This window comes from Kovacikia sp. CALU 1929 (assembly GCF_056784235.1).
Genome location: NZ_JBXBCF010000076.1, coordinates 1 through 57,671 on the forward strand (window position 1 = coordinate 1; position 57,671 = coordinate 57,671).

A 57,671-nucleotide genomic window follows, 5' to 3' on the forward strand; every position below is an offset into this window, starting at 1 on the left:
ATAGATCTGCCCAAAATCGGGTATTGAGTCAGGTTAGACGCTCTATGCGCCGCAGATTTTGCTGGCCGAAGCCCAGCAATTGACCATGAGACTGTTATGAGACTGAAAATTGCTAGAAAACCAATTAATCGAGGTGCCCTAATGCAACTATACAAATCAATAACTTGGTTAATATCTTTTCACGGAAGCCTTACTTCGGCTTGACTTTGAACAACAACCTTGAAATACTGCTTCGACCGACAGAAGCCGCGCAATAAATGAATTACAGAAGTTTTCAGATGCGTAGACCACAGCAAAGACAGGGACTAGGGAATAAGGAGTAAGGAGTAGGGAATCGTGTGGCTTAACCAAATAAAAATCGCTGTAACCTATCACTCACAACTTTTGCCAAGCTCCGGCTTCTTCCAGAGTTCCCGAATCTGGAAAACCCACATCCGATACTTGTGGGACTTTCCTGGTAGAGTTTGCCCCATGTCTGCTACCATTCCTGACACCTAACACCTAACACCTGCTAAAAGAGCCATGCTGGGAAAGGATCGTGATTGGATGGCGGCTGCCCATGAGCATTATCGGGCAGGACGATTGACTGAGGCAGAAGCCCTTTACCTGAAACTGCTGGAGCAGCAACCGCAGCAACTTCAGGTGTTGTCCTGGTTGGCATTGATTACTGACCAGTTAGGTAAACCGGAGGCAAGCATTGCCTACTACGAGCGGATTTTGGCGCTGAAGCCGGAGGCAGCAGAGGCACACAGTAACATCGGATCGGTGCTGTGTCGGGTGGGCAGAGGGTCCGAGGCGATCGCCCATCACCGACAGGCACTATCCCTATTACCCAATGATGCCGATGCCCATTACAACCTGGCAGTGGCACTCTACCAGAATCACCAGATAGAGGCGTCGATCGCCCATTACCGGCAAGCGGTTGCCCTGAATCCTGACCATGTCAGTGCCCATGCCAACCTGGGATTGGCGCTCTACCGGCAGGGAAATTTGGAAGAGTCTGTGACCTATTATCAACAGGCGATCGCGCTGAAGCCGGATCATCTCAATGCCCAGAATGGGTTGGCAGTCGTGTTGTATCACCTGGATCGGTTGGAGGAAGCGACGGCTCATTGCCAGCAAGCGATCGCCCTGGAACCGAAATTTTTCAGTGCTTATAACAACCTGGGCACCATCTTCCAGAAGCAGGGCAAACTGGATCAGGCAATGGCGCAATACCAGCAAGCAATTGCCCTGAATCCAAACTATGCCAACGCCTACGATAACCTGGGGACGATTTACCAGGAACGTAAAAACCTGGAGCAGGCGATCGCCCATTACCGAACGGCGATCGCCCTCGACCCCCAATCTGCCAACGCCCACAACAACCTTGGCTCGGCACTAAAAGACCAGGGCAAGTTAGAGGAAGCGATCGCCTGCTGTCAGGAAGCGATTCGGCTTCAGCCCAGCCATGCCGATGCCCACAATAACTTTGGGAGCAGCCTGGTGGAGCAGGGCAGATTGCAGGAGGCGATCGCCCATTATGAGCAGGCAATCTACTACAAACCTGATCATGTCAACGCCCATCTCAACCTGGGTATCACTCTGCTGATGCTGGGTAACTTTCAGCGGGGCTTTGATGAGTACCACTGGCGCTGGCGCAGCAAGCAGTGTCCCCCCCTGCGTTATCCCAATGCCCTCTGGGGTGGCTCGGATCTGACAGGCAAGATCATTCTGCTGACGGCAGAGCAGGGATTTGGTGACACCATCCAGTTCGCCCGCTATGCACCGCTAGTAGTTGAACGCGGTGGCTGTGTGGTCATTGCCTGCCAAAAACCGCTCCTGCGCCTGCTGGAGACGCTACCCGGCGTGGATCAGTGCATTGATCGCGATCGGGTGAATGTGGAAACCAACTTCCACGCTCCCCTGCTCGACTTGCCCCTGATCCTGGGAACAACGGTTGATACTATCCCGGCAAATGTGCCCTACCTGAGTCCGCCAGCTTCCGATTTTCAACTGCCTACTCCGATAGTTTCTGGACTGCCAGAGGAAACAGGGGGCGATACCACCCAACCGGATAGAAGGCTAAAAGTGGGTTTTGTTTGGGCATCCAATCCAGACAGTGCTACGGCTAAAAAGCGTTCCTGCCCCCTGGCACATTTCCTGGCATTGGCAGAAGTTCCGGGTATTGCGCTTTACAGTTTGCAGAAGGACATACCAGAGACAGATCAGGAAATCCTGCAAGCAAACCCAGCGGTTCAAGACCTGTGCCCTCAAATGAATGATTTTGGCGATACAGCAGCGGCGATCGCCCAACTTGACCTGGTAATCAGTGTCGATACGGCAGTTGCACACCTGGCAGGTGCTCTGGGCAAACCTGTATGGACGCTGCTGCCCTTTGTTGCCGACTGGCGCTGGCTCCTGGATCGGCAAGATAGCCCCTGGTATCCCACGATGCACCTGTTCCGCCAGACGCAGGCAGGGGATTGGGCGGAGGTGTTTCAACAAGTACTGAATCGGTTACGAGCAGTTGGTCAGAAAGAGGAGGATTTGGTTCCAGGGAGATGGGGGGATGGGGAGAGCGGAAAAAATCCGCTTGCTAAAACAATGGCTAAATCGGCAGATCAGGCAGACTGGGGAGATTTACTGCCACCCGGTTGTCCCCATGCTTTAAAACAATGCCGACATGGAGTGCTGCTCTACAATCCCACCGATGCGCAAGTCGGCAAGTCGCTGGAGCTTTATGGAGAGTGGCTGGAGGCGGAAATTTCGGTGTTCCAATCCCTGGTCAGGCAGGGGGATACGGTGGTTGAAGTGGGTGCCCAGGTGGGGACCCACACCCTGGTATTGTCAGAGATGGTAGGTCAGGCAGGGAGAGTATTGGCAACGGAACCCCATCGCCTGCGGTTCCAAACTCTCTGCGCCAACCTGGCACTGAATCACAGGACGAATGTGGATGGCTATCAAATTTTGCTAAGCAAAATTCCTGGTTTCACTAATCGGATTGGGGCTGAAGCTGGCTTATTGGAAAATCTGGGCAGGACGATCCAGGAGCAGGTTCAGGTGATGACCCTGGACAGTTTCGAGCTTCCCCAGTGTCGCTTACTCAAAGTCAGTCTAGCTCAGGAAACCCTGGGGCTATTCCAGGGAGCAGCAGCTACAATCCAGCGCTATCAGCCGGTTTTGTACCTGGAAAGCTGGCAGCGGGAACCCCCCAAGCCCCTGGTTTCCTATCTCAGTTCCCTGGGGTATGACCTCTACTGGCATCGCCCCTCACTCTATAATCCAAAAAACTTTCTCCACAACCCTGAGAATATTTTTGGAACCGCAACCGCATTCAATATTTTGGGGTTTCACCACACTCAGCGGATTGCAGTCCAGGGAATGGAGCGGGTAGCCATAGGAGGTGACAGATGATGGGGGCGCGATCGCGCTTTATGCGGCTGAAGTATCAGGTTTCACGGGGTTCACTTCAGTCTAGGGAAGGGGGAATAATTTACAGTTGCGGTATGTAGGAAATATCCTTTACAACTTAAATAACCGGGTGAAGGATGGGAGTCTAAATTACGTCTACGCCTCACTTCATCCTCATCATTTAGCTAATGGGTGGATGAGATGCTGAGATCCCCGCCTTCTCATTGAACTTACTTCGATTCGCCCAATAATCCCACCAGAAACCGGGGATCTGAGAAAAAGCGCACATTGCATTAATTTTTTAATCTTTAATCACAAAGATGGCAAATCAGGAACAGGTTGAACTGCTGAAGCAAGGGGTAGAAGTCTGGAATGAATGGCGTAGAAACAATCCAGAAGCTGAAGTAGATCTCAGTGACGCTTACCTTAGAAAAGCTGACCTCGTCGAAGCTGACCTCAGAAAAGCCAATCTTGATAGAGCTGACCTTATTGAAGCTGATCTTAGCAGGGCTGATTTGAGCCAAGCGGACCTTTTTGAAGCCGATCTCAGAAAAGCTAGCCTTGTTGAGGCTAACTTGAGAAAGGTGAATTTCGTTGAGGCTGTAATCTTCAGTGCTCATCTTAATAAAGCCAACTTAAGCGGATCTGATCTGTTTGCAGCAGATCTCAGCGGGGCTAATCTCAGTGGGGCTAATCTAAGCGAAGTTAATCTCAAGTCGGCAAATCTCAAGTCAGCAAATCTCAAGTCAGCAAATCTTAGCAATGCTGATCTTATGAATGCCAACCTCAATGGGGCTAACCTTAGCATGGCTAACCTCATACAAGCTAACCTGAGTGGTGCTCAACTCTTAGCTGTTGATTTGACGAGCGCTAACATGCTCAGCGCTCAACTTCTAGGAGTTGACCTGACTAAAGCTAATCTCAAGCAAGCGGACCTCTCTGGAGCTAGTCTCACGAGTGCTAACCTTATCTATGCTGACCTTCGTGAGGCTAACCTTAGCAAAGCCAATTTGCTAAGAGTGCAGGCACTGGCAACAGACTTTACTGGTGTGAATCTCACGGGTACTTGTTTAGAGGACTGGAATTACAACAATGAAACGAAACTGCATCAAGTAGATTGTGCTTATTTTTACGAGAAATACCCCGATCAAGAACGTCGTCCCAGTGACCCAGCCCGGAACTTTGAGCCAGGAGAATTCAGCAAACTCTTTCAAAAAGCTCTTAACACCGTTGACCTCATTTTCCGCAATGGTTTGGATTGGAAAGCCTTTGCTGAAACTTTCAACGAAGTCAACGCAAAAATTATAGACGAGTACGGTGGTGAACTCTTTCTTCAAGGATATGAGGTTTTAGGAGAGGGGTTGATAAGGCTTCGGGTTATTTACCCAGAGGGAGCAAGCGGGAATAAAGTTCAACAGCTACTTGAACAAAACTATGAACTTCAGCTTCAGATAGCAGAACTACATGGTCAAGTGAAAACTTTTGAAAGAATGCCCCCGCAAATCCTTATTCAATTAGGAGATAACAGGTTAATGGATAATCGAACGATCAACACAGGTGGCGGCAATTATGTTGAGTCCAACACAGGAACCTATATTCAAGGGAATTACATCGCTTTAAGCCAAGACTTAGCTCAAGCAGCCGTTCAAATCCAGAATTTGCTAGACCAATTGGAAACCCAGGGTATGACGAAAGATCAGGCACAGGGATACGTCGCTAATGAAATGAGAACACAGGCAGAGAAAGACCCCTCGTTTCAGCAAAAGATGGTGAAGTGGGGGCAATCGTTGGGGGATTCTGTGTCCAAAACGGTGTTAACTGAAGGGGTCAAGGCGGTTTTACGATTGGCAGGAGTGCCTCTGTAAGAAAGTCGCTCATTTGCCCCTTCAAGGCATCAGCGCAATTTTATTTCGCAAAGGAGAACAGATAGCTTCACCTACATTTCCAGAACTCAATTTGATGCTGGATCAGGTGGTGAATGCATCTAGCTTTATCTCAAAAGAGAACAGCCATGAAGGTTACAGCGATTTTTAGATGAGTAAACCACAACAGCGTGTGGATGAGTGAATGGGTGGATGGAAGGGGAAACGATTGTAAGGTAGGGTAAATTGAAACATCGTTCCAATTTATCCACCAATTCAGCAACACCTAAACGGTAACCATCTCACGCCACGCCCTGTCGAACACCCTATTTCAATACTTTGTTGCCCAAACAGACCCGCCTAAATGAATCAAGTGTTTCCTGGTTTTCTACCCTCTGAGGTCCTTCAGCTAATCGAGCCAACGTCGATCGCCCTGGCAAAAAGCATCCAGCAGATAGAACTGTCCACATCTCTCACGCCTCAACCCATTCCAACCACCTACATCCACCAGGGAACGGGGGGTGTTCCCATTCTGCTGCTGCACGGATTCGATAGTTCTATCCTTGAATTTCGCCGCCTATTTCCCCTCCTGGCTCAGCACAACGAAACCTGGGGAGTGGATCTGCTCGGTTTTGGCTTTAGCGATCGCCCCCTTGGGGTTCAGTTTGACCCGTCCGCCATCAAGACCCACCTGCATTCATTCTGGAAAACCCTGATCCAGCAGCCTGTGGTTCTGGTTGGAGTCTCTATGGGCGGTGCTGTTGCCCTTGACTTTGCCCTTTCCTACCCCAAGAGCGTTGAGAAACTGGTGCTGGTGGATAGTGCTGGATTTGCCAAAGGTCCAGCAATGGGGAAATGGATGGTGCCGCCCCTTGGCTACCTGGCAGCAGAGTTTCTACGTCGTCCCGCTGTGCGAAAGCAGGTAAGCCTCAACGCTTATGTTGACTCCCGTTTTGTCACAGCCGATGCCCTACTATGCACCAGTCTGCACCTGACTCAACCAGGATGGCTTCAGGCAATGATTACTTTTACTCGTAGTGGCGGTTATACTTTTCTGACCGACAAAATTGCTCAAATTACAACTCCGACTTTAATTCTTTGGGGTGACTCCGATCGAATCCTGGGTACAGCCGATGCAGAGCGATTCCAATCGGCGATCGCCCACAGCCAGCTCATCTGGATTCCAGAATGCGGACACGTTCCCCATCTGGAAAAACCCCAGATGACCGCCCAACACATCCTGGAATTCATCCACCCCTAACCGAACTGTCTGTTCCCATTACCTTTCCCCTTCCAACCCCGCCCATGACCCAACTCAACGACCCGGCGATCGTTACCGAACTGACTAACCTTTACCTGAAATACGAAAAAGCCTTGTGTGAAAACGACACGGCTGTACTGGACGAGTTGTTTTGGGATTCTCCCCATGTCCTGCGCTTTGGAGCCACCGAAAACCTCTATGGGATCGATGCCATTCGCACCTTTCGCCAGAATCGCCCAACTAAAGACCTGGCAAGGGAAATATCCCACCTGCAAGTCATCACCTTTGGCACCGACACCGCATCCGTCACCCTTGAGTTTTGCCGTATCATCAACGGCATTCCTCGCCTGGGTAGACAAAGCCAGTTGTGGCGGAAACTCCCACAGGGCTGGAAGATCGTCTCAGCCCATGTTTCGTTGTTGCCAGAAGGGTGAGGAGTGAGGAGACTTGTTAGTTGTTAGTCGCGGGTCATTGGCTATTGGTCATTGGCTACTGGTCATTGGTAATTGGTCTTTACAAAGGACAAATGACAAATGACAAAGAACTCCATTCCCCAACTTTCAACTCTCAGCCCCTTCCCCCTCCCCCTGTTAAGAAAGTCAAATCTGTTTAAGAAAATTTTCTCATGTGAAATGAGTTGTGATTTCAGCGCATGTGTATAGGAAGAGGCATAGAATAAAATCGATAGTATCGATTAGTCAGAGGAGAAACACATGCCAGTCGCGGTTGGGGTGATTCAGACGGATGGGTTCCCCCCTGTCCTAGCGGCGGCTGATGCAATGGTGAAGTCTGGGCGGGTGACGCTCGTTTACTTTGGTTTGGCTGAAAGGGCAGAATTTTTGGTGGCTGTGCGTGGACCTACAGCCGAGGTGAGGCAGTCAGTGCAGGCAGGAATTGATGCCGCGAATGCGACACCTCCTGGGGAAAGGCTCGTCTCCTGGTACATCATTCCAAATCCGCCAGAAAATGTGGAGTCGGTGTTGCCGTTGGAGTTTACTCCCTTAACGGAGCGGTACCGGGTATAGGGGGTTGGTTGCATAGGGTGGCGGACGGGTAACAGATTTTCAATTTGTATTGCTTAATTCAGGAGATTTACAATGCCGAAAGCGGTCGGGTCAATCGAAACAAAGGGATTCCCTGCAATGATGGCAGCGTCTGATGCAATGGTAAAGTCGGGGCGGATTACCCTGGTGGGCTACATTCGGGCAGGGAGTGCCCGCTTTACGGTTAACATTCGGGGAGATGTGTCTGAGGTCAAGCGGGCGGTGGAAGCTGGGATTGAAGCCGCAGAAAAGACCTATGGTGGCACGGTAGAAACCTGGGTGATTATTCCCAACCCCCATGAGAATGTGGAAGCGGTGCTGCCGATTGAATATACCGAGCAGGTGGAGCGGTTTCGGATGGCGGTGGAAGGGCGACCGATGCTGGGGCAATTGCCGACCGGGTCTAGTTGATATTGCCGGAATCTGCTGATTTCAAAATTTACTTAAGGATTGGATGAATTGGCATCAGGTTCAATTCATCCAATTTTTTTATGCTAAGACGTTAAGATGTCAGGCTAAGTACGCGAAACCCAACATTTATAGGAATTGCAACAACCAGCAAGTTGAATGGATAAGAGCGAAATTGTACAGTTGAATCACTATCTTCTACGAGGTTGATTATATGGGTTTCCTGTCGTCACTACGAGGCGGGCGATCGCACTACAAGGCAGGAGATCGCACTCCTGATTAAGTCCTGCACTTGAGCCGTCTAACTAGCCGATTTGGGGCAGATAGTTTGCCGCAGTGCATCATCAGATCCCAATTTGGATGCTTATACTGACTTTTGCAGGCTATCCCTCCCATAGAGGTTATATTTAGATTTAGACTTAGATGCTGGATAAGTCTCCTTCTCAGGAGTATTAGGCTATTTAGAGGGGTGCAATGGAGATTAAATAATAAGTAGGTAAGGACAGAAAAACGCATCTGAATTGCGAAATGTAAACTTCTCTCTATTCGTCAACCTAAGCAAGTTTGGAGTCAACCTTACAAAATTTGATTTACATGGGCTAAATTGCACTGACCTCCTGAGTTGTACTGCTCTATTCCATATAATGAAGGGGTAGTTCGTCAACTCTCTTCGAGGTTTAGGAGTATCTGTTATGAATCATATTCAGATAAAAAAAGTTGACAGTACTCTCGGTCAAGTTGTTCTAGAAGATATTCAGCATCTAAAGCAACACCTTGACGATACTCTCGCAAGCTCAGATCAAACCTTAATTAAGAATCTCATTGAAGAAACGGAGTCTTTTTTAGAAAACGCTAAGGATGCCTCAAAAACATATCAAGAAAGATATGGTATTTTTGATCGATTGAATCAATCTTGGTTCAAGGTATGTGATCACTACAAGAATATTCCTGAAGCAATCGATCTAATCAGATGGATCGATCATATGACCAATTACTCTACAGCGTATTCTTACTTATGTCTTAGTCTTTCGCTAATCAATGAAGACAGGACAAGTGAATACAAAGCAGATCTTGAAAGAATTGTTTCAGGTTTTCTTTTGCTTTCTGAGATTGTTGACGTTTTTACAGGCTTCTTCTCAACTTCAGAACTAGGGCAAATTTATGATGGTGCTAGAAATGCTATCTCTGTTTCTATCCGTGATATAACAGAGTACTTCGAGAATAGAGAAATATCAAATTTAGTCACTCGACTTAGAGCTTATAGTAGTCTTATTGTATTGAAGATTGAGGAGCATGTTAAGAATACAGAATTAACCCTAGAAGCTGAAGACACAGAGCTTGAAAGTCAAACAGAAATTCACTTGTCCTCTAACCCTTGGTGGGAAGAAATCTCCGGAACATTTGTTGATAACTCAGTTTATGATGAAGCAATGCGGTTAGGGCGTAAGTACCGCAATTCGCTTCGCGGCTCTTCTGGGTTTGTAATGAAAAGGTAATCTATGACAAAACTTTGCGACTCTGTGTTCAGGAACCTTAATTCTGTCTAATTGTAGACAATATTTATAGCTTTATATTTAGAAGATTCCGCTTCGCTCAGATTTCACAAGGTTATCAGATGTGTGGATGTACATTTTTGATACTGATCATCTCAGTGTTTTAGAACGTGGAGGAACTACTGCTCAGCGCTTGAAACAAAGATTAGCAAGCATTAATTCTACTCAAGTAGCAGTAAGTATTATTAGCTATGAGGAGCAAATGCGCGGGTGGCTAAGTTACATAGGCACAGCCAAGAATGTTGAACAGCAAGTTGAAGCTTACAAACAACTCAAGCAACAATTAATAAACTACTGTAAAATCCCAATTCTTGAGTTTGATGGACAAGCCTCTCAAGTATTTCAGCGTCTAAGAAAAGAGTATCCTAGGCTTAGCACAATGGACTTAAAAATTGCATCAATTGCGTTGGTAAATCGAGCAGTTTTGTTGACTCGAAACAGTGCTGACTTCGGGCGAATCTCCGGTTTATCTATCGAGAATTGGACATGAGAATTTTGGTTTTCTACTAGCAGTACAACAAGTCAAATGCAGCGGACAGTTGAGAGGATGTCTGAGAAGTCGATTTAAACGGTTAAAACCTCGATTTTCTCGTTAAGCTGTGGGTGCTGAAAACCTGATTTCTCCGTTAGAGGTAACCCTTTTCAGACATCCTCTGAAAATTGTTGGTGCTGAGTTCGGGGTTGCTTGCTGCTGCTGATTTGAGCCGTTGTGCTGCTCCATTTCTCGGTGGGGACGGTACAGCAAAGTTATTTGTTGGTATTGAAGATTAATCTACCGTAAGTTTGCTGCATGGCGTTACCTTGGAAGTAACAGCGAGGCGATTCTCTCCGAGACGGCAAAGTCGATCGCACATAGCGCCCCGGAGTCAGCACATACCCATGCGACTTAATAAACGTAAATCACCTTGTCATTAGACATTACCGGAAATAGCGAAGCATTCTAAAACGAAGCAATCCCTTGAGGAATTCCAAGTTCAAGCAGCTTTGAGTTGGCGATGAGTGAGTCGGAAGTTGTGCAACCCACACGCTGTTTCCATCACATCATCGACAAAATAGGGGGTGCGATTGCGAAACTGATGCACCAAAATATTGCAACGTTTGATGCCACTAATCTGATGCTCAATTTCAACTCGTTCTTGGGCAATCTCTCGATTCCGTTGTTTGTCAGCCTCACTCAGCGATTGGTCGCGCGGCTTTTTCTTCGGTTGCCGAATCGTCACCCCAGGGGGAGCAAACCGCTGAAATCCGGTATCTTGCCATAAGGTACTGCCTTCTGGAAACAGGTACTCCTCTCCATCACAAATCGCTTTGTCATGCACCCTGCCGCAATAGGTGTCACTCAAAAACACCACCTTGCCGCTCCGTTCACTGATGACATTATTTGTGACGCTGTGACGCTTTTTTCTGCCACTGTAATAATTCTCCTGCTGGTCAGGGTCTTTGGGGCGATTGATGGGGCGCTGGGTCCCATCAATCAGAAACTCTAAACTCGGACACTCGCTCAAAACAGCTTCTAGTCGCGCTGGATTTCGCTCGGGTAACTGCTTCTCATAGCCCAGCGCTTGATTCAGGATTCGACTCAGTTTGTGAATCCATTCGCACGCTTGAGTTTGCCCAAGTCCAAACAAAAATCCTTGCACCACTTGGGTGGGATACAGTCGGAAGTACACCAGGATGAATAACAGTTTGTCCGCACTGCTGGATAGTTCAGCATGCCGTCCTCCCCCGTAGCGACGAGCACGGGGTTTTTGAACATATTCTTGCTCAATGTATGCTTGCCAAGCCACCTCAAAGCTCTTGAGTAACGTCTCAAACTCTGACTGATTCAGTCCCGTTAAGCTTTGCAAAACAGAGGATTTGCCTTCAACTTTGCGGTAGTTGAGCATCGGTATTGCGGGGATTCAGATTCATCCCTCAGATTACCTTATTTCCGTTCAAGTCTATTGTAATCCGTCAAAAATACATGCTCGACACCCACTGGATTAGTCCACAGCTTCAATAGTGATTCCTGCTAGTCGCTACCAGTTGGGAGATCGTTCGCAGGAGTGCCTGTTCATTGTATGGTTTGGAGAAGTAGGCGGCTGCACCGAGGTTGAGGGCAAGCTGGCGGTGTTTTTCTCCACTCCGGGACGTGAGCATGGCAACGGGAATTGGCTCCAGTTGGGGAGTGGACTTGCTCTTGGAGAGGAAGCCGTAGCCGTCCAAGCGGGGCATTTCGATGTCGCAAATGACTGCGTGCACGGCTAAGCCAGCCAGGAGTTTTTCCAGGGCATCCTGTCCATCTTTGGCTTGCTCCACACGATAACCTGCTCGCTCCAGGGTTAATGCCAGGAAGCGACGAACGTTGATGGAATCATCCACAATCAGGATGGTGGGTTTTTGAGCCGGTGCGGGATTGAGTGCAGGGGGTAGGGCCAGTTCAGCACTGGGCAGGCTGGGAGAGTCAGACGGAGACGGTCGAGTATTGGTTGGTGACTCATAGCGGGTAATCCATTGTAAGAGTTCCGATACGTTGACCAGGGGCACTATGCGCCCATCCCCCATGATGATGCAGTGGTTGAATCCTGGCGGCATGGGAATATCACCCTCGACCCGACGGATAGCGACTTCCTGCTCTCCCCAGGAGCGATCGACCTGGAGCGCAACTGGTTGATGACCCTGATTGACGATCAATACTGCTGGCGCATGGATCGTCGCGGGGGCTTCCAGGTTGTGGGGATGGCGGGGGCAATAAAACACGAACCACTGGGGCAGGCGGACTAACTGCACCAGCGTTTCCTGATAGCTAAGAACTTCGCTGCCAGCAGTATTAATCACTGCTTCCGGGTTCAGCAGAAACATTTCTTCCACCACATCCGTGGGAAATGCCAACAACATGCCATGACTTTCGACCAGCAATACCCGTGCAATCGATAGGGTGAAGGGGACAGACAGGTTAAAGGTGGTACCGATTCCCGCCTGGGTATTGACGGTGATTTCGCCGCGAATGCGTCTCAGGTTATCTCGCACTACGTCCATGCCCATGCCCCGCCCAGACAGGGTAGTGACCTGATCAGTGGTACTGAAACCCGGTTCAAAGATCAGCGTTAGCAGTTCTTCATCGCTGGCATTGGCAAGCAGGGTGGGGTCGAGTCCCATCTGTTCGGCGCGATCGCGCACCTTATGGAGGGGAATGCCACCGCCATCGTCACTCACCGTAATGTAGGTACGATTACCCCGATGGGTCGCCCGAATTTCAATCTGTCCTTCCTCTGATTTGCCCCGTGCTGTGCGGGTTTCGAGATCTTCAATGCCATGATCAAAAGCATTGCGTAGCAGGTGCATGAGAGGGTCGTTCAATTGTTCCAGGATGTTGCGATCGATGAGAGTGCTGCTTCCTACAAGGTTGAGCCGTACCGGTTTGCCATACTGTAATGCCATCTCCCGCAGGGCACGGGGAAAGCGGTCTACCACCTCTGAAAGGGGACGCATCCGGATCTGGGTCAGACTGGTTTGCAGTTGTCTGGCAGTTTTACTGAGGCTGCGACTGGACTGCTCGGCATCATCCAGGCTCAGTTCCACATCACTGGTTAATTCTTGAATCTGAACAATGGTTTCCATCACCTCCTGGGACAGCAGGTGCAGATCGCTGTACCGATCCATTTCCAGGGCATCAAATTTACTGTGGATAGGGTTGAAGCCTTCCCGTTCATCGGTTCCTTTGCCCGGTGCGCTTAATGCTGAAAAGGCAGAGGGTGAATGAACCGCAGAACCCATCAACAGAGGAATTGGGGGTTTGAATGAAGGAGCGGGTGTTTTGTCGTAGGCTGCGCGCATTTGAGTATTGGTTTGCTCCAGAATTTTAAGCCGCTGTTGCAGGGTAACGGTCAGGCTGCGTAGACGTTTAAGGTACAGGTCAAGTCCATTGCGATCGATCGCAAGTTCGCCAAACAGGTCATTCAACTGGTTGAGTTGGCGCACGGAGACCCGAACGGTGGCATCCTGATCTTCCTCAACGGAACTGGAGCTATCGGTACCCGTATCCAGGATTTTGAAATCTGTAACTTGAGATTCACGCATCCTGGAGCGTTTACGGGCAGCAGGGGATGATTTTTTTGGGATCGATCCGCCCCGTTGTTTGGAGGTGGAAATGGTTGGGAGGGGTTCTTCAACGGATACTTCTAGGAATTGAGCAAAGATCGGATCGTCCAGAGCAAGAGCATCATGGGCACCATCTGCCAACGTACTATCTGCTAACGCACTGTCTGGCATCATGGGCAGCGCAATTTCTGTGGGTAACAGGTCAAACTGTCCCGTTAAAACTAGAGCCTGGGTTTTGCGCCATGCTTGCAGAGCAGATCGGGCGATCGCGTCCACCTGGTCAGGTAGGGTATCCAACCCGTTAGTGACAGACTCACACAGATGGGTGAATGGGGCAAGCTGGAGCATTTCTCCTAACCCTGCCAGTTCCTGTGCCAGAATCGTCACTTCTTCCCGTAAGCAAGGCTGGCTGGGGTCTTCCAGCACCGCCTCTAGCCGCTGCAAGCAACCCTCCACCTCTGTTTCAAACAGCACGGGAATAATATCTTGCCCCTCTTCGGGAGACAGGATAGAGTGGGCATCTTCATCCTGAGGATCACCCAAAATTTGGTGCAGTTGTTCAAAAATGGGATGGGCGACTGTTTCCAGCCACTTCGGGTCAGTTGGGATGGATTGGCGATCGCCTGCAATCACCTGCCGCAAGCAATCCACTGCCGCCAGCAGCAAGTTTTCCAGGTCAGCGTCAACCTCTAAGGACTTCTGCACCTTCAAAACCTTGAACGAGTCTTCCAGGCGATGCGCCAGATGGCTCAACACCTCAAACCCCATCAAGCCTGCCCCCCCTTTAATCGAGTGGGCAGCCCTCAAAGCCGCATTAATTTTCTGAGCATCAACCCGGTGATTCGCCAGTCCTAATAGTGCAGAGTCCAGAGTATCCAGATATTCCTGCGCTTCATCGAGGAACTGCCGCCGAATTTCAAGTTCCTTGTCGTATGACATGACTGTAAGTAGGGAGTAAAAGGGTAGGGGGAGTTAAAAGTTGAGAGTTGAGGGTTGAAAGTTGAGCGGTAATGGGGAATGGTTCATTGTTGGTCATTCGTCCTTTGTCATTCGTCATCTGTAAGTACCAGTGATCCAACAACCAACAACCAATGACCAACAACCAACAACCAATCACCAATGACCAACAACCAATCACCAATGACCAACAACCAATCACCAATGACTAATGACTAATGACTAATGACTAATGACCAATGACCAACAACCAATGACCAACAACTATCCAACCTTGAACGTCTCAACCGAATCCTGAAGCTCCTTTGCTACTGCAACGGTCTGACGCAGGGAATTAGACACTTGCAGGGAGGATTTGGAAGTGCGTTCTGCGACTTGAGCGACTTCTTCCATCAGGGAAGAGATGGTTTGAGAGGTTTGTACTTGGGATACGGTGGCTTCTGAAATGGACTGCACCAGAGAGTCAATCTGGCGAGAAACCACCAGAATTTGCTCCAGGCTTTGCTTGGCATTGCCAACCAGATAGGTGCCTTCCACCACCTGGGTTGTTCCCTGCTCCATGGCTTCCACGACTTCACTGGTTTCCCGTTGAATCGTTTCCACAATCTGTTCAATCTCGCGGGTGGCAGCAGCGGAACGGGCAGCGAGTTCACCCACTTCTTCGGCAACGACGGCAAAGCCCTGTCCTTCTTCTCCGGCGCGGGCGGCTTCAATTCCGGCGTTAATTGCCAACAAGTTAGTTTGCAGAGCAATTTGATTGATCAGCGACACCACCTTAGAAATTTGCTGAGAGGATTCACCCAGCCGTTTCACTTTTTTGGCGGTTTCACCAATCGTGTCACGCAGTGCCAGAATGTTTTGTACCGTCAGATCCATTGCCGTTCCGCCTGCCTCAGCCGTGCTGGATGCAGTGCGGGCTACGGTAGCTGCCTGACGGGCATTGTCGGCAACTGCCCGAATTGAATGGGTCATTTGCTCAACAGAGTCCAGGGTTAAGGTTGTTTCCTGAGCCTGTCTCAGTGCCTCTTCTGCCAGTCCTCGAATGGCACCTTCATTTTCACCGAGAGCTGTGTTGACATGCAGGGCAGATTGTTTGACCTGGGTAACAATCTGGCGCAGGCTTTCTACAATCGAGTTGAAGAAGTCGGCAACGGTGCCGATGTCGCCTGCCGTGACATCGGCTCGAACGGTCAGATCGCCCATTGCAGCGCCTTCCACGTCTCCCAGCAGGGTGATCAATTGACGCTGTAAGGCTTCTTGTTGGTGGCGCTGCTCCTGGGAAATTTGTTCTGCCTCTAACCGGGATTGCTCTCTCTGCTCAAACAGGGCTGCCCGGTCCAGGGTCAACCCAAGCTGAATGGCAACCTGGCGGAAGAAGTCTACTTCGACAGTCGCCCATGCGCGCGGACGGGAACACTGATGCACAATCAACAGCCCCAGGAGTTTGGTGTTGACGAGAATGGGTGCCACCAAATTGGCTTTGACTTCATAGGGTTCTAACTGTTCCAGGTGGCAGGAGGTCAGTCCCGCTTCCAGGATATTGGGAGTTGCCTGTACCCGCCCCTGGCGATATTTCTCAACATAGTTCTCGGCAAAACAGGGGTCATAAATACTGGAGCCAAGGGCAGCGGGGTACTTTGGACTGACTGATTCGGCGACAAAGGTGCCTTTCCACTGCTCATCAAACAGATAGACGACTGCCCGGTCTACCGCCAGTGCCTTATGGGTATCGCGCACGAGTCGATTGAAAATGGTTTGACGGTTGAATGACTCTTGCATGTGCAGGGTAATTTCATAAAGCTGTTGGGTATATCGGGCAGCCTCTTCTTGCCGTTCCAGGAGATATGCTTGATCAAGGGCATAGCCAATCTGGGTGGCAAGTTGTCCCATGAAGTCTACTTCAGAGGGTTGCCATTCCCGCGGACCTGAGCATTGGTGAGCGCACAACAATCCCAGTAGCCGGTTGTTATCTTTAATTGGTGCAATGATGTTGGCTTTAACGTCTAATCTTTTGAGGATTTCGCAGTGACAGTGGGATAGTTTGGCTTCATCCAGATTAGTGATAAAAGCAACTCTGCCACTTTCAAATCGTTCGATCGCCCCATCTACCATCGGATCATGAATAGTCTGCCCCAGGGCTTTACTCCAACTGGGTACCACGGATTCAGCAATCACAACTCCACTTTTGTAGTCATCGCTAAAGCGGTAAATAAGAACCCGATCGACCTGCAAGAACTCACGAATTTCTTTGACACTATTGCGGGTGATGTCTTCAACTTTGAGCGATCGCCGCAAGTTGGCAACCACATCACTCAGTACTCGAAATTCCTGCTCTCGCCGCTGCTGCCGTTCAGTTTCCTGGTTCAAGGTCTGTTCTGAGCCAATGATACCTGCTGCCAGATGGTTAAACAGGGTTGCCAGGTGTCCAACTTCATCTCTGAACAACACCTTGGCTCTGGCAGTGCGATCGCCCTGGGCAAATGCCAGGGTTGCCTGCTCCAGATCCTGGATGGGTCGAGCCACTGTCCGTTTCAGAATCGCGGCACAGAGCAGAACCATGAAAATTCCCAGGAACAGAACGGTTCCCTGTTGCAGTAAGCTGGCACGGAGTAAGCTATATAAATCCGCGTCGGGGATGCCCCTGACCAGGATTGCCGCAGGCTGATTGCTATAGGCGGGGAACGCACCATTAGCGGTTTCAACCACCTTATTGGGCATGGCTTTGGCAGACACCGTATAGGAGGCTCCATCAATTGTGACGTGCCCAGTCACCGTTTCTCCTTTGGGTGCGGCGGCGGCGGCCGTCAGCAGGGATGGGTCAGCAATGGAGAGATTGGGTTGCGTTGGTTCTCGGCTGGCATTGTCTTTGTTGAGTGCCGTTGCCAGTCTAAACTGTCCATTCGGTTGACGGAAATAAATCCCGTTGTAGCCCTTGCCCAGGGTGTTGGCTGTGCTTTCTAAAACAGTCAGATTGTTGTTTACAAGAGTGCCAAACACCAGCGAACCAATGACTTCCTGTGTATTTGGATCTTTGACTGGGGTAATCACATAGCGAATCAGTGCATCCTGATTAGCAAAACCAGTTGGGAGGGATATGGATTCCTTTACCAGTTCATTCCAGGGAGCGATCGCGCTGGCTTTAATTTGCTGACCATTTTTTATCGCCTCACTGACGAGTCTATTCGGGTCAAACGTTTCTCCCCGCCGATTGGCGTTGGCATTTCCAATAATTCGTAAGTCTTTTCCAACCAGGGTTGCATATCCCAACTGGTGAGTCTGGCTCTCCTTTCTCAGGATTTGCCGCACCTGCTCCTGTAGCTCTGCACTTAGATCTTCTCCATTCATCTGAGCTTTTGTGGCGTTGATCAAAAGGGTATTCTCTGCCTGTTTACGGGCGTTTAACCCCAATTGATCGATTTTCAGCTTGTAGTTCGCTTCCGCAATTGTGATCTCTGATTTTGCTTGCTCTAGCGACTGGGTTGTCGAGCGGTTGCTCAACATTAATGCTGTACCCACACTCAAGCCCAGAATAGGCAGCAGTTGGCAGATCAGCAGGGCAATGAATTGTTTGCGCTGAATCGGTAAATCACAAAATTTTTGCACCACCGACGACTTTTGCCTGGAATTGGGCGGAATGGGCAACTGAGTCTGTGGCTCAGAATTTGAGGAGCGGGAAGATGGCGTATCCCAGGTTGGCTGAATTGGCTGAAACTGGAACGTATCAGAGTCCGCATTCGTTCGATTGACCATAGCAGGAAAATTCTCAAGGGTAAGGGGGATAGGGGAAGGATGAAGGCGGGAAGAGTTGAGAATTGAGAGGTGAGAGTAAAGAATGAAAAAATGGAATTTCTAACTTTCAACTTTCAAAAATGAAGCAATTGTCAGTAGCAATTTTTAATAGGGTGGGCACTGCCCACTATTCTTCAAACCATCTCAGCATCGAGGTTTGTGGGCAGCATCCACCCTACAATTTGTGGCTCTCAACGCTCAACTTTCAACTCTTAACTTTCAACTTTCAACTCTTAACTTTCAACTTTCAACACTGGCGATCGCACAATACTCTCAGCACCCAGGACTAGCAATATTTGCTGGTCTTGCAAGACACAGCCAAGCAGGTAAGGCATGACGGCTGATGACAGATGGCTGGGAGGGGGTTGAATCGCTTCAGGGGCAAGCCAGCACATGCCTTCCACTTGCTGTATGGCAATCCCTAGCGGAACTTGCCCAACCCGGACGATCGCGATCGTGTGTTGCGGCAGATTGGCATCCAGGTAGCCCATGCCCAACATCTGCGCCAGGTCAACCACCCAGAGAACTCGACTGCGGCGATTCACCAATCCCAAAACGGAAGCAGGCATATTGGGCATCGGGGTCAGGCGCGCTGCTGGGACAACCAGTACCTCCTGCACCTGTTTCATCAGCAAAACCGCATGAACGGTTGGCTCAAGTTGAATCTTGAGGTAGGCATCCCCCAGCACCTTTTGGGAACGAAGGGTGTGGGGAACCAGGGTTGAAATATTCATAGGTTAAGCAGCGACTGATTTGACAGCCCGAATCAGTTGTTCACAGGTAAAAGGTTTAGTCAGATAGGCACTGGCACCCTGTTTCATACCCCAGAGGCGATCGATTTCCTGACTTTTAGAGGTGCAGATAATGACGGGTACGTTTTCCGTAGCAGGATGTTTTTTCAAACTGCGGCATAGTTCAAACCCACTCATTCCAGGCATGACCACATCGGTAATAATCACCTCTGGTTTTAGGTCTACTGCCCGACTCAAAGCTTCCTTTGCACTCACTGCGCCAACGACACTGTAGCCACTTTCTCGTAAGTAATAACTGATTAACTCCATTTCAGAGGGAGTATCCTCAACAATCAAAATTGTGCCCATCAAAGTTATGCTCATTCGGGTTGTCCTCAAAAGGTTGCAAGCCTGATTACGATAAGTGCTTAAATACCATCTTCAACAGTTCTGGCTGGGTAAATGGCTTGGTTAAATATCCCGAAGCCCCAACCAGTTTTGCTTTTGCTCGATCAATGAAACCAGTATTGCCTGTCACCATAATGATGGGTGTATGTTTGAAGCTGGCATGTCTTCGCAGGAGCGAACACAGCTCGTAGCCATCCAGGTTAGGCATTCCCACATCCAATAAAATGACATCGGGTTTGCTACGAATAACCTGCATTAATGCCTTGATTGGATCATTAATCATAATCACAGTGAAGCTGGCATCATCTAAAAAAGACTTAATTGCTTTTAGAATGGCAGGGCTATCATCAATACAAGCGATCACATAATGACCTTTAGGAAGTGATTCTGGACGATCTCTCACAATGGTGTAGTCTGATTGCGATGACCAGGTAGAATTTGCTTCCTCACCTGGTTTCTCAGTCAGTTCCTCTGTTAGTTTCGTAGAGAATGAAGTTGATTCCTGTAATGCCTCTGCCTCATAGGATGCCGCGTCATTTTTCCACTTAAATGGATTTAGTTTCTCCGGCGATCGCACGAAGGATTTGGCATCGGATTGCTGTTGCTTCAACTGCTCCTGATAAGGACCAATGATTGAATACAGGTCAATTTGGCACAGGTTGGGATAATCATTTAGATTTTCTTTTTCAATCAAATCATGAGTTCCTTCTGTCACGGTCAGAAAAGACTTCATCACTTCCTGTGCGATCGCCTCGATCAGAGTGGTTGCCTCAGCCACATTCAAATAGTGCTGCTCAACTAACCAGCGAATTGCTCGATAGTCCGCACTTACGCCTGAAGAACGGCTGTCTGCAACCGCTTCAAATAACAAGCGCACCTGAACACGGACAGAACTGGTCAACGTGGGCACCTGGCGAGCCATCTGGCGCAAATGGCGATCAAGCCGCTCAAACGGTTTTACAGAACTGGTGGCAAAAGCCAGTCTGCCCTGGTCAAGGTAAATCAGCCAGGAAATTAATCCGTCGGATACATACAAGCAACCACTGGTAAAGTCACTGGTCAATTGTGTCAGTAAATTAAGGGGATAGAGTTTTTGGGAGGGTCCGTAGCTAACCATAGATATGGGGCTCATGTAGGTCTTCTCCAGCAGGGAAATAAAAAGGGTCGGGGTGAGCACCACAAGAAATTGCACCAACCTTTAAAAAGACTGGTACTCCACGGTAGAAGCTTTTGTCAGCAGCATCGATCAGTCGATGGATGAGTTGCCAATCAACCTGGTAACTCTACAACTGATGACTGTTTCTATAGCAATCCTAAAAGTTTGCCAACAGACTGCCTGAGACACCCTGTTGTACGCAGTCCCAATCACCACAACCTGGTCAGGGATAGCTGCGATCGCAAATAAACTTATCGCGATAATTGAATTTTAAGAGGGACTCTTAAGTAACAACAAAGTTGAGAGGTAGAAGCCGTTGAAAAATGAACATCACGAAATCAATTCGGATTGACAAGATGGAAGATCATCTTCGTCAAGAAAGCCAGAACGCTAACAAAAAATTTAACCGGTAGTGCAACTGTAATGACTGGCAACCAGGTCACTGGCGACTGAATGATTGGCAATTCCGTTGCCAGACCCTTGACGCATCATGTCAAGCCCTGTTTATACTGTAACGAAATTTGTACCCTGTAAAGAATAGTATCAGTCCTAACCAGTGAATAAGTAAAGAATTCATGAAGAGTACCTAACTGATATAAAGAAAAAGAAAATTCTCTTATTTCTTTCTAAATACTAAATGCATGACCGCTCAGAAATATACAAGCTAGAATGCTTTGGAGGCAGGGTTTTTAGCGTTCTCACCTCTATTTGAATTGTTATCAGTATTCAGAAATGCATGATTCTGAAATAATGAGATCTATTTGATAAGTATTTTTACTTAACATTTTTATGCTAGTGCGTGGAAGTATTACTACGGGATTAGCTTGTGCTTAATTTTACTTACAGTCATTTTCATCTGTGTAGGTCACACCGATCCATTGTTTCGCATTCATTTAAAGGCATCGCCTGTGGGGCACTCGTCTGAAAACCCCTGTAAATGGACTTACGGTTACTAATGCTTGTTCAGCCAATCATGTTTAACTTCTAACCCCTGGCACCTAACACCTGGCATCTGCTCCCTGCCCCCTCTTCCGCTATTGTGGTGGTAAACCCACTGATACCGAGAAGTCATCCGTGAGCGATCTCAAATTTCAACTCCCTGTCTGGCTTTTAGCTAGTCTAATCGCCCTGTCCGCGTTGTTAACAGGCTGTGACTTGCCCCAGGTTCGTGCCGAGGACCGATTATTTCTCAATCTGTCCCTGGATTTTCTGGATGAGTACCAGTTACCCAAAACCAAGTTTGAAAATACCCCGGTCGGCGGACTGTCAGGAATCACCTATGATCGGCAGGGCGATCGCTTCTATGCCATTTCAGACGATCGCAGCGAGTTTGCGCCTGCCCGCTTCTATACCCTTAAAGTCAGCCTTGACTCTGCCACTCCAGAAGCACCTAAAATCAGCCAGGTTGAGATTGAAAACGTGACCTTCCTTGCAGATGAAGACGGCAACCCTTTTGCCAAGGGAACCGTTGATCCAGAGGGCATTGCTTTGACCCCATCTGGCAGCGTTTTCATCTCCAGTGAAGGGATCGCTCCCCAGCGCATTCCCCCGTTTGTGCGGGAGTTTGACCTGCAAACCGGAAAGATGAAACGCAATTTGCCCGTTCCTCAGCGCTATAATCCCGTTTTTGAAGAGGAACGCCAAATTCAGGGCGTGCGTAACAACCTGGGGTTTGAATCCCTTACGGTCAGTCCTGGGGGATACGGCAAGACAACCCTGGAACCCTACCGTCTATTCACAGCGACGGAATCTGCCCTGATCCAGGATAATGACCTGGGCGAAACTGAGCAGGGTGCCAGCAAAAACCGGATGTTGCATTACCTGGTGGAGGAAGACAGAGCAGTTCTCCTATCCGAACACCTCTATGCAATGGATGCTCCCCCAGAAGGAGCCAGGTATCACGGCTTAACCGAGCTACTTGCCATCGATCAGGGGGGGCACTTCCTCAGCCTGGAGCGATCTTTTGGGATCAATGGGGTGGCAGTTAAGCTGTTTCAACTGGCAATGGGTGGGGCAACGGATACTGCGGCGATCGCGAGCTTCCAGGGAAACCCCACCGGCGTTCAGCCCATCTACAAAAAACTTGTTCTTGACCTGACGCAACTGGGAATCAAGCTCGACAACTTGGAAGGCATGGCGTTGGGACCCCGCCTAGCCGATGGCAGTCAGAGTTTAATTCTGATCAGCGATGACAATTTCAATCCGCAACAAGTGACCCAACTGTTGCTATTCCGTATCAAAGGTCTTGGCTGAGGACGGGGTGGGAGGATATAGGGTTGGTACCCCGTAACCGATAGCTAGTCCCCTCCAGCCTTTACAATAATCTCAATATTCTTGAAAGCGTTTTATCACTTAGCATGACTCATTCCACAGATATTGCAGCCCTGGCGCGGCTAATGGCAGCAGACTTTAGTAACCAGGAGCAGGCATTTGAAAATCCTCCCCTATACGCCCATATCCGGGTTTGTATGCGCCCCTTACCCCAGGGATTTCTGTCTGGAGTGAGCCTGTTTCTGGAACAGGCTTATGATTTCATGCTCAACGATCCTTACCGGGTTAGAGTGCTCAACCTGTTCGTCAGGGACGGACGGATTGAACTGGAAAACTATAAAATTCGGGAAGAAGAAAAATTTTATGGTGCATCCCGTGACTTGGAGCGTTTACACACCCTTGAGGCAGACCAGCTAGAGCTGATGCCCGGTTGCAATATGCACGTTGAGTGGACTGGCACCAGTTTTAGGGGACAGGTAGAACCGGGGAGAGGCTGTATTGTGGTTCGCAAAGACAAAACGACTTATCTCGATAACGAATTTATTGTTGATACTGAACAACTGCTTAGTTACGATCGCGGACGGGATCCTGAAACCGATGAACTCATCTGGGGTTCTATTGCGGGTCCGTTCCAGTTCGTGCGCTGGGCAAATTTTGCGGATGAAGTGAAGGTTTAGCCTATGTACGACTTGCTTCTGCGCCAGTGCCGTTTGCTGCAAACTGACCGGACGATCACCGAAGGTGACATTGCCATCAAGGGAGGGGCGATCGTCGAGATTTCGCCCCACATTACCGGGCACGCAAAGGTCGAACTGGCAATTCAGGGGCGACTCGTTAGCCCACCCTTTGTAGAATCCCACATTCACCTGGACTCTGCCCTTACCGCCGGAGAACCCCGCTGGAATCAGAGCGGCACTTTGTTTGAAGGGATTGACATCTGGCGGGAACGCAAACAAAACCTGACGCTGGAAGATGTGAAAGCACGGGCGATCGCAACCCTGAAGCAACAGGCAAGCCAGGGGGTGTTGTTCGTGCGCAGTCATGCTGATGTCAGTGAAGCCAGTCTGACCGCTTTGCAAGCCCTTCTGGAAGTTCGAGAAGCCGTCAAAGATTGGATCACCCTCCAGGTGGTTGCCTTTCCCCAGGATGGAATTTACGGGGCACCCCACAACGACACCCTGATGGAAAAAGCCCTGGACATGGGCGCTGATGCCGTTGGTGGCATTCCCCACTACGAACTGACCCGCGAAGATGGAGTCAATTCTGTCCACCGCATCTTTGAACTGGCACAGAAGTACGATCGCCTGATTGACATCCACTGTGACGAAATTGATGATGACCAGTCCCGCTTTTTGGAAGTCGTTGCTGCCTGTGCCATGCGGACGGGCATGGGTTCGCGAGTCACCGCCAGTCATACCACGGCATTTGGTTCCTACAACAATGCCTACGCCACCAAGCTTCTAGGTTTTCTGCGCCGCACTCAGATCAACTTTATTGCCAACCCTCTGATCAACATTACGCTTCAGGGACGTACCGACACCTACCCCAAGCGTCGTGGTGTCACCCGTGTCAAAGAACTCTGGCAGCAGGGCATGAACGTCAGCTTTGGTCATGATTGTGTGCAAGACCCCTGGTACTCCTTAGGCACCGGCAACATGCTGGATGTTGCTTTTATGGGACTCCATGTTTGCCAGATGACGGGCACCGCAGAAATAGATGCCTGCTATGACATGGTCACCTGGAACGGGGCAAAGACCCTGAATGTTGCAGACCGCTATGGCATTGCCATTGGCAACCCTGCAAATTTGATCGTCCTGAATGCAAAAGACCGCTACGATGCGATCCGTTGCCGTGCAGTCGTTGAATACGTCATTTCCCAGGGGAAGTTATTGGTGAAAACAGAAGTCCCCCGCACAACCTGGCATGGACATTAAATGGACGATGCGATCGCTCTGCTGCTCTGTAGGTTACAAACTACAATTTGAAATAGCATAAACCAGCGAGGATGAAGGCAATGCCCGTAATTGCAGTGGTGGATTATGACATGGGAAACCTGCACTCTGCCTGTAAAGGGTTAGAGAATGCAGGCGCAACGCCCACCGTAACGGACTCCCCCACCGACCTGGAGCGGGCAGATGCCATTGTGCTGCCTGGGGTTGGTTCCTTTGATCCGGCTGTGCAGCATTTGCGATCGCGCCATCTGGAAGATCCGATCAAGCGGGCGATTGCGGCGGGTAAGCCCTTCCTCGGTATCTGTCTGGGGCTACAAATCCTGTTTGATTCCAGTGAGGAAGGCAAGGAACCCGGACTGGGCATTATTCCTGGTACCGTCAGGCGCTTTCGCCATGAACCAGGCATTACCATTCCCCACATGGGCTGGAACCAGTTGCAGTTTACCCAACCAGATATTCCCCTCTGGCAGCAATTGCCCCCCAACCCCTGGGTTTATTTTGTCCACTCCTATTACGTCGATCCCACCGATCCAACGGTGCGGGCAGCGACTATTACCCACGGCAGCCAAACGATAACTGCGGCGATCGCCCATGAAAACTTGATGGCAGTCCAATTTCACCCAGAGAAGTCTTCGACCGCCGGATTGCAAATCCTTGCTAATTTTGTCAGTTTGGTTGAGGCAAAACAGCCTGCTACCATTTCCCGATGAGTTTACGGATTTACGGGAATCGTCAACTCAAAACGCTGCCAGGGCAGGAGACCCGCCCCACCTCATCCCTGGTGCGGCAAGCCCTGTTCAATATCTGGCAGGGAACCATTGCCGGATGTCGCTGGCTTGACCTTTGTGCTGGCAGTGGAGCAATGGGGGCAGAAGCCTTGTGCCGGGGAGCCAGCAAGGTGGTGGGAATTGAACAATCAGCACGAGCCTGTGCCATCATCCGGCAAAACTGGCAAAAGGTTGCCAGTGAGGAACAAACGTTCCGGGTCATTAAGGGCGATGTTGGGCGGCAACTGAAAACCCTGGCTGGACAACAATTTGACCGGATCTACTTTGATCCGCCCTACGCCAGTGAATTGTATGAGCCAGTCCTGGGAGCGATCGCCCAATTCGCGCTCCTGGCTCCTGACGGAGAACTTGCCGTTGAACACAGCCCCGGTCGCGCAGCCATTTCGACTCCTCCTTGTTTCAGCATCAGTCGCCAAAAGGACTATGGCAATACAGCATTGACGTTTTACCGATTTCAGAATGATGGCTCCTCTAATATCTACAGCAATTCCCGGTAGGGTGGGCACTGCCCACATTTTCCAAAAGCTCTGACTACGGGGCTTTGTGGGCGATGCCCACCCTACAATTTGTGGCTTATCCAATCGGCAACCGCTGTAAGTATGGGTGAGGACTGAAGTGGAAAACGCTAAGAAGTAAAACTGGTTCAGAAGACCTTGAACAACTTCTGGTATCATGGAGAGTTTGCACGGACTTCAATGCTTGCTAAGGAGACAACCCAATCATGGCTCGGATGTATTACGACGCAGATGCCAATTTAGATTTACTTGCTGGAAAGACGATCGCCATCATCGGCTATGGTTCCCAGGGACACGCCCACGCTTTGAACCTGAAAGACAGTGGCATGAATGTCATTGTCGGACTGTATCCCGGCAGTAAATCAGCCATTAAAGCAAAGGAGTCCGGGCTGACGGTTCACAGTGTGAATGAAGCGGCAAAACTGGCAGACTTCATTATGGTTCTGCTGCCCGATGAGGTGCAAAAAACCGTTTACAAGCATGAGATTGAGCCTCACCTAACGGAAGGGAAAACCCTGGCATTTGCCCACGGTTTTAACATTCACTTTGCCCAGGTGGTTCCTCCCAGCAACGTGGATGTGGTGATGGTTGCCCCCAAGGGACCGGGACACCTGGTTCGCCGCACCTATGAGCAGGGAGAAGGTGTTCCCGCCCTGTTTGCCGTGTTTCAGGATGCTACAGGGCAGGCACGCGATCGGGCAATGGCATATGCCAAAGGCATCGGCGGCACCCGCGCCGGAATTCTGGAAACCACCTTCCGGGAAGAAACCGAAACGGATCTATTTGGGGAACAGGTGGTTCTGTGTGGTGGCTTGTCTGCCCTGATTAAAGCTGGCTTTGAAACCCTGGTGGAAGCTGGATACCAGCCTGAACTGGCATACTTCGAGTGCCTGCACGAAGTGAAGCTAATTGTTGATTTGATCGTGGAAGGTGGACTTGCCAAAATGCGCGATAGCATCTCCAACACGGCGGAATATGGGGATCTGACTCGTGGTCCTCGCATTGTCACCGACGAGACTCGCAGTGAAATGCGGAAAATTCTTTACGAAATCCAGACGGGACAGTTTGCCCGCGAATTTGTCCTGGAGAACCAGGCAGGCAAACCGGGCTTTAACGCCATGCGTCGCCGCGAAGCCGAGCATCCGATTGAGGAAGTGGGCAAGGACCTGCGGGCAATGTTTAGCTGGCTGAAAAAGGTTTAAACCCTGCAACGGCAAATATTAGAAGTATAGTCTCCGCCCCAGATCCCCGGATTCTTCGAGAATCCGGGGATTTGATTTCAGTTATCTCGGTGGCATTTCAACCGTCCTCTAGAATTAACCCTTGTAAAGCAAGGGGCTTAAGCCCCTTGTTCAGTGCCACCTCATAAAGAATTGGTATAAGGAGTAGAACCATTGCTATGCAGGGTTTTTACAATCCAAAATCTAAAATCCGAAACCCAAAATGGTATAACAATACAGTTTGCCAACGAAAGGCTACCTGATGCTTTCAGAAGTCCGATAATAGAGATAGCTCCTGGTTTGAATGGATTGTTCAACTTGCAGGGGGATTGCTCAAGAACCTATCGGAGCTAAAGCTGTTCCAGGTGTGTGGAAAACGAAACCCATCTCTCTGCTAAAGTCACTACCTCAAAGGAGGTGAGATTGATGGCATCCGATGGTATGAAATGCCCTCATTGTGGAAAAGATGGGCTGGTACGGTTGCAGCACGATCGCGCTGGCGATGATGTTTTTCAATGCGTGTATTGCGACTACCGGCACGACCTGACCACCTCTGCATCTGAAGAAGAATTGGGGTTCTGGCAGATATTTTTTGCGTTGGTGATTACCCTATTAGTCGCACTGCCCCTGGTAGGGCTTTTATAGGGGCACTAGTTCCATAGAAATCGTTACTGGTGTTGCCCGGTTTGAGCCAGGCAGGGTATGTCCAATGATCGAACTGCGGGTATAGCCTAGCGATTTAAGCGTAGCCAGACAGCGATCGCCCTCTGCTTGAGGCACAGCCGCCAACAAACCACCGGAGGTTTGGGGATCGAACAGGAGTGGAAATAGAGGATGATTCATCACTTCTAAGGGATTGTCAATCCACTCTATAGCCTGTGCATTTTGGGGATAGAGGGAACTGGTGATTCCAAGCTGGGCAGTTTCTAGTGCGCCGTTCAACCAGGGAATCGATTCCAGATTTAACTGGACTGCCACCCCAGGCGAAGCCCGGATCATTTCTACCAGATGCCCCATCAGTCCAAAGCCTGTGATATCGGTACAGGCAGTGGCATGGTAGTTCAGGAAACAGACCGCCGCTTTTTGGTTCGACTGCACCATCGACTCAATCGCCCCATCAATCCACTCACCCTTAGCTTTTTGCCGCATACTGGCTGCAAACAAAGCGCCTGTCCCAATCGCTTTGGTCAAAATCAAAACCTGCCCTGGTTTCATCCCACCTTTGTGCAATAAACGTTCCGGGTTTGCCAACCCATTGCAGGACAAACCAAACGCCAGCTCTTTGCCCTCCGTCGTGTGCCCACCAATCAATTCTGCATTGGCTTCCTGGAGAACTTTTAGCGACCCGGAAAGCAACTGAAACAGGGTTTCTTCAACCACGTTGGAACTGCCGTAGGGAACGGTTGCGATCGCCAGCGCACTCTGGGGTTCTGCCCCCATGGCAAACAAATCACTGAGCGCATGGTGGGTACTAATCTGTCCAAACAAAAATGGATCATTGATTAAGGCTGGAAAATAGTCGATCGTTTGCACCATCACCATGCCGGGGGGTACCTGTACTACGGCGGCATCGTCGGCAGCATTCAGTCCAATCAATACGTCGGAACGGGGGGTATGGGTTAAAGAAGAATGCGACTGAATTCGTTGCAGAACCCTGGTAAGCACGCTGCTGCCAACCTTTGCCCCACACCCCGCACAACGCATTTTAGAAGAACCGTAACTTTGAGCTTGAAGCTGAAACATTGAAGCAAGAGAATCCCCCTCTCCTCTCCCCCTCTGCTCCCCCTTTCCCCTCTCTCCCCCTCTGCTCCCCCTCTCCCCTCTCCCCTGCTCCATCTCCGGCAACTGATTAAATCGTTCCATAAACTTCCGATCAATCTGGTCTTTCCAGAGCCAGAGCAGCGAAGAATGCCAGCCAAACGGACCACGGGAAGCCACTGCGGAACCATCCCCCGTTCCAATCAGACTGAGATAGTGCTGTTGGGGATGGAAAGGTTTGAGTGGCTTTCTCTGAAAGTCGCGACACAGGTTATGAAACAGGGGCTTACCCTGACGCACGGCAAATACACCCGCTTTTGGACGGGGGTGGTTGATCATGGTGGCAATATCCCCTGTGGCAAAGATCTGGGGATGGGAGAGCGATCGCAGCCTATCGTCCACCAGAACAAACCCATCCTCATCGACCTTCAGCCCCGCCTGCTCTAACCAGTCAGGCGCGGATGCCTGAGTTACCCAGAAGGTGTAATCACAGTCCACGGTTAGCCCAGACTTACAGCGGAGATAGTGGGGCTGCACTTCGCAGACCTCTTCCTGCAAGTGAAGCTGGATGCCTCGTTGGGTCAGCAATTGGTGGAAATGCGATCGCACCCAGCGATTATGGTTGGGCATCAACATCGCGTCTCGATGAAAGAGATGCAAGGTCAGATGGGTGGGTAGTTTGCCCGCCGCTTTTAGGATCTCCTGGATGCGATGTTGCACATTCAGAGCCAGTTCGACACCGCCCACGCCGCCACCCACAATTCCCAGGCAGAGAGGGCGTTCGGGATTATGGGCAACCTGCTCAACAATCCGCTGCCAATTCTCTAAAAATTGGCGGACGGGTTTCGCCGGAATGATAGAGTCCAAATCACCCAACACCTCTGGTTTTTTAGGTGTACTGCCAATATCAATCGATAGCCGATCAAACCGCACAGGTGGACGGTTGGCACACAAAACCCAATTCTGCTCTAAATCCAGTCCCACTGCCGAATCGATGTAAAGCTGTGCTCCAGCAAACTGACACAGCGGGCGCAAATCAATGTGGCATTGCTCACGGGTATAGAAGCCTGCCACATGACCGGGCAACATCCCAGAATAGGGAGTGTCAGAGGCATCGGTAATCAGTGTCAGCCGCACTCCTGGCAGGGGATTCATGCCAAACAGGCGGAGGGCGATCGCGTGGGAATGCCCCCCCCCAATCAACACCAGATCTTGAACAATCGGACTTGATTCCAAATTCATCTTCAAACCCAAAGGACTTGTGCCGAAAAAAGGAGCCAGCACAAGTCCTAACCTAGCAGGTGTTTTGCCAAAAGAATTGGGCAAACTATAAGCAAATCCATGAGCAGTTTCATTATGCGCCCCCATTTTCAGCAAGGACAGATTCGTCCCAAAGTCAGCACCATGCCTCGCCAGAAGACCGAAGCAGCTGCCTATCTGGATATTTACAAGCTGGTCAATGAAAAAACAAGGCTTCAGAAAGAGCTAGAGGCTCTAGAGCAACGGCGCGTTCTCATTCAGCAACGCCTGACTACGATTGAGGCACAGGTCGAGCAACTGGAGCACAGTGCCCACGACCTGCGAGATGCCCCTACGCCCACATCCAGACCTGTGATTCAGCCCCAGCCCACGGAGACTGGCGACTTCAACACGCTTTTCCTTGAGTATTAAACAAATGCGCTAGAGTAATCCTGCAACGGTGTAGGAGAGCAATGAATGGCAATGCATTTGGAGCAGGTTGTACCCTTTGGGCGATCGCTCGATGAGTATGTTCAAATGTTTAATCTCACCGAGCAAGACCTTCAGAAAACGATTTTGGGGGTTGCGGATGGTCCAGCCAGTTTCAACGCAGAAGGAACTGAATTGGGCTACCAAATTACGTCAATTGATCCACTCTATACCTTCAATACTGATCAAATTAGAAGTCGGTTTAATCAAGTCGTCGATGACATTATTGAACAAGTCGAAAATACTCCAGATGACTGGGTTTGGACCTATCACGGTTCGCCCGATGGACTGAGGAAAAATCGTCAGCGTGCGCTAGAAATCTTTTGTCAGGATTATGAAATTGGTAAGGCTGAAAAGCGTTATCAGGTCGGTGAATTGCCTGAACTCGGTGATGGCGATCGCGAGTATGAGCTAGGGCTTTGTTCCCATTTCCTTTTTCTCTACTCTGACCATTTCGATGCAGACTTCCATTTCAACTCTGTTTGCGAAATGCTGAGAGTTTGTCAGGAAGTCAGAATTTTCCCGTTGCTGACACTGATGCTCAACCCTTCACCCCACTTAAAACCCATTTTGAGCCGGTTGGCAGAAAGGGGATACCACTGCGAGATTCAGAAGGTTTCCTATGAACTACAACGGGGCGGTAACGAAATGCTGAGAATCAGTCAATCATAAAAAGCTGTTTGCAAATAGATACAAAGAAAATGCTTTCCAGGAGATGGAATGAGCAATGCCTAAGCAATCCATCTAGCTCCGCTTGAGAACATAACGTAACCCTTTTATGACAGTGAACTGAGCGATCAGGAATGGTAGCGATCGAGTCGCTTTTACCAGCGGAAAAGAACCAGCTAAAGAATAGACTTAATCGGAAATTGTAGGGGTATAGCAACGAGTCAGGGGAGCATCTTCAGGAATTCGAGGCTGAAAACGAAGGTGTTAAAGAGCGCGCACTTGAGCAATGGTTTCAAAGTCACGATCATTTGAACTAAAAGTCAATTGTTTTCCAATGCTGTTTGAGCAATACAGCAATCGATTGGGCTGCGAACAGTCAATCCTTGACGACACAGGTTGTAGAAAATACGTGCCGCTGCTTGCCATGAAGAAGAAGTGAGTTCAACGTAACGTTCCCGCTCACCCGCCGCAGAAACTTTGTGGTTTCCTCGATAACTTTTGCTCGGTCCGTTGTGCAGCGGGGTTGTTAGCCTGCGGTGCAAAATGACTTGGATAAATCGTCAGACCTAATTCAAATATCATATAAAAGTCTACCTTCAAGCTGGATAGCTTCAACTTTAGACTTTAAGAGAGACTCGAAGGATGTTTCTGTCTCCAAAAGAAGTACAAGTTCCTTTAAGGTGAAAAGCACGATAATTTTTTGATTAAGCGCTTTCTGAATGTTAATAATTGCCGCATTGGTATAACCAGATGCTGAAATGAAGATACCACGAACATCAGTTCTCTCAAAAAGACGCATGACGTGCTGTGCTACGTCACCAGGTCCTAATGCTTCTTTCCACCACTTCATTTCAGCAAGATAGAGATAACTATTGACCTCAATTGCCCCATCAATTTGCTGAATTATTCCTTCATTATTTTCACCTTTAATAGTGAAAGCTTCTCTAACCAAAATTCCCTCGCTCTCAAAAAAGCTATTTAGAATTCCTTCTAGCTGTTTTCCTCGCTTTTTAGTGTCACTTTCTTGATAAAGAGCGATTAACTCTGATCTAATAGATTGCCGCTTCTGTCTCTTTTGTTTGAGTTTCTCAAGTCTAGCTTCTTCTTCTTGCTGACGTTTCTTCTTTTCTTCTTCTAACTGGGAATCATAGTTCTGCTGCAATCTTGTAAAAGCATCCCTAACGTTCACTGCTTCTCTAACTTTGGCTACTAACCCTGTCGCCTCCATTTGATCGTTAGGCCAACATCTGGAGAAATCATTAAATTCAACAATCCTTTTTACGATTTCCCTTCTTTCACGAAGTGCAACATCACCAGCGTCATTAATCCTTACCAGTATCGTTCTAGCAATCTCATACTTATTGATACTGCTTGCATCCCTTTGAAGTTTGTCACTTAAATCTGCCAGAAATTTATTGTTAACCCCAGCACTAGAGAAGAAAATGAGAACATCCTTTTTACTCTTGCATAACCTCGGAATTGTATCTACGAGCAAATTTAGAAAATCAGGTGGAAAGTGAAAGACTTGACCGCTCATGCTTGATGTTTATGTAAAGGGTGAAATGGTTTATTTAGTCTTGAGGTAAACAAACCGAGACTAACACTAGTATTAATTATACTCTCGCCAACTAAGTACCCGCAAAAGCAAGTTTTCATAACAAATCTGTTTATGGGTTTCATCCTCTCTAAATCAATCCAAATAATTTATAAGAGTGAAATATTTGCCTAGTGAGAAATTTTACTATTACCAAAATTTCTGGAATTCAAAACCTCTCAACTATCCGAGCCGTTAACCCCAATCGCCCTCAACACCGACCCAAAAGCGAACGGAACTGCCACCACCCACGAACGCAGCAGGCTAACTATTATTAGGCAGAAACTTTCCGCCTAAGATTCAAATTGGGGAGGATAGGAAAAACGATTCGGCATAACACCTGAAATTAAAGCTGCTCTATGCTGCCTGCACTTATTTTGTCAGTCATACAAGGTCATAGAGAAGCCAGATGCGCAACCAATTACGAATAGGCACCGTCAAGATCGGGCAGGCTAACTGCCTTCTAACCAGCGCCAGTTAGGGCGGTTCCAATCGTACACACCCTGAATTTCGTATTCCGCTCCAGTATCAAACCGGACAATGCAACTCACATTGCTTAAATCTTTCCTTTTCACTTCTTCCTCTGGCTGATCTTCCACCTCAGCCCCTTCGGGCTGGCAGATTTTAATCACCGTACAGGGGAACCATTCCCGACTGCAAGGTCCGTCTTCCTGCACCCATTCCCATAAACCATTGGTCACTTCGATGCGATCGCCCATCTTGAGCCACATCACTTGACCCTGGTCTACACTTTCGTACTGTTCCAGATGGAATGGCTTCACCTGCTCTAACCATTGCACGCCGTAGCGATCGCGGATAAATTGAACCGTGCCCGAATCCCTTTCTTGCACCCAGTCGTTCAGTAGCGTTGTTTTCCAGGGGCGGTTCTCGCTTTCTTCCTGTTTAATAAATGCCAGTAGAGCCTGACGCTCCTCAAAGGTTAGAGATCTCAATGGATTGTCAGCACTTGAATCTTTTTCTTCTAAGCTTTCCATCCCAAAATTAGCCCGGTCATTGGCTTCAGGAGGATTGTTAGGCAGTTCCTGCATTGCCTGTAACAAAATCTGCTTTTGTTGATCGCTGAGTGGACAGGAAACCACTTCACACCGTTTGAACGCAGCATCCAGAGCAGCTTCAATCTCAAATCGGAGCATAGGCAATACCATCGAGCCGGGTTAAACCCAGAGTTATGGACAGCGCCTTCTCTGCTGAAATCAGGGAGAAGGTTAATTTCTTATTATGACAAAACTCTTAGTAAATGAGAGGGTGAGGGGCAAGAGTCCTTTGCTTCCGGCATTGCCACAGATGAAGGTGAAGTTGTTCGTTGCTAGTGGACTTCTCAATTCCCGTTGTTTCGATCGCCCCAGCGCCTCGACCTCCTCCACCAGATGGTCCATATCCAGATGCTCAAAATCCCTCGCTTTCAACTGAGCAGCCGTCTCTTCCAGCCATCGCAGAAAATCCTGCTCATAGAGGGAAGTTTGGCAAGAGATTGCCTGGGTCGTTAAGCTTTCTTTTTGGTGCTGCTGGTCGTTGTGGTTTTCTTTGCCGTGGCTTTCTTTGCCGTAGACTTCTTAGCGGTTGTCGATTTCTTTGCCGTGGTTTTCTTGGCGGTGCTACTGGTAGATTTGGTGGATTTTGCTGTGCCGGACTTACCGCCTTTACCAGACTTCTTCGCACCTGCCTTTGCCGCCAGGGCTTCCAGGGCAACATCCATCGTGATTGCCTCAACCGTTTGCCCTTCTGGTAGAGAGGCGTTTACCTTGCCATGCTTGATGTAAGGACCGTAGGGACCATCGTAGATATTCACGGGTTCTTCATCTTCTGGATGGGCACCCAACTCCCGCAAAGGCTTGGCAGCCGCCCGTCTACCCCGCCCAGATTTAGGCTCTGAGAGCAATGCCAGAGCACGTTCCAGGCTAACGGTCAGCACATCATCCCCCGCCTTCAGGGAACGATAGTCCTTACCTTCCTTACCCTGGTCATGCACCACATAGGGACCAAACCGCCCCAGGCTGGCTTGAATCCGACAGCCTGTATCGGGGTGAACCCCCAGTGTCCGAGGCAGGGCAAGCAGCCCAACTGCCATTTCCAGCGTAACCTGCTCCAGGGTCACGCCTTTAGGCAGAGAAGCTCGCTTGGGCTTGGGATTTTCATCCGTGGCATCTCCTAGCTGAACATAGGGACCATAGGTGCCGATGAGCAGATAAATGGGTTCGCCGGTTTCAGGGTGGAAGCCAACTTTATCGGGTCCTTCTGTTTTCTGACGGAGCAGGGTTTCTACCTGTTCTGGATCAAGATCGGAGGGTGTGAGGTCTTTAGGAATGGAGGCTTTCACCAAACCATCCTCATTCTCGACTTCCAGGTAAGCCCCAAACCGACCAATCCGAACTTTTGCCTCAAGATTTTCTAACTCAACCGAACGGGCTTCGGTCGGATCAATTCCGTTTTCTCGCTCCTTCACCTGGGTTTCCAGTCCGGTGTCACCCAGGTAGAACTGCTTCAAATAGGGCAACCATTGCACCTCCCCGGTGGAAATGTCGTCCAGGGTTTGCTCCATACGGGCGGTAAAGCTGGTGTCCACCAGATCGGGGAAGTGCTTCTCCAGTAGGGCGGTCACGGCAAAGGCAGTGAAAGTGGGTACCAGGGAATTGTTAACCATCTGGGCATAGCCCCGGTCAATGATGGTACCAATAATACTGGCATAGGTGCTGGGACGACCAATGCCCTCGCTTTCCAGCGTCTTGACCAAAGAGGCTTCCGTATAGCGGGCAGGGGGCTGGGTTTCATGCCCGATCGCCTCCAGTTCCCGACAAGCCGGTGTATCTCCCTGGCGCAGGGGGGGCAGAATCACTTCCTGATCTTCGATCGCCGCGTTGGGATCATCAGAACCCTCGACATAGGCGCGGAAAAAACCAGGAAAATCGATCCGCTTGCCCGATGCCCGGAACCCGGCATCTTCAACCTGGATCTGGACTGTGACGTGGGTTTGGCGTGCCTCTGCCATCTGGGTGGCGACGGTGCGCTTCCAGATCAGGTCATAGAGGCGAAATTCCCGGTCTTTGAGTCCCGTTTGCTGAGGAGTGCGGAAGGTGTTTCCAGCCGGACGAATCGCTTCGTGGGCTTCCTGTGCCCCTTTACTCTTGGTCGTGTACTGGCGTGGTTCGGGGCTGAGGTAATTGGTGCCATACATCTCTTGAACACAGGAGCGCGCAGCGGCGATCGCCTGCTGGGAGAGATGCACCGAGTCCGTTCGCATGTAGGTGATGTAGCCCTGTTCGTAAAGACTCTGGGCGACCCGCATCGTGTCACGGGCAGACAGCCCCAACTTGCGGTTTGCCTCCTGTTGCAGGGTAGAAGTAGTAAAGGGAGCAGAGGGCTTACGGTTAACGGGGCGCTCTTCCAGGTTAGTCACAGTCCAGGTGCGATCGCGGACTTGCTCCGCCAGATTCCTCGCTTCCGTTTCGTTCAACAGAACGACAGTCCGCCCCTGGGCAATTTGCCCGGTCGCCTCATCAAAATCGCTACCCGTGGCGACCCTAACCCCTCTGAGGGTGGCTAGTTTAGCTTCAAAAGCTTCCTGTTTTCTGGCTCCTGACTCCTGACTTTCGACTGCCAGGGTTGCCTTCAGATCCCAGTAGGAACCCTGCCGGAACGCCCGCCGCTGCCGTTCCCGATGCACCAGCAATCGCACAGACACCGACTGCACCCGCCCAGCAGAAAGCCCATAGGCAATCTTCTTCCATAGCAGGGGAGACAGGGTATAGCCCACCAGGCGGTCTAAAATTCGGCGGGTTTCCTGGGCACGCACCAGCCGCTCATCCACAGCCCGACAATTTTGAATCGCGTCCCGAATAGCCTCTTCAGTGATCTCATGGAACACCATGCGCTTGATCGGCACCTTCGGCTGGAGCAGTTGTAGCAAATGCCAGCTAATACTTTCTCCTTCCCGGTCTTCGTCCGTTGCCAGAATTAGTTCGTCGGCTGTCTTCAGCGCATCCTTCAGTTCCTTAACAATCTTCTTTTTGTCCTGTGGGACCACATATAGCGGTTCAAAATTATCCTCAATATTGACCCCCAACTGTGCCCACTTCTCGCCCTTGACGCTGGCGGGAATTTCGCTGGCTGACTGTGGCAGATCGCGTACATGCCCCATGGACGCTTCTACCCGGTAATCGCTGGGCAGATAGTTGCGGATGGTGCGGGCTTTAGTGGGTGATTCGACGATGACAAGCTTTGGCATGGATCGTTGACTATACGAAGAAATCGATGATTGTCCCTCTAATCTTTCTTATAGCCAATATTGGATCGACTACCAGGGATTTGTAAAAGTTTGCAGAGGAATAATCTTAAACTTAGGAGCATCAGCTTTGGGTTAGTGTGATCTGCATCAAACGTCAGAAAGTTGCCAGGAGCCAGTTTCTGAACTTTACCCAGAGGCGATTAATCTCTAATATAAGGATTCGATCGCAACCAGATCCAGTGTTAAGGTAGATTGCGGGGTAGAATCCACTGTAATAGATTTCTGACCTTCTCGTCTTTCCTGGTTCCCAGAGACCCGATTATTACTTATCTTTAAAACTGTAAATCAGACATACCCTCATGGATTTCGCCAGTCTTGCGGCTCAACTCAACACCGGAGCGATTTTACCGGAACTGATCGTAACTGCTACCCTTCTGCTGGTGGTAGTAGGGGATTTAATTGTGGGGCGAACGGCATCTTCTAAGTGGACCCCCTACTTCGCCATCACTGGGCTGCTGGCAGCGGTTGCTTCCCTCTATTACCTCTGGGACGCTGCCAACCCCATCTCGTTTTTGGGTAGTTTTCATGGCGATAACCTGAGTATTGTGTTTCGCGGGATCATTGCGCTCTCGGCGGCAGTGACCATTTTGATGTCAATTCGCTATGTCGAACAGTCGGGGACTTCGCTGGCGGAATTTCTCACCATTTTGCTGACAGCCACCCTGGGCGGTATGTTTCTTTCCGGGGCAGATGAACTGGTCATGATCTTTGTCTCCCTGGAAACGCTCAGTATTTCTTCCTATTTACTAACGGGCTACACTAAGCGCGATCCCCGCTCAAACGAAGCTGCCCTGAAATATTTGCTGATTGGGGCATCCAGTTCTGCCATTTTCCTCTATGGCTTGTCACTGCTGTATGGTTTATCCGGTGGTCAGACCAACTTAAACGAAATTGCTGCCAGCATTACAGCAGCAGGGCTGGAACAGTCGATCGCAGTGGTCATCGCTCTGGTATTTGTGATTGCTGGAATTGCCTTTAAAATCGCAGCGGTTCCCTTTCACCAGTGGACACCAGATGTCTATGAAGGGTCGCCAACGCCAGTGGTTGCCTTCCTCTCGGTGGGTTCTAAGGCGGCAGGGTTTGCCCTGGCGATCCGGCTCCTGGTCACGGCGTTCCCCTACTTGACCGAGCAATGGCATTTTGTCCTGACTGCCCTGGCAATCCTCAGCATGATTCTGGGGAATGTGGTTGCCCTGGCGCAGACCAGTATGAAGCGTCTGCTGGCATACTCTTCCATCGGTCAGGCGGGGTTTGTCATGATTGGGTTGGTGATTGGCACCAATGCCGGTTACTCCAGCATGGTTTTTTACTTACTGGTTTATCTGTTCATGAACCTGGGCGCGTTTACCGGCATCATTCTGTTTTCCCTGCGGACGGGAACCGACCAGATTAGTGAATATGCAGGTTTGTACCAGAAGGATCCGTTGCTGACACTGGCTCTTAGCATTTGTCTACTGTCTCTGGGAGGCATTCCACCCCTGGCTGGCTTCTTTGGAAAGCTTTATCTGTTCTGGGCTGGCTGGCAGGCAGGTGCCTATGGTCTGGTGATTCTGGGCTTGGTTACCAGCGTCATTTCGATTTATTACTACATCCGAGTCGTCAAGATGATGGTGGTAAAAGAGCCTCAGGAAATGTCGGATTCGGTGAAAAACTATCCTGAAATCCGCTGGAATTTGCCTGGGATGCGATCGCTCCAGGTGGGTTTGGTGATTACCCTGATTGCCACGTCGATCGCTGGGATTCTTTCCAACCCGCTGTTTAGTTTGTCGAATGACTCAGTGACCAAGACTCCCATGCTGCAAGCAACAGTGAAACCAGAGAAACCGATCGCGGTTGAGCCACTGATTGATGAAATGGCTCAGGTCTCGTTGCGATCGTAATTGGGTGGTTGATCTGCCCTCGAACTAAACCGACTTCGGTTGCTGATTCTAACCCTCGATTTTAGAGTCCCCCTCTGCCTTTCCCGCAGTTGGGGGATTTAAGTTTTAGGGGGGTAAGAGTGTTTCTCCTCCTTCCGTGGCGGCTTCGTTGAGTTGTTGTAAAGCAGCAATGATTTGAGTAACCGATTCTGCTGAGGGATCGCTCAATTCGTTAAACCATTGATTGACAGTAGAACGTCGAACTAGCAAGCAACGCTTCGCGTTTCTTAGATGCTGAAAGCTATACAGAGGGCGAAAGGTGAGGGTTGGAGGGCGATCGCGCATCTCTCCGCCAAAGTAGTGCCCACACGAAAAGGGATTGCCCCTATCTGACTCCTAAAGAAATGCTTCCCGATACCGCTAAGATGGAATTTTGCCTGTAGATTCAAGCTACAGGTATCCTGTCTGACGGTTTATTTTTCTATGGCGCGACTTGACTTTAAGGGCAAAGCCTTTGTCCAAAACCACCACCTGACGCTGAAATATCATCACCTTGTCCCCAACAAGGCTGCCAGCCTGACGGATAAGGTGAGTTTGCATGGCAACCTGATTCTTTGAGGTGTATCTGTTTTATCAGCCTGATTTGGACTATCTCAAAGCAACAGCATTAAACCTGCAACTGGCTGAACGCTTGGGTAAGGATAAAAAGAAACTTGTGTTTGCCCCTATGAAGTATCTCGATCAGGAGCATCTCAAAGACTACAACATCGATTACTGCCAATTACCGTTTGAAATCTATAAATTTAGAGATTAAAACCAGGGAGGGACTTACGATGACAACTTCTACAAAGCAAAAACTCACGTTTGACCAATTTATTGAACAATATCCCGAAGATGGACGGTATGAACTGGTCGATGGAGAGGTGGTTGAGATGAGAGCAACGCGACAACATGATGATGTTGACTTTTTCATTCTGTTTGCTTTCAACGATGAGATTCGACGGTTGAAACTCGATTATGTTGTCAATAATACAGCCGTGATTCAAACGACTGAGAATCGAGGACGCAATCCAGATGTCAGTGTTATTAGTAAGACAATGTGGCGTTCCGAGCGGAGTGCTTATGGTGCTTTAGACCAACCCATTCAATTAGCAGTAGAAGTGGTTTCAACCAACTGGGAAGACGATTACATTGACAAACTTGATGAATATCAATGCCTGGGTATCACTGAATACTGGATTGTAGACTATCTCGCGATCGGCAGCAGAACCTATCTCGGTAACCCTAAAACACCTACTGTTTTTGTTTACTTACTCGATGATGCAGGGGTGTATCAATCCACTGCCTTTAAGGAAGACGATCGCATTCTGTCTCGCACCTTTCCAGAATTGACTCTAACCATGAACCGAATTTTGGACGTATAGCGAGTGCAATGGAACTTAAAGAGTATCAAAAGACCTATATTGATGAAGTCAAGCGATACCTTGAAGCTCTGGCAACTTGGAAAGCAAGACACGACACAATTACAGCAATAGATAGAAAAACGGCTTCTAAAATTAACTTCCCCAAAGCAGCCTGGGAAGAAGTCAGAGAAAGACTGGGGAGAATCTATCACGACAAGAGAAACGGGCTAGGGGAAGACCTCCCCAATTTTTGTTTGAAAGTGCCCACTGGCGGAGGTAAAACACTTTTGACGTGTCATACGATCGGCTTAATTAACACCCATTATTTGAAAAGCAAACCGGATTGGTGTTATGGATCGTTCCTACAAATCAAATTTATCGGCAAACCCTGAACGCGCTGCGCGATCGCGCCCATCCTTACCGTCAAATTCTCGATCTCAACAGTGGTGGCAAAACGCTGATTGTCACGAAACAAGACCGTTTTACCCCACAAGACATTGCTGAAAGCCTGGTCATTTTCTCGCACAGTTTGGCTACTGGTTAAATTGGGTTTAGTCTGCTCAGGTGTTTGATTGGATGATTCTGTCAGCAGCACAATGATTCTTACCCGTCCGGGGTGAGTCACCTCTAGCGGCTGATCCAGAGATAATTGTCCCTGGGCATCGATCGATCCTGTGGCTTCAAAGGCTTGCATGGTTCTGAGGCTGATGGATTCTGCTCAAATTCTAACAGGGGGCGATCGCAGCTTGAAAGGTAGGGGTTGGAGGGCGATCGCAGCACTTCAAAAGAAAATCTGTTCCAAGTAAAAGGTAATGAGCCTTTTTCAGTCCTTGACAATTAAGAACTTTATGGGGGCTACAAAGCAAAATTGAAGGTAAACAGCCACAAGATTGGATAGGGTTGATGTCAAAGTCAGCAGATTTAAGCTACAACTGAACTAAATTTACGCGCAGATTGACCTATGATTTTTGATCCATTGACAGCAGCCGTCACTGTTGCAACACTTGTGCTGACAGAAGCGGTAAAAGTTCCTGGGAAAAAGTTGGGCGAAGTCTCTTTAGAAAAAACTGGAGCATTAGCAAACTTGATTAAAAGCAAGTTTCCCGGTAAGTCTTTAGCAATTTCGCCTGATAGAGGACGACCCATTGATGTAGGACAAGCATTTCTGGAAGTTTCGTCATCAACAAAGGAATATCCTGATGTGGCGCAGGCAGTTCAGGATTTAGCAGCGGCTGTCCAGAATGATGACTCTGAAACTGCAAAAGAGATTCAGGCAAAAGCAAAGACCTTTGAGGCTCAGGCGGCAACAACTATCAACAATAATGCGATGCTAGCAAACAACATTAAAAATCTGTTTCAAGGCGGCACTTTCATTAATCCAACATTTTGACTGAATTCGCCCGAAGGCGATCGGGTAAAGTTAAATCGCACCACTATCATTCTTGACCAACACCCTGTCAACACAGATAGCTTTCAAGGGCGACAAGAAGAGCTTGCCAACATCAAAAGCTGGCTGGATAATCAGCGTATTCGGTTAGTGGGAATCACTAGTCCAGGTGGTTATGGCAAGTCTACATTGACGGCTAAGGTATATCGGGATGCTTCAAACTTTGATCGCAAATTCTGGATCAGCTTTGAGCAACCTTACCGCTTTAGTTTATTTGGGCGTTGGTTGTTAGAACAGTTTGGTGAGGAAATTGATGAGAAAACTGACAATGATGCTTTAGTAAATCAGTTGATTCATTACCTCTCACAGGAGCGCTGTCTACTGGTGATGGATAATGTAGAATCGCTGCTTCAAGATCGCCAGTGGCAAGAGGAAGCCTACCAAAGTTTTTTACTGAAGTGGTTGGGGCGTGAAAATGCAAGTGTTTTGATCCTTACCAGTCGAGAGCATCCGTTCGCTTTAGAGCAACGACGAGTTGAGAGTGAATGGCGTCGCCTGCAAGGGCTAAATGAAGACGATGGAATTAAGTTATTACATGATCAAGGTATTGAAGGCGCAGAAATAGACTTAAAGCAGTTTGTTAAGATTGCCGATGGACATCCACTATTGCTGAAGTTGGCAGCAAGCTGGCTCAAGGATCAACCTGTTCATACACCTGACGTTACCCATATTCTGACTCAGAAAGATTTGAATCTATTTGAGCAGCTAGTTGGAGCACATCGGGATGTGGAAACGAGTGTGGGAGGATTACTGACAGAGAGTTTGAACCGCTTACAACCACATTTTAAGGATTTATGGCTGAATTTGAGTGTGTATCGTTTGCCATTTGTTTTAGCAGCCGCTCAGGTAATGTCATCAAAACCTATAACAAAAGAAGATTTGCGTGGATTAGTGAAGCGATCACTATTAGAAGAACAACCTAGTCAAGGAGAGTGGCAATTTAAATTCCTTCCGCTACTTAAGACCTTTGCTCAGCAGCAGCTTGGGAATCAAGCGGATGCACATAGGCAGGCAATTGTCTACTATCGATCACTCAGAAACCGCGAAAATTTGAATACGTTAAAGGCAGTATCAGCTTATATAGAAATTATTCATCACAACTGCCAACTCAAACAGTACAGGCAAACCCTAGAACTACTACAACTTTGTAGCGAGTTCTCAGAATTACCAGGCTACACTCAAAGACTTCTTGAATTGTATGAGCAGTTAATTGAAGAACTGAAGATTTCTGCCAACGAACGAGGACTATTAAGAATTGCCCTTAATGATCTAGGCAACATACATTCTGCTTTAGAAGAATATGAAAAAGCAATTGATTGTTACCAGGAATCTCTAGAAATCATGAAAGAAAGTAATGATCTAAAAGGCAAAGCATATGTATTGGGAAATTTAGGCACCGCACATCACTCTATAGGACAAGTTAGATATGCAAAAGATCTTTATTTGAAATCTCTAGAAGTGGCACGTTCGATTCACGATTTGCAAGGTGAAGCCAATGCTTTGGGCAACCTTGGTAGCGTCGAACGTGAATTAGGAGACTTCCAGATAGCAATTGCCCATCACGAACAAGCATTGACAATTTATGGAAAAATCGGTGACCTGAAGGGAAAAGCTAGTTGCTTTTTGAATTTGGGCAATACTTATGCTTTCCTTGGTCAATATGATCTTGCTGCTGAGTTTTGTCACAAGTCACGCAATATCTGCTGTAATATCGGTGATCTACACGGAGAAGCTAGTTCTGCATTTAATCTGGGCAATGCTTTAAGAGCATCGGATCAGTTTTCTGAAGCCAAAAACGCTTACCTAGATGCTCATAATTTATTTCAAGCAATGGGATTAGAGGCTAAAGTTCAAGATTGCGACATAGCTATTCAATCTTTATCTGACTAGCCTACTACCTTGTTCCCTCGACTAAAAGTTGAACTAAAACTAACGTTGTGATGTCTCTCGAATCTCTTCAAATGAACAACTGGCAAGAACGCATTAGCACCAATCCCAATATCTGTCACGGTAAACCCTGTATTACCGGAACTCGCATCATGGTATCCGTCATTCTTGATAATCTAGCTGAAGGGTTGACCCCGGATGAAATTGTGGCAGACTACCCACCGCTTACTTTGATGGATGTCCGAGCCGCGATCGCCTACGCTGCTGCACTGGCAAGGGAAGAAGAATTATTGCCCCTGCGGTAAATTCCCATGCTAATCAAACTGGATGAAAACTTGAGTGATACCCATACCGAATTTCTGAAGCAAAGGGGGTATGAGTGCGATCGAGTCACTGATGAAGGGCTTTCCGGTGCAACCGATGAGGTTGTCTGGCAACAAGTTTGTCAGGAGCGACGGTTTTTCATCACTCTCGACCTGGATTTTTCAGATGTGCGGCGTTTCCCACCCGGAACTCATCCCGGTATCCTGCTTTTGCGCCCCCGTAGTCGTAGTAACCAGGCTGTATTAGAATTGCTCTATCGTATTGTTACCGAATACCCCCTGGAATCCTTGCAAGGTTGTCTGGTTGTTGCCGATGAAATCCAAACTAGAATTCGTCGTCCTACTGAATGAGCGGTAGTTTGATGTTGGAAGTGTAGCGATCGCCCTCCAACCCCCATCTTCCAACCTCAGAACTCGACAAATCGAGCTTTGATCTCGGAACTCCGACCTCAGAACCCGAAACCTTAGGCTCAGAACTCAAAGTTTTAACCTCAGAACTCGGCACTTCGACCTTTTTGCTCCAGAATTAAAGCTCAGAACTCGGAACGTCGAGCTTTTTACTTCAACGTCCAGCTTCTGAGCTTCAACTGTCAGCCTCCGAAGTCAAATCTTCAGGCTTTGCGCTACATTGCTGCCCCTTGCGGTTGGGGCGTTCCCGCTGTAACCTTCGCCTTCCGGGTTTGCATGGTGTTATTACCCGATGCCCGTGATGCGGTTCCTGGTGCATCCAGAATTGCTAACCCCGCCATGCGAACGATCGCCCCCCACGAAACGGCTGGGAATCCAGCTATCAAGCAATTAACCGCAGGCACAACCGTCCGCATTTGTCGTTTCTGCATTTCTGCCCCTGGATATTTTTGCGTAGAGTATACTGCTCTTCATCGACAGATCACCGTCAGTCATTTCTCATACACCCTTAAGGATGGGACGAAGGCAGTGACAATCATCCCACGCCAGCCAGAGCAGCGAACCCTGGCAATATTATCTGCCCTGAGTTATCGGACGGGTGAACTCAGTTCCTATCTGCTAGAGCTTGCCCAGGGTGTGAGTGAATTGATTGGGCTGGATTGGTCAGTTGTCACCTTTTGCCAGGAGGACTGTGAACGCATCCTGGCAAGCACTATCGATTTAGGCGACTCCGCCCCTGAGGTCTATGCCCTGCACGGCAGTCTCACTGGCACCGTGGTTAAAACAGGATCTTCCTTAGTGGTAGAAGATGCCATCACCTGTGCCGACTATGGTCAGGCTCCAGAGGGCTACCGGGCTTATTTGGGAGTTCCCCTGCGACTACCTTCGGGGGCAGTGGTTGGCACCATTTGCTCCTTTCAGCGACAACCGCGCCGGTTCACTCAGGAAGAAGTGCAACTGGCTGAACTGTTTGCAGAACGGGCGGCAACGGCGATCGACAACTATCAGCTTTATCAACAGCAGCAGCAAATCAATCACCAGTTAGAGGCAGAGATTCGCGATCGCCAGGAAGCAGAACAAGCCCTGCGAGAAAGTGAAGCGCGGTTTCGGGCACTGGTAGAGCAGGCGGTTGATGCCTTCTTTTTGATTGAGAGTACGGGTCGATTTCTGGACGCGAACCAGCGGGCATTGACCAATCTGGGATATACCCGTGAAGAGTTACTATCCCTGCACGCGATCGATGTGCAAAAGAAATTTCCTGCCGGTGGGTTTGCCCACGTATGGCAGCAGATGGCGAGTGGTCAGCCTGTTAGCTTTGATGGCATTCATCAGCGTAAGGATGGAACAACCTTTCCAGTTGAGGTGCATTGTGGGTTGGTTGAGTGGGGCGGACGCAAGGTAGATCTTGCCCTGGTACGCGACATTACAGAACGGAAACGGGCTGAGGAAGCAATTCGCCAGAGCGAAGAAAAATTTCGCCAACTGGCTGAAAACATGCATCAGGTGGTCTGGATGTATTCCCATGAAGGGCAACCCCTTTACCTGAGTCCTGCCTTTGAAGCGATTTGGGGAAAATCCTGTCAGGACTGGTATGAAAATCCAGGTATTTGGTGGCAGGCAATTCACCCAGAGGATCAGGAACGGGTGCGGCAGGCGTTCTATCAGGATCAGGAAGGCGCATTTGAGCAGGAGTATCGAATCATTCGTCCGGATGGTTCGGTGCGGTTAATTCGAGATCAGGCATTTCCGATTCGAGATCAAACTGGGCAGATTTACCGGATTGCCGGAATTGCCGAAGATACTACCGAACGCAAACAGGCAGAACAGGAGATGCTGAAGGCGATCGCCGCTCTGGCAGAAGTGGGCGAGTTGGCTGCCATGATTGTGCATGAAGTTCGCAATCCCCTGACCACGGTGTTGATGGGACTGAACGCGATCAAGCGCCTGGATTTACCAGAATCCGTTCAGGAACGGCTTAATCTGTCCTTAGAAGAAGCCGAGCGCATCCGCAATTTGTTACGGGAAATTCTGCTGTACGCTAAACCCCAGGCACTTCAAAAATCAGAAATCGAACTCAATGGGTTTATCACCGAAATTCTAGAGCCGATCCGTACCATGCCCTCAGCCATGAGTCGCCGGATTGAGTTTGTCCCAGCGCCCTGTCCTCTTAAAGTATGGGGTGACAAAGATAAGCTGAAACAGGTGTTTATCAACCTGGTGGACAACGCCTGTCAGGCGATCGCAGAAGGCGAAGTCGTTACCTGGACGGTGGCACCCGATGCAACCGCCCAGCAGGCATTCATTCACATTCATAATGGGGGAGATCCAATTCCTCCTGAAATCCTGCCAAAGCTAATCAAACCGTTTTACACAACCCGGAATTCTGGTACAGGATTAGGATTGGCAATTGTGAAACGAATTGTCGAGGCACACAGTGGAGAGTTCACCATCCATTCATCGGCAGCGACCGGAACCGTTGTCACCGTAAAAGTCCCTATCGGGGGGGCGATCGCCATTCACCATCTGTAAACCAGTGATGGAGAAAATCCAGTTAGTCAGGCTCTCAGAGAGATAGAATCTTCTGACATAGCCATCGCCTTTTTGCTTAGTGCAGGGTGCAGCGGTTTCACCCTTTCTGCTCCCAATGGTTTACAGCCATTTTCATTTGGGTATGCCAGACCGAGCATTGCTTCAGTACTAACGCACGATTAAGGTTAAATAAATTAGAGATTTGATAATTACCTATTTGTTACTTCTAGTTATTGATCCTGCTTTATTTGTCCTCTATGCCAAAATTGGGGCTGTGTATTTTCCCTAGTGTTTGCAACACTAGGGCTGTAGGGAGGGGGATGAGGAGTAGTCTCCCGTAGACAATACTGGTAAACTTCTAAGTATGGAACCCATCTTCAAACTCGCATCTGCTTTAGACATAGAGAGTCTTATCAAATTGATGAGTCAGTTCTATGCACATGAGCATTTGCCTTTTGAGGAAAAGACTGCACGTTCAGCCTTACAACTCATATTTGGCAACAACTCCTATGGGCAAATCTATTTGATCTGTATAAATCAAGAGGTCATTGGCTATTTAGTGATGACATTCGGTTTCAGTTTGGAGTATGGCGGGCGTGATGCTTTCGTCGATGAAATCTATATCCAGGAGCAGTATCGAAGACAAGGTATCGGAAAGAAGGGTTTACAGTCTGCTGAAGAGATTTGTCGAGAGCAAGGTATTCAGGCATTACACCTGGAGGTAGAGCGTAAAAATACCAGTGCTCAGGCTGTTTATCGGAAAGCAGGATTTATTGACCATGATCGATATCTTTTAACAAAACGGTTGTAATACCAGTTCAATGTGAGTTTGCACTTAACAAGGGGCTTAAGCCCCCTTTCTACCAGGCGTTCTTCTGTGCAGCTTCAAAGGGAATTGGTACAAGCTGCGATCGCAGTCGTCTAACAAGGACTTGCAACGTCATAACCTCGATATCAAAGGCGGTTACGGCAGTCGAACACTGCATTGGCACGGACGAAATCTAACAGCCCTTTTTATTTGGGTATGCCCCACCGATCCATTGTTTCGCATTAATCTAAAAGCATCACCTATGTGGCACTTGTCCGAAAAACCGCTGTAAGCTACTCAGCAACATCCTATTATTTAGCAATTCAAGCGATCAGGTGATTCTATGCAATCAGGTCCAGGATTCGTGCCAACGTTTCTGTTCTATTTTGTGGGGACAACCTTTATAGCAACATTTGTGCTTTCTCAAGGGGCAGGACTGGAGGAAATTGGCAATCCCTACCAGGTGGTCATTTTGTTTGGTTTAACGGTAGGTCTCGCCAGTGCCTACTTCAACAGCCATCAAACCCTGACGCTACCAATTAAAAATCGGGGAGCCTTTCTCAAAAAGCTGAAGGAAGCCCTGAAACAATTGGGCTATGAGGAGAGTGGGCAATTGGAAGAATTTACAATTTACACTCGCCCCATACCCAGCAGTTTCTTTTCTGGCAAGCTATACGTGCAGATTGAGAAGGATGCTGCCACCATTTCGGGACGAGCCAACAAGATTCGGCTGCTTCAGAAGCGAATAGAACAGTAGAAAACTAACCCCAGCGGCTAGTATCTGAGTTGCGGAATCTTTTTCATATCGCCGCTGAATATCGCTCCAGTTGCCACGATGTTGTGCTTTGCCCGTGCCCATCCCGCTTCAAAGTTTGGTGGTGGGCACGCACGCTTTGCCCGTCCTACGCTGACCTGGGTATAGTCTTTATCGGAAATCTCCTTACCGTTCTACCGGACTAAACCCAAGTTCAATAGTTCCTGGGGCGATGCCAGCACATCAATGCCCACAAAGAAAATCTTACCTTCAGGATTCAGCAAAAACCGCCATGCCAGGTTGATGCCAACATTGCCCTCAAACCAGGGAGTTTGCACTTTTCCAGTCACTTTAATCTGGGTGAATCCTCCTTCTGCTGGCTCAGAAACCCCTTGCTCTGGCAACAGCTTGAGTCCGTAGCATTCTTCGCGCATGTAGGCGAGAATGTTCGCCTGGCCCGCGATCGGTTCCTGGAAGGGAGGTTTCAGGGCACCCTCTTCAGCAAATAAAGCCACAGCCGCCTGGAAGTCGAAGGCGTTCATATTGTCCATATAGCTAAGGACAGTCGGATTGTCGATGCCCTTAATACTGACTTTGGTGCGGGATGCAGACTTTTGAGGAGGAACCACAGGCTGTTTGACTTGGGGAGTACCACCCGATGGGGAGTATCCCATGTTGATCACTACATCCTGGAGTACGTTGAGTTGCTGTCCCCCTCCCAGTTGACGGATGGCTTGGAGCAAAGTGTCTGCCTGCTCGGAGAGTTGATAGCCTTCTGGAATGGGAGCCACGATGCCCTGTTTCATCCACTCGCTTAACTGATACCAGAAGCCCAGCTTAGCATTTGTGCCGAAAGACGAATAGGTCTGGCAGATGGGAGTGTCTGTGCGGTTGACCAGATCGCACATCACTTGCGTTTGTTCCAACCCTGGCATCTGCTTGATTTGAGTCAAGGTATTTTCCACGAATGCCATGTTGACGACCTGTATTGCAGCAGGAGTGATTGTAACTCCCATTTCGGTGTAGGCAAACCAGAGTAAAGCCAACTGATCCTCAGCACTAAGCTGATTGAAGGATTGCACGATTGTTGGAACTTCATTAGCAACTTGAGTGTCCGGGAAAATTGATCGCGCACGGTCGATAGTATATGACATTGTTAATACCTCTTAAAAGCAATATAAAGTGTTGTTCAATTCAAGGTTTCAAGTGGTAAGCTTTGCACTGATTCTGTGACAGACATGGTGGAGAATACTTTCGGTAGCTGTTTCAGTAAATGGCGTATGCTGCTTGGATGAGCGATCGCCCAAACGTTGAGACTTAGACAAACCCACGCCAGAACGAGCAAAATATAGCTTGGAGCCATCACCACCCCAATACTGAACCAGGTGAAGTTATGCAGGAGCAAGATCAAAGCAAAAACGCTAGCCGTGATCATTGCCTGCTGCACTTGGGCTTGAGAGTGAAATCGTCCTGCAAGCAATATTGTCCACAAGGTTAGTAGCAAATTGGCTGGCACTAAAATGGCACAGATGGCAGCACAATGATTACGTGAAAACTCAAACAGAAGATTAATATCAAGCATTGATCAAAATGAGATAATTACGAAAGTCTTTGGGGCGCATACTATTTTGTCAGAACCGTGGCACAACCCATTTCTCTGACAAAACACTTAGCTAAAGTTTTGTATGCACCCCAACCGTATTTACTATCTAAGCGTTAGCTTAAGCAGGCATTAGCACAGCATCAATGACGTGAATAACACCATTGTCAGCCGCCACATCAGGAGTTGTTACCGTAGAATCGTTGATCTTGACACCCTTGGAGGCATCAATTTTCACATCTGAGCCTTCAACGGTTTTAGCTGATTTCAGCTTCGTGACATCAGCCGCCATTACTTTGCCGGAGACGACGTGATAGGTCAGGATTTGCTTCAGCTTAGGAATGTCCTTAAGTAGTCCGTCTACTGTGCCCGCTGGTAGTTTGGCAAAGGCTTCATCAGTCGGTGCAAAGACCGTAAATGGACCTGTGCCCTTCAGGGTGTCAACCAAGCCAGCAGCTTTGACGGCAGCAAGCAAAGTGTTGAAAGAACCAGCCTTAACAGCAGTATCAACAATGTCAGCCATATCGTTCAACCTTGTTTTGCGGAAATGTGTACAAGCCCTAGCCTGACACTCTGCTGTTGAAGATCAGGTTTTAATTAGCGTCTGAGTTGTCTAAGTTGCCCTAAAACATTCAAAAGGTATAGACAGCAATAACCTTGAAACGCTTTCATCCGTTACCAGAAGGAATTTATACCTGGACAGAAAGCTCTGACGGACCTTGTTCTCACAGGCTGAGTCTGGAAATACTGCTTGAAAGGTTCTGCCTCTGTAAGCGCTAGAGGCAGCGCCTCCAGGTTTGCCATTCCCAGGCTTCATAAACAATGGTCAATTGAGCGAACACTGCGGATTCATCCTGACGGCTTGTCCAACTCCACGTATCAGTAAGCAGCCCGTAAAGGGTAGTGGCTGAATCAGTTTCCACTCTGATTCACACTGCTGAAGGTCTGGAAAGGAATTAGTGATTAGTGATGAGAGGATGCCCACCGCAACCCTATGACTCAAAACTAACCACTCAGAACCAACCATTCCTGATTGGACAAAGGTTTAACCGGGTTTTGACTCATGCCGTCTACAACTTCTCGCCTTTCTGTTGTTGCTCTCAGTACGTTGGCATCTCTGGTCGCTCAAGAGTTAGCCCGTACTGCCAATGTTACCCCCAGTACCCTGGCATCCCTTCCTGAGTCTGGTGACCAGAAGGGAATTCAACCCCTGGCTGCGGCGAATCCAGAACTGACGAAACCGATCGCCTATCCAGAGACTCTGCCCACTCAACCAAAGGCAAACAGTCAAAAAATCCCTGACTGGTTAAATAATCCTCCCCCAATCGCCACTTCCCAATCTGCTCAACGCGAGAATCCAAGCGCCATCCAACCCGCCCAGATCCCAATGACGACGGGTTCTAGTGGGATATTACCCATCCCCCTGCTGCCACCACCGACCATCCATCCGCCCCTGCAAACGGTCGATGTCAGCAATCTGCCTATTGATACCTTTGTGGCAGCTTCCTTACAGCAATCTGCCAAGCAGGTAGTGACTGCTACCCAGCCCAAAGCCGCTCAACCTGCGGCACGGAAAACGACGGCACCCAAAACCGCTGCGGCAACCAAACCGTCTCAGCCCCAGGCAAAATCAACTGCCAAACCTGCCACCTTACCGGATATTCAGAACCATTCCGCCCAAAAGGCGATCGAGGCTCTGTTACAGCGGGGTATTGTCCACGGCTCCCAGAATGCGAGGTTTCGTCCCAACGCGCCCGTTTCCGACATTGAATTCAAGATTATGCTGCGGAATGCCTTTCAGCGCAGCCCCGAAACCGTCGCCACGATCCAAAGACCTCAAGATGTCGTCACCCGAGCAGATGCCGCGGCGTTCATCTATAACCAGTTGCAGCGGGCAGAGAGCATTTCCAAGGCAAAAACAACCCTGGATGACCTTGCCACTGCACCCGTGATTACTCCAATGGCAGTCTTCACTCCTGAAACAGTCGCCCTGGAAAAAACGACCCTCTCCCAATCCTCCCCTCCCTCCTTCTCCCCCTCCCCCCCTTCCCCCCAAAAATCCTCCACACCCCTCCCCCCCTCTCCCCTGCTCTCTCCTGCTCCCCAGGCAGCACCCTCCAGGCAAGCCAGCGCCCTACCACCCCAGGGACTACCCGCCCCATCCTTAACTCCAGCACAGGAGGACTACACTCTGGGAGCTGGCGATCGCATCAAGGTCGAGGTGTTTGGGGTGCCAGAATATAGCCGCGACTACCAGGTAGCCGTCAACGGCAACCTCAAACTTTACCTGGTGGGCGATCTGCGGGTTCAGGGGATGACTCTAGCCCAGGCAGAGAAGGCGATCGCTGCCCGTTATGCTCGCCTGTTGCAGCGAATTAAAGTGGATGTCACGTTGACTGCACCTCGCCCCATGAACGTGGCGATCGCGGGCGAAATTAGCCGTCCTGGCTCCTATACCGTGACCAGTGCGGAGGGTGCCCAGTTTCCCACCATTACCCGCCTGATTCAGCAGGCAGGCGGTTTAACCCAGTCCGCCAACCCCAACGTGGTCTACATCCGCCGCCCCCAGGCAAATGGCACCAACCAATTGATTACAGTTGACTTGTGGGACTTGCTCAAAACTGGCAACATTCGTCAGGATTTAGCACTCCGAGATCGGGATAGCATCTTCATTCCCGCGGCTGACCAGATTAACCCAGCCGATGCCGCCCAGCTTGCCGCCGCCAACTTTACTGCCAGTGCCAGCCAGCCGATTAACATTGCGATCGTCGGCGAGGTCGCCCGTCCCGGACCCTACGTGCTGTCTAAAGGCAGCGGCGCAGCGGCGGGTGGCGCAGCGGCGGGTGGTGGAACTGGCACGGGGGGTGGACTCGTGACCGTCACCCAGGCAATTCAGCAGGCAGGCGGAATCACCGCCCTTGCCGACCTGCGCAATGTTCAAATCAAGCGCACCACCCGCTCCAGTGAACCCCAGTTGGTTACCCTCAACCTCTGGGACATGCTGAAAACTGGCGATTTAAGTCAGGATCTGGTGTTGCAACAGGGCGATACGATTACGATTCCGACCGCAACTGCAATCAATCCAGCGGAGTCATCTCAGCTAGGTGCTGCCAGCTTTGCACCAGATACGATGCGGGTGAATGTGGTTGGGGAGGTTGTGAGTCCCGGTTCGGTTCAGGTGCCACCCAATACGACCCTGAACCAGGCACTTCTGGCAGCCGGAGGATTCAACAACAAACGGGCTTACAAGAAGACCGTAGAACTGATCCGGTTGAATCCCAACGGCACAGCAACCCGACTTTCCATCCCTGTTGATCTGTCACGCGGCATTGACGAGAACAATAACCCCATCCTGCGGAATAACGACATCATCATCGTCAATCGTTCTGGACTCGCCCGCTTTACCGACACCCTGGATACCATCCTGACTCCGGTTAATCGGCTCCTGCCGTTCTTCTTGTTGGGGCTGTGAGAGTTGGGAGTTGAGAGTTGAGAGTTAAAAGTTAAAAACAGTAAAGATGGATACTCAGCCAAATCTTCACTCCTTGAAAGCATTGCCTGGAAACGGATTGCCCGTCCCAGCACCCCCACCTCAGTTTGATGCTGGTTCAGAGGAGGGGGGATTTAATCTGGACAACCTGCTGGGCACCCTGCGTCGTCGATCGCTGCTACTGGCAGGGGTTGCGATCGTGGTTACGTCCTTTATGTGGTATCGGGCACTAACCCAAACCCCGTCCTACCAGAGCGGCTTTCGGTTGCTGGTAGAACCAGTCACGGCTGAAAATACCCTGCAAAACTTGACGGACACTAACACTTCAGCGCGACAGTTCAAACTGGACTACGCGACTCAAATTGAGGTTTTGCGGAGTCCAGAACTGCTGCAACCGATTGCCAACCAGGTTCAGAAGCAATATCCCGGGTTCAGTTACGGCGAATTGATTAGTAATCTCGCCGTATCCCAACCCAAGGGCACCAAGATCCTGGAAGTCCGCTACGCAGGCTCTGACCCCCAAAAAGTGAAATATGTACTTGATCAGGTGTCTGAAGGCTATTTAAGGTATAGCCAGCTAGAACGACAAACCAACCTGCGGCGGGGGATTCAGTTTGTTGAGGAACAAGTTGCTAAAGTGCAGGAGCGGGTTAACACCCTGCAAATATCGCTTCAGACCTTTCGCCAACGGAATAACTTTATTGACCCCGACTCCCAATCTCAGCGAGTCTCTACGCAGATTACAGCCCTGGAGCAGCAACGTCTGGAGGTGCAAAAACAACTAGCGGAAGTCCGTTCGACTTACGACAGTTTACAGATTGAGCCAGGAGCCGTTGCCGCCCTGGCGGCATCCCCTTCCTACCAGGGTGTTTTAGGGCAAATTCGAGAGTTGGATAGCAAAATCGCGATCGAGTCTGCCCGGTTCAGGGAGGGCAATCTGGCGTTACAACTTCTCGAAGACCAAAAACAACAGCTAGTTCCCCTGCTGCGTCAGGAAGCTCGCCGATCGCTGGGCAATAAGCTGGCGGAAGTGGAGAGCCAGTTGCGGTTGTTGGAAGTCAGGCAACAGGCGATCGCCGACGCTGAACAATACTGGACTCAACAGTTCAAACGCCTGCCTGTGACCTCCCGCCAGTATACCGACCTTCAGCGAGACCTGCGCGTTGCCACTGAAAGCCTTACCCGGTTTCTGGAAACCCGTGAAAATCTTCAGGTGCAGGCAGCCCAGCAAGAAGTGCCCTGGCAACTGATTGCGGCTCCTGCCCTGCCCGGTGCGCCCCTATCCTCCGTTGGACGGGATCTGCTGATCGGTGCCCTGGCAGGGCTTGCCCTGGGGATTGCGGCGGCAATGCTGGCTGAAAAACTGGATAACACCTTCCACTCCACTGAAGAACTGCGGAAGCAACTGAAACGCCCGATTCTGGCAATCATTCCCTTTTACGAAGCGGTGCAACCGGAACCCAAAGCGCCCTCCAAAATCAAGCACCTGTTTCAGCCTGGTAGACTCAAGCACCTGGTCCGGGGACGGCGCAAGCCCCCCACTTCCCGCACAACCTCCATTTTTCTGGAAGCATTTCGGTCCCTCCATGCCAATGTGAGGCTGCTCAGGGCGGATCCTCCGATTACTACCCTGGTAATCAGTTCCGCCTTACCGGGCGACGGCAAGTCAACGGTTGCGATTAACCTGGCACAGGCAGCGGCATCAATGGGTCAGCGAGTCCTGCTGGTGGATGCAGATATGCGCAAGCCTCGGATCAGCACTCGGTTAGGGATGCCCAATTCGCGTGGGTTAAGGGACTTGATTGAAACCAACATTCGCCCCAGCCAGGTGATTCAACAGTTCCATCGCTCCAATCCAGACGAGTTATCCGACAATCCTCAAATTTTGCCGTTTGGGGCAGAAAACCTGTATGTTCTAACATCGGGAGAAGTGTCCTCGGATCCCGCCAAACTCCTCTCCACCCAGAGAATGCAAGACTTAATGGAGCATTTTCAGACCGTGTTTGACTTGGTCATCTATGACGCTCCCCCCTTGCTCAACCTGGCAGATAGCAGCCTTCTGGGTGCTCATGCAGATGGGATGATATTGGTTGCTGGACTGGGCAAAACTGATCGCGCTGCCCTCTTGCAAGCACTCGAAACCTTGAGGCTGGCACGGATTCCAGTTCTGGGCATTGTGGCAAATAACTTGCGGAGTGCTACTTCAGCCGCCGTCAAGCACTACTATTACCAGACGTGACGCTCCGCCATTGAACCTATCTTGCTCTCCCAGCGGCAGCAGCCAAAATGATGGTGGTTTTACCGACCAGCCCTCAACACCTGCTCAGCCGTCAGTTTTAGATTTGGGAAGGTGGGAGAAACGATGGTCTGATCGCCTCGAATTTGCTGAATTTCGTACTCGCCATTCACTAGCGTGCAGATAGAGAGGGTGGGTTGCTTGGGCTTTCCAATCTGTCGCGTACCCCCTAATCCTGCATAGTCTGCGATCCAATATTCAGGAATCCCCAAAACTGCATAATCTTCGACCTTACGGGCATAATCATTTTGCCAGTTACTACTAACAACTTCCGCCACAAATTTAATCGAACTGCCCAGCGTCAGGATTGATTGGTCAGACCAAAGCGGTTGTTTGGTCAGTTCATCGCGATCGACAACGGCAACGTCAGGTCGAAATGCGGTCATACCAATACCAGAAGGACGCAATAGTCCTTGCTGAAGGACAAACCAGGGTAGGGCTGTTCCGTCGATCTGGACACAGATCTTTGCGGTAATGAAGGCTGCGACTTCGACCTGCGGACCTGTTGGTTCCAAGTCGAACACCTCTCCATCAATCAGTTCGTAGCGGTTATCGCCACCATAACGGGCGAGAAACTCCTCAAAGCTGAGAGATTTCTGTTGTATTGGTTGGTCGTTCGGTTTTGCTGTCCCAGAGGGAATCGCGATCGCCATAGGTCAACTTAGCCCAATCAATGCCTTCAGCCTACCAAATCAAATATGTAATGCATAACAATCGTGTAAGGTGTTATTCAGTTGCTCATCTCTTCATTTCTATATAGCCTCGTAAATCCGTTGTAAGAGCGGGAGGTTTTGTGAGAAAGGGTGCCTGCGTAATCTTTTTTCACAATCCAAATAGGATCGCTATAGCCAATCCTACTTTTGCCTTTCTTGCTGTCAATCTGCTTAAATAAAGCGGAATCTCCTATGCCTTTTTTGCCTGCCTATGTCTGAGTCTACCGCCTCATTGAATCGCCTCAGTCAAGCACTCAACCAGATAATCGTTGGTCAGGAAGGGTTAGTGCAGCAATTACTGGTTGCGCTGCTGGCAGGTGGTCATGTCATTTTAGAGGGCGTACCCGGAACGGGTAAAACCCTGACCGTTAAGCTGATGGCGCATCTGATTCAGGGGGATTTTCGGCGGATTCAATTAACCCCCGACATTCTGCCATCGGACATTTTGGGGACGAATGTTTTTGACTTTAATACCCGCAACTTCACCCTCAAAAAGGGACCGATCTTCACTGAAATTCTGTTAGCGGATGAGATTAACCGTACCCCGCCTAAAACTCAGTCAGCCCTGCTGGAGGCAATGGAGGAGCAACAGGTGACGCTAGACGGGGAAAGTATGGCACTCCCCGATCTGTTCTGGGTGATTGCCACTCAAAACTCGCTAGAGTTTGAAGGCACCTATCCCCTACCAGAGGCACAACTGGATCGATTTTTATTT

Annotated in this window: 51 protein-coding genes (1 of these 51 running past the window's edge); 32 read left to right on the plus strand and 19 right to left on the minus strand. The window is 49.4% G+C overall.

Annotated elements, in window-relative coordinates:
• Positions 1-522: 522 nt before the first annotated feature.
• From AC1S52_RS19590 to AC1S52_RS19625, 8 genes are all read left to right on the plus strand, one after another.
• Positions 523-3,396, plus strand: coding sequence for a tetratricopeptide repeat protein (locus tag AC1S52_RS19590; RefSeq protein ID WP_482030728.1), 2,874 nt, complete (start codon positions 523-525; stop codon positions 3,394-3,396).
• Between the two features lie 317 nt (positions 3,397-3,713).
• Positions 3,714-5,258, plus strand: a complete 1,545-nt coding sequence (locus tag AC1S52_RS19595) for a pentapeptide repeat-containing protein (RefSeq protein ID WP_482030729.1) — start codon at positions 3,714-3,716, stop codon at positions 5,256-5,258.
• A gap of 361 nt (positions 5,259-5,619) precedes the next feature.
• Entirely contained in the window at positions 5,620-6,516 is an 897-nt protein-coding gene (locus AC1S52_RS19600; protein ID WP_482030730.1) for an alpha/beta fold hydrolase, read from the plus strand.
• 44 nt (positions 6,517-6,560) lie between these two features.
• Complete coding sequence (gene hpxZ, locus AC1S52_RS19605; protein ID WP_482030731.1) at positions 6,561-6,950, plus strand: oxalurate catabolism protein HpxZ; 390 nt, start codon at positions 6,561-6,563, stop codon at positions 6,948-6,950.
• 279 nt (positions 6,951-7,229) lie between these two features.
• Positions 7,230-7,541: a carbon dioxide-concentrating mechanism protein CcmK gene (locus AC1S52_RS19610; protein WP_482030732.1), complete on the plus strand. Its 312-nt coding sequence runs from the start codon at positions 7,230-7,232 to the stop codon at positions 7,539-7,541.
• A 72-nt stretch (positions 7,542-7,613) separates the two neighbouring features.
• Complete coding sequence (locus AC1S52_RS19615) at positions 7,614-7,970, plus strand: carbon dioxide-concentrating mechanism protein CcmK (RefSeq protein ID WP_482030733.1); 357 nt, start codon at positions 7,614-7,616, stop codon at positions 7,968-7,970.
• Between the two features lie 689 nt (positions 7,971-8,659).
• Positions 8,660-9,463 (plus strand): hypothetical protein, encoded by an 804-nt coding sequence (locus AC1S52_RS19620; RefSeq protein WP_482030734.1) that lies wholly within the window; start codon positions 8,660-8,662, stop codon positions 9,461-9,463.
• 127 nt (positions 9,464-9,590) lie between these two features.
• Positions 9,591-10,010, plus strand: a complete 420-nt coding sequence (locus tag AC1S52_RS19625; RefSeq protein ID WP_482030735.1) for a type II toxin-antitoxin system VapC family toxin — start codon at positions 9,591-9,593, stop codon at positions 10,008-10,010.
• 484 nt (positions 10,011-10,494) lie between these two features.
• On the opposite strand, the gene AC1S52_RS19630 is transcribed toward AC1S52_RS19625, so the two are convergent.
• The 6 genes from AC1S52_RS19630 to AC1S52_RS19655 all read right to left on the minus strand — a co-directional run bounded on the left by AC1S52_RS19630 (position 10,495) and on the right by AC1S52_RS19655 (position 20,617).
• Positions 10,495-11,406 (minus strand): transposase, encoded by a 912-nt coding sequence (locus tag AC1S52_RS19630; protein WP_482030736.1) that lies wholly within the window; start codon positions 11,404-11,406, stop codon positions 10,495-10,497.
• A 109-nt stretch (positions 11,407-11,515) separates the two neighbouring features.
• On the minus strand, positions 11,516-14,539 hold the full coding sequence (locus AC1S52_RS19635; protein ID WP_482030737.1) for a hybrid sensor histidine kinase/response regulator: 3,024 nt from the start codon (positions 14,537-14,539) through the stop codon (positions 11,516-11,518).
• A gap of 282 nt (positions 14,540-14,821) precedes the next feature.
• Positions 14,822-18,307, minus strand: a complete 3,486-nt coding sequence (locus tag AC1S52_RS19640; protein ID WP_482030738.1) for a GAF domain-containing protein — start codon at positions 18,305-18,307, stop codon at positions 14,822-14,824.
• Positions 18,308-18,579: 272 nt separating this feature from the next.
• Complete coding sequence (locus tag AC1S52_RS19645; RefSeq protein ID WP_482030739.1) at positions 18,580-19,080, minus strand: chemotaxis protein CheW; 501 nt, start codon at positions 19,078-19,080, stop codon at positions 18,580-18,582.
• 3 nt (positions 19,081-19,083) lie between these two features.
• Positions 19,084-19,461 (minus strand): response regulator transcription factor, encoded by a 378-nt coding sequence (locus tag AC1S52_RS19650; RefSeq protein WP_482030740.1) that lies wholly within the window; start codon positions 19,459-19,461, stop codon positions 19,084-19,086.
• A gap of 31 nt (positions 19,462-19,492) precedes the next feature.
• Positions 19,493-20,617, minus strand: coding sequence for a response regulator (locus AC1S52_RS19655; RefSeq protein WP_482030741.1), 1,125 nt, complete (start codon positions 20,615-20,617; stop codon positions 19,493-19,495).
• A gap of 1,098 nt (positions 20,618-21,715) precedes the next feature.
• Here AC1S52_RS19655 and AC1S52_RS19660 point away from each other — a divergent pair.
• From AC1S52_RS19660 to AC1S52_RS19690, 7 genes are all read left to right on the plus strand, one after another.
• Complete coding sequence (locus tag AC1S52_RS19660; RefSeq protein ID WP_482030742.1) at positions 21,716-22,894, plus strand: esterase-like activity of phytase family protein; 1,179 nt, start codon at positions 21,716-21,718, stop codon at positions 22,892-22,894.
• A gap of 104 nt (positions 22,895-22,998) precedes the next feature.
• Positions 22,999-23,589, plus strand: coding sequence for a CpcT/CpeT family chromophore lyase (locus tag AC1S52_RS19665; RefSeq protein WP_482030743.1), 591 nt, complete (start codon positions 22,999-23,001; stop codon positions 23,587-23,589).
• 3 nt (positions 23,590-23,592) lie between these two features.
• Entirely contained in the window at positions 23,593-24,846 is a 1,254-nt protein-coding gene (gene codA / locus AC1S52_RS19670) for a cytosine deaminase (protein ID WP_482030744.1), read from the plus strand.
• A gap of 80 nt (positions 24,847-24,926) precedes the next feature.
• Positions 24,927-25,574: an imidazole glycerol phosphate synthase subunit HisH gene (gene hisH / locus AC1S52_RS19675; RefSeq protein WP_482030745.1), complete on the plus strand. Its 648-nt coding sequence runs from the start codon at positions 24,927-24,929 to the stop codon at positions 25,572-25,574.
• Positions 25,571-26,149: a 16S rRNA (guanine(966)-N(2))-methyltransferase RsmD gene (gene rsmD / locus AC1S52_RS19680; protein ID WP_482030746.1), complete on the plus strand. Its 579-nt coding sequence runs from the start codon at positions 25,571-25,573 to the stop codon at positions 26,147-26,149. The genes hisH and rsmD overlap by 4 nt, the downstream gene beginning before the upstream one ends.
• Positions 26,150-26,373: 224 nt before the next feature.
• Positions 26,374-27,369: a ketol-acid reductoisomerase gene (gene ilvC / locus AC1S52_RS19685; RefSeq protein ID WP_482030747.1), complete on the plus strand. Its 996-nt coding sequence runs from the start codon at positions 26,374-26,376 to the stop codon at positions 27,367-27,369.
• A 444-nt stretch (positions 27,370-27,813) separates the two neighbouring features.
• Positions 27,814-28,032: a hypothetical protein gene (locus AC1S52_RS19690; protein WP_482030748.1), complete on the plus strand. Its 219-nt coding sequence runs from the start codon at positions 27,814-27,816 to the stop codon at positions 28,030-28,032.
• Here the strand turns inward: AC1S52_RS19690 and selD are convergent.
• Positions 28,027-30,387, minus strand: coding sequence for a selenide, water dikinase SelD (gene selD, locus AC1S52_RS19695; RefSeq protein WP_482030749.1), 2,361 nt, complete (start codon positions 30,385-30,387; stop codon positions 28,027-28,029). The two genes, AC1S52_RS19690 and selD, sit on opposite strands and share 6 nt — an antisense overlap.
• Before the next feature lie 99 nt (positions 30,388-30,486).
• On the opposite strand from selD, the gene AC1S52_RS19700 reads away from it, so the two are divergent.
• Both AC1S52_RS19700 and AC1S52_RS19705 read left to right on the plus strand, forming a co-directional pair.
• The gene (locus tag AC1S52_RS19700; RefSeq protein ID WP_482030750.1) at positions 30,487-30,816 is read left to right on the plus strand and encodes a hypothetical protein; all 330 of its coding nucleotides are present in this window, start codon (positions 30,487-30,489) and stop codon (positions 30,814-30,816) included.
• Between the two features lie 45 nt (positions 30,817-30,861).
• Positions 30,862-31,545, plus strand: coding sequence for an SAM-dependent methyltransferase (locus tag AC1S52_RS19705; RefSeq protein ID WP_482030751.1), 684 nt, complete (start codon positions 30,862-30,864; stop codon positions 31,543-31,545).
• A gap of 568 nt (positions 31,546-32,113) precedes the next feature.
• Here AC1S52_RS19705 and AC1S52_RS19710 read toward each other — a convergent pair.
• The 4 genes from AC1S52_RS19710 to topA form a co-directional block, all read right to left on the minus strand.
• Positions 32,114-33,079, minus strand: a complete 966-nt coding sequence (locus AC1S52_RS19710; protein WP_482030752.1) for a restriction endonuclease — start codon at positions 33,077-33,079, stop codon at positions 32,114-32,116.
• Positions 33,080-33,588: 509 nt separating this feature from the next.
• Positions 33,589-34,290 (minus strand): hypothetical protein, encoded by a 702-nt coding sequence (locus AC1S52_RS19715; protein ID WP_482030753.1) that lies wholly within the window; start codon positions 34,288-34,290, stop codon positions 33,589-33,591.
• A gap of 72 nt (positions 34,291-34,362) precedes the next feature.
• The gene (locus tag AC1S52_RS19720; RefSeq protein ID WP_482030793.1) at positions 34,363-34,629 is read right to left on the minus strand and encodes a DUF29 domain-containing protein; all 267 of its coding nucleotides are present in this window, start codon (positions 34,627-34,629) and stop codon (positions 34,363-34,365) included.
• Between the two features lie 11 nt (positions 34,630-34,640).
• On the minus strand, positions 34,641-37,379 hold the full coding sequence (topA, locus tag AC1S52_RS19725) for a type I DNA topoisomerase (protein ID WP_482030754.1): 2,739 nt from the start codon (positions 37,377-37,379) through the stop codon (positions 34,641-34,643).
• A gap of 359 nt (positions 37,380-37,738) precedes the next feature.
• On the opposite strand from topA, the gene AC1S52_RS19730 reads away from it, so the two are divergent.
• A complete protein-coding gene (locus AC1S52_RS19730) occupies positions 37,739-39,319 on the plus strand; it encodes an NAD(P)H-quinone oxidoreductase subunit N (protein WP_482030755.1) in 1,581 nt (526 codons plus the stop codon).
• Between the two features lie 105 nt (positions 39,320-39,424).
• On the opposite strand, the gene AC1S52_RS19735 is transcribed toward AC1S52_RS19730, so the two are convergent.
• Positions 39,425-39,643: a hypothetical protein gene (locus AC1S52_RS19735; RefSeq protein ID WP_482030756.1), complete on the minus strand. Its 219-nt coding sequence runs from the start codon at positions 39,641-39,643 to the stop codon at positions 39,425-39,427.
• Positions 39,644-39,781: 138 nt separating this feature from the next.
• Here AC1S52_RS19735 and AC1S52_RS19740 point away from each other — a divergent pair, with 138 nt between their 5' ends.
• From AC1S52_RS19740 to AC1S52_RS19755, 4 genes are read left to right on the plus strand one after another with little or no spacing between them, the layout of a single operon-like run.
• On the plus strand, positions 39,782-39,916 hold the full coding sequence (locus AC1S52_RS19740; RefSeq protein WP_482030757.1) for a hypothetical protein: 135 nt from the start codon (positions 39,782-39,784) through the stop codon (positions 39,914-39,916).
• Between the two features lies 1 nt (position 39,917).
• Positions 39,918-40,112, plus strand: coding sequence for a hypothetical protein (locus AC1S52_RS19745; protein ID WP_482030758.1), 195 nt, complete (start codon positions 39,918-39,920; stop codon positions 40,110-40,112).
• A 19-nt stretch (positions 40,113-40,131) separates the two neighbouring features.
• Positions 40,132-40,722, plus strand: coding sequence for a Uma2 family endonuclease (locus AC1S52_RS19750; protein WP_482030759.1), 591 nt, complete (start codon positions 40,132-40,134; stop codon positions 40,720-40,722).
• Between the two features lie 8 nt (positions 40,723-40,730).
• Entirely contained in the window at positions 40,731-41,093 is a 363-nt protein-coding gene (locus AC1S52_RS19755; protein WP_482030760.1) for a hypothetical protein, read from the plus strand.
• On the opposite strand, the gene AC1S52_RS19760 is transcribed toward AC1S52_RS19755, so the two are convergent.
• On the minus strand, positions 41,051-41,395 hold the full coding sequence (locus tag AC1S52_RS19760; protein WP_482030761.1) for a hypothetical protein: 345 nt from the start codon (positions 41,393-41,395) through the stop codon (positions 41,051-41,053). The genes AC1S52_RS19755 and AC1S52_RS19760 overlap by 43 nt on opposite strands.
• Before the next feature lie 267 nt (positions 41,396-41,662).
• On the opposite strand from AC1S52_RS19760, the gene AC1S52_RS19765 reads away from it, so the two are divergent.
• From AC1S52_RS19765 to AC1S52_RS19790, 6 genes are all read left to right on the plus strand, one after another.
• Positions 41,663-42,091, plus strand: a complete 429-nt coding sequence (locus AC1S52_RS19765) for a hypothetical protein (RefSeq protein ID WP_482030762.1) — start codon at positions 41,663-41,665, stop codon at positions 42,089-42,091.
• A gap of 48 nt (positions 42,092-42,139) precedes the next feature.
• Positions 42,140-44,038, plus strand: coding sequence for a tetratricopeptide repeat protein (locus AC1S52_RS19770; RefSeq protein WP_482030794.1), 1,899 nt, complete (start codon positions 42,140-42,142; stop codon positions 44,036-44,038).
• 50 nt (positions 44,039-44,088) lie between these two features.
• Positions 44,089-44,340, plus strand: coding sequence for a DUF433 domain-containing protein (locus AC1S52_RS19775; RefSeq protein WP_482030763.1), 252 nt, complete (start codon positions 44,089-44,091; stop codon positions 44,338-44,340).
• Positions 44,341-44,346: 6 nt separating this feature from the next.
• Positions 44,347-44,709 carry a DUF5615 family PIN-like protein gene (locus tag AC1S52_RS19780; protein ID WP_482030764.1) on the plus strand — a complete coding sequence of 121 codons (363 nt, stop codon included), beginning with the start codon at positions 44,347-44,349 and terminating at the stop codon, positions 44,707-44,709.
• Positions 44,710-45,042: 333 nt separating this feature from the next.
• The gene (locus AC1S52_RS19785) at positions 45,043-47,295 is read left to right on the plus strand and encodes a PAS domain S-box protein (RefSeq protein WP_482030765.1); all 2,253 of its coding nucleotides are present in this window, start codon (positions 45,043-45,045) and stop codon (positions 47,293-47,295) included.
• Between the two features lie 364 nt (positions 47,296-47,659).
• Positions 47,660-48,106, plus strand: a complete 447-nt coding sequence (locus AC1S52_RS19790) for a GNAT family N-acetyltransferase (protein ID WP_482030766.1) — start codon at positions 47,660-47,662, stop codon at positions 48,104-48,106.
• A gap of 49 nt (positions 48,107-48,155) precedes the next feature.
• Here AC1S52_RS19790 and AC1S52_RS19795 read toward each other — a convergent pair whose 3' ends face one another.
• Positions 48,156-48,281 carry a hypothetical protein gene (locus tag AC1S52_RS19795; RefSeq protein WP_482030767.1) on the minus strand — a complete coding sequence of 42 codons (126 nt, stop codon included), beginning with the start codon at positions 48,279-48,281 and terminating at the stop codon, positions 48,156-48,158.
• 165 nt (positions 48,282-48,446) lie between these two features.
• Between AC1S52_RS19795 and AC1S52_RS19800 the strand changes: the two genes are divergently transcribed.
• The gene (locus AC1S52_RS19800) at positions 48,447-48,860 is read left to right on the plus strand and encodes a hypothetical protein (RefSeq protein WP_482030768.1); all 414 of its coding nucleotides are present in this window, start codon (positions 48,447-48,449) and stop codon (positions 48,858-48,860) included.
• A gap of 191 nt (positions 48,861-49,051) precedes the next feature.
• On the opposite strand, the gene AC1S52_RS19805 is transcribed toward AC1S52_RS19800, so the two are convergent.
• The 4 genes from AC1S52_RS19805 to AC1S52_RS19820 all read right to left on the minus strand — a co-directional run bounded on the left by AC1S52_RS19805 (position 49,052) and on the right by AC1S52_RS19820 (position 51,380).
• Positions 49,052-50,011 carry an orange carotenoid protein N-terminal domain-containing protein gene (locus tag AC1S52_RS19805; protein WP_482030769.1) on the minus strand — a complete coding sequence of 320 codons (960 nt, stop codon included), beginning with the start codon at positions 50,009-50,011 and terminating at the stop codon, positions 49,052-49,054.
• A 35-nt stretch (positions 50,012-50,046) separates the two neighbouring features.
• Complete coding sequence (locus AC1S52_RS19810; protein ID WP_482030770.1) at positions 50,047-50,439, minus strand: hypothetical protein; 393 nt, start codon at positions 50,437-50,439, stop codon at positions 50,047-50,049.
• A gap of 139 nt (positions 50,440-50,578) precedes the next feature.
• Positions 50,579-50,980 carry a fasciclin domain-containing protein gene (locus AC1S52_RS19815; RefSeq protein ID WP_482030771.1) on the minus strand — a complete coding sequence of 134 codons (402 nt, stop codon included), beginning with the start codon at positions 50,978-50,980 and terminating at the stop codon, positions 50,579-50,581.
• Positions 50,981-51,233: 253 nt separating this feature from the next.
• Positions 51,234-51,380: a hypothetical protein gene (locus tag AC1S52_RS19820; RefSeq protein WP_482030772.1), complete on the minus strand. Its 147-nt coding sequence runs from the start codon at positions 51,378-51,380 to the stop codon at positions 51,234-51,236.
• A 140-nt stretch (positions 51,381-51,520) separates the two neighbouring features.
• Here AC1S52_RS19820 and AC1S52_RS19825 point away from each other — a divergent pair, with 140 nt between their 5' ends.
• Both AC1S52_RS19825 and AC1S52_RS19830 read left to right on the plus strand, forming a co-directional pair.
• The gene (locus AC1S52_RS19825; RefSeq protein ID WP_482030773.1) at positions 51,521-53,929 is read left to right on the plus strand and encodes an SLBB domain-containing protein; all 2,409 of its coding nucleotides are present in this window, start codon (positions 51,521-51,523) and stop codon (positions 53,927-53,929) included.
• A 46-nt stretch (positions 53,930-53,975) separates the two neighbouring features.
• A complete protein-coding gene (locus AC1S52_RS19830; protein ID WP_482030774.1) occupies positions 53,976-56,186 on the plus strand; it encodes a GumC family protein in 2,211 nt (736 codons plus the stop codon).
• 59 nt (positions 56,187-56,245) lie between these two features.
• On the opposite strand, the gene AC1S52_RS19835 is transcribed toward AC1S52_RS19830, so the two are convergent.
• A complete protein-coding gene (locus AC1S52_RS19835; RefSeq protein WP_482030775.1) occupies positions 56,246-56,896 on the minus strand; it encodes a Uma2 family endonuclease in 651 nt (216 codons plus the stop codon).
• Between the two features lie 271 nt (positions 56,897-57,167).
• Between AC1S52_RS19835 and AC1S52_RS19840 the strand changes: the two genes are divergently transcribed.
• Positions 57,168-57,671, plus strand: the 5' portion of a protein-coding gene (locus AC1S52_RS19840) for an AAA family ATPase (RefSeq protein ID WP_482030776.1). 447 nt of this gene lie beyond the right edge of the window; 504 of the gene's 951 nt are visible here — the first part of the coding sequence; it begins with the start codon at positions 57,168-57,170; its stop codon lies off the right edge, out of view.

What these genes read in the sequence shown, in the direction of transcription:
- AC1S52_RS19825 (WP_482030773.1), top strand. Translation starts at nt 51,521, where the DNA reads ATGCCGTCTACAACTTCTCGCCTTTCTGTTGTTGCTCTCAGTACGTTG.
- AC1S52_RS19830 (WP_482030774.1), top strand. Translation starts at nt 53,976, where the DNA reads ATGGATACTCAGCCAAATCTTCACTCCTTGAAAGCATTGCCTGGAAAC.
- AC1S52_RS19775 (WP_482030763.1), top strand. Translation starts at nt 44,089, where the DNA reads ATGTCTCTCGAATCTCTTCAAATGAACAACTGGCAAGAACGCATTAGC.
- AC1S52_RS19590 (WP_482030728.1), top strand. Translation starts at nt 523, where the DNA reads ATGCTGGGAAAGGATCGTGATTGGATGGCGGCTGCCCATGAGCATTAT.
- AC1S52_RS19665 (WP_482030743.1), top strand. Translation starts at nt 22,999, where the DNA reads ATGACTCATTCCACAGATATTGCAGCCCTGGCGCGGCTAATGGCAGCA.
- AC1S52_RS19730 (WP_482030755.1), top strand. Translation starts at nt 37,739, where the DNA reads ATGGATTTCGCCAGTCTTGCGGCTCAACTCAACACCGGAGCGATTTTA.
- AC1S52_RS19625 (WP_482030735.1), top strand. Translation starts at nt 9,591, where the DNA reads ATGTACATTTTTGATACTGATCATCTCAGTGTTTTAGAACGTGGAGGA.
- AC1S52_RS19620 (WP_482030734.1), top strand. Translation starts at nt 8,660, where the DNA reads ATGAATCATATTCAGATAAAAAAAGTTGACAGTACTCTCGGTCAAGTT.
- AC1S52_RS19800 (WP_482030768.1), top strand. Translation starts at nt 48,447, where the DNA reads ATGCAATCAGGTCCAGGATTCGTGCCAACGTTTCTGTTCTATTTTGTG.
- AC1S52_RS19735 (WP_482030756.1), bottom strand. Translation starts at nt 39,643, where the DNA reads ATGCGCGATCGCCCTCCAACCCTCACCTTTCGCCCTCTGTATAGCTTT.
- hpxZ (WP_482030731.1), top strand. Translation starts at nt 6,561, where the DNA reads ATGACCCAACTCAACGACCCGGCGATCGTTACCGAACTGACTAACCTT.
- AC1S52_RS19750 (WP_482030759.1), top strand. Translation starts at nt 40,132, where the DNA reads ATGACAACTTCTACAAAGCAAAAACTCACGTTTGACCAATTTATTGAA.
- AC1S52_RS19835 (WP_482030775.1), bottom strand. Translation starts at nt 56,896, where the DNA reads ATGGCGATCGCGATTCCCTCTGGGACAGCAAAACCGAACGACCAACCA.
- AC1S52_RS19810 (WP_482030770.1), bottom strand. Translation starts at nt 50,439, where the DNA reads ATGCTTGATATTAATCTTCTGTTTGAGTTTTCACGTAATCATTGTGCT.
- AC1S52_RS19655 (WP_482030741.1), bottom strand. Translation starts at nt 20,617, where the DNA reads ATGAGCCCCATATCTATGGTTAGCTACGGACCCTCCCAAAAACTCTAT.
- AC1S52_RS19610 (WP_482030732.1), top strand. Translation starts at nt 7,230, where the DNA reads ATGCCAGTCGCGGTTGGGGTGATTCAGACGGATGGGTTCCCCCCTGTC.
- AC1S52_RS19795 (WP_482030767.1), bottom strand. Translation starts at nt 48,281, where the DNA reads ATGCAGTGTTCGACTGCCGTAACCGCCTTTGATATCGAGGTTATGACG.
- codA (WP_482030744.1), top strand. Translation starts at nt 23,593, where the DNA reads ATGTACGACTTGCTTCTGCGCCAGTGCCGTTTGCTGCAAACTGACCGG.
- AC1S52_RS19715 (WP_482030753.1), bottom strand. Translation starts at nt 34,290, where the DNA reads ATGCTCCGATTTGAGATTGAAGCTGCTCTGGATGCTGCGTTCAAACGG.
- AC1S52_RS19740 (WP_482030757.1), top strand. Translation starts at nt 39,782, where the DNA reads ATGGCGCGACTTGACTTTAAGGGCAAAGCCTTTGTCCAAAACCACCAC.
- topA (WP_482030754.1), bottom strand. Translation starts at nt 37,379, where the DNA reads ATGCCAAAGCTTGTCATCGTCGAATCACCCACTAAAGCCCGCACCATC.
- AC1S52_RS19785 (WP_482030765.1), top strand. Translation starts at nt 45,043, where the DNA reads ATGGTGTTATTACCCGATGCCCGTGATGCGGTTCCTGGTGCATCCAGA.
- AC1S52_RS19710 (WP_482030752.1), bottom strand. Translation starts at nt 33,079, where the DNA reads ATGAGCGGTCAAGTCTTTCACTTTCCACCTGATTTTCTAAATTTGCTC.
- AC1S52_RS19765 (WP_482030762.1), top strand. Translation starts at nt 41,663, where the DNA reads ATGATTTTTGATCCATTGACAGCAGCCGTCACTGTTGCAACACTTGTG.
- AC1S52_RS19615 (WP_482030733.1), top strand. Translation starts at nt 7,614, where the DNA reads ATGCCGAAAGCGGTCGGGTCAATCGAAACAAAGGGATTCCCTGCAATG.
- ilvC (WP_482030747.1), top strand. Translation starts at nt 26,374, where the DNA reads ATGGCTCGGATGTATTACGACGCAGATGCCAATTTAGATTTACTTGCT.
- AC1S52_RS19700 (WP_482030750.1), top strand. Translation starts at nt 30,487, where the DNA reads ATGAGCAGTTTCATTATGCGCCCCCATTTTCAGCAAGGACAGATTCGT.
- AC1S52_RS19705 (WP_482030751.1), top strand. Translation starts at nt 30,862, where the DNA reads ATGGCAATGCATTTGGAGCAGGTTGTACCCTTTGGGCGATCGCTCGAT.
- AC1S52_RS19600 (WP_482030730.1), top strand. Translation starts at nt 5,620, where the DNA reads ATGAATCAAGTGTTTCCTGGTTTTCTACCCTCTGAGGTCCTTCAGCTA.
- AC1S52_RS19630 (WP_482030736.1), bottom strand. Translation starts at nt 11,406, where the DNA reads ATGCTCAACTACCGCAAAGTTGAAGGCAAATCCTCTGTTTTGCAAAGC.
- AC1S52_RS19595 (WP_482030729.1), top strand. Translation starts at nt 3,714, where the DNA reads ATGGCAAATCAGGAACAGGTTGAACTGCTGAAGCAAGGGGTAGAAGTC.
- AC1S52_RS19645 (WP_482030739.1), bottom strand. Translation starts at nt 19,080, where the DNA reads ATGAATATTTCAACCCTGGTTCCCCACACCCTTCGTTCCCAAAAGGTG.
- AC1S52_RS19755 (WP_482030760.1), top strand. Translation starts at nt 40,731, where the DNA reads ATGGAACTTAAAGAGTATCAAAAGACCTATATTGATGAAGTCAAGCGA.
- AC1S52_RS19635 (WP_482030737.1), bottom strand. Translation starts at nt 14,539, where the DNA reads ATGTCATACGACAAGGAACTTGAAATTCGGCGGCAGTTCCTCGATGAA.
- rsmD (WP_482030746.1), top strand. Translation starts at nt 25,571, where the DNA reads ATGAGTTTACGGATTTACGGGAATCGTCAACTCAAAACGCTGCCAGGG.
- AC1S52_RS19760 (WP_482030761.1), bottom strand. Translation starts at nt 41,395, where the DNA reads ATGCAAGCCTTTGAAGCCACAGGATCGATCGATGCCCAGGGACAATTA.
- AC1S52_RS19815 (WP_482030771.1), bottom strand. Translation starts at nt 50,980, where the DNA reads ATGGCTGACATTGTTGATACTGCTGTTAAGGCTGGTTCTTTCAACACT.
- AC1S52_RS19790 (WP_482030766.1), top strand. Translation starts at nt 47,660, where the DNA reads ATGGAACCCATCTTCAAACTCGCATCTGCTTTAGACATAGAGAGTCTT.
- AC1S52_RS19690 (WP_482030748.1), top strand. Translation starts at nt 27,814, where the DNA reads ATGGCATCCGATGGTATGAAATGCCCTCATTGTGGAAAAGATGGGCTG.
- AC1S52_RS19650 (WP_482030740.1), bottom strand. Translation starts at nt 19,461, where the DNA reads ATGAGCATAACTTTGATGGGCACAATTTTGATTGTTGAGGATACTCCC.
- selD (WP_482030749.1), bottom strand. Translation starts at nt 30,387, where the DNA reads ATGAATTTGGAATCAAGTCCGATTGTTCAAGATCTGGTGTTGATTGGG.
- hisH (WP_482030745.1), top strand. Translation starts at nt 24,927, where the DNA reads ATGCCCGTAATTGCAGTGGTGGATTATGACATGGGAAACCTGCACTCT.
- AC1S52_RS19805 (WP_482030769.1), bottom strand. Translation starts at nt 50,011, where the DNA reads ATGTCATATACTATCGACCGTGCGCGATCAATTTTCCCGGACACTCAA.
- AC1S52_RS19780 (WP_482030764.1), top strand. Translation starts at nt 44,347, where the DNA reads ATGCTAATCAAACTGGATGAAAACTTGAGTGATACCCATACCGAATTT.
- AC1S52_RS19640 (WP_482030738.1), bottom strand. Translation starts at nt 18,307, where the DNA reads ATGGTCAATCGAACGAATGCGGACTCTGATACGTTCCAGTTTCAGCCA.